This window comes from Undibacterium sp. GW821-FHT11B02 (assembly GCF_058808955.1).
On record NZ_JBXASD010000005.1, the window covers coordinates 115,343 to 173,013 of the forward strand.

54 protein-coding genes and 1 tRNA gene (2 of these 55 running past the window's edge) are annotated in these 57,671 nt (G+C 49.8%); 31 read left to right on the top strand and 24 right to left on the bottom strand.

Going from position 1 to position 57,671, the window contains the following annotated elements; translation table 11 throughout:
- From mpl to AC1RVX_RS11740, 8 genes are all read left to right on the top strand, one after another.
- On the top strand, positions 1-247 hold the 3' portion of the coding sequence (mpl, locus tag AC1RVX_RS11705; protein WP_493216774.1) for a UDP-N-acetylmuramate:L-alanyl-gamma-D-glutamyl-meso-diaminopimelate ligase. Its footprint begins 1,157 nt before the window's first position; the window shows 247 of its 1,404 coding nt (coding positions 1,158-1,404); the start codon falls outside the window, past its left edge; the stop codon is at positions 245-247.
- Positions 244-816 carry a YqiA/YcfP family alpha/beta fold hydrolase gene (locus AC1RVX_RS11710; RefSeq protein ID WP_493216775.1) on the top strand — a complete coding sequence of 191 codons (573 nt, stop codon included), beginning with the start codon at positions 244-246 and terminating at the stop codon, positions 814-816. Before mpl ends, AC1RVX_RS11710 begins: the two co-directional genes overlap by 4 nt.
- Positions 817-826: 10 nt before the next feature.
- Positions 827-1,414 (top strand): chorismate--pyruvate lyase family protein, encoded by a 588-nt coding sequence (locus AC1RVX_RS11715; protein WP_493217107.1) that lies wholly within the window; start codon positions 827-829, stop codon positions 1,412-1,414.
- 488 nt (positions 1,415-1,902) lie between these two features.
- On the top strand, positions 1,903-3,981 hold the full coding sequence (locus AC1RVX_RS11720; protein WP_493216776.1) for a ribonuclease catalytic domain-containing protein: 2,079 nt from the start codon (positions 1,903-1,905) through the stop codon (positions 3,979-3,981).
- A gap of 86 nt (positions 3,982-4,067) precedes the next feature.
- Complete coding sequence (locus tag AC1RVX_RS11725) at positions 4,068-4,934, top strand: TonB C-terminal domain-containing protein (RefSeq protein WP_493217108.1); 867 nt, start codon at positions 4,068-4,070, stop codon at positions 4,932-4,934.
- A 2-nt stretch (positions 4,935-4,936) separates the two neighbouring features.
- Positions 4,937-5,782, top strand: coding sequence for a shikimate dehydrogenase (gene aroE / locus AC1RVX_RS11730; protein ID WP_493216777.1), 846 nt, complete (start codon positions 4,937-4,939; stop codon positions 5,780-5,782).
- The gene (gene mtgA / locus AC1RVX_RS11735; RefSeq protein WP_493216778.1) at positions 5,782-6,477 is read left to right on the top strand and encodes a monofunctional biosynthetic peptidoglycan transglycosylase; all 696 of its coding nucleotides are present in this window, start codon (positions 5,782-5,784) and stop codon (positions 6,475-6,477) included. Before aroE ends, mtgA begins: the two co-directional genes overlap by 1 nt.
- A complete protein-coding gene (locus tag AC1RVX_RS11740) occupies positions 6,474-6,944 on the top strand; it encodes a hypothetical protein (RefSeq protein ID WP_493216779.1) in 471 nt (156 codons plus the stop codon). Before mtgA ends, AC1RVX_RS11740 begins: the two co-directional genes overlap by 4 nt.
- A gap of 28 nt (positions 6,945-6,972) precedes the next feature.
- Here AC1RVX_RS11740 and AC1RVX_RS11745 read toward each other — a convergent pair whose 3' ends face one another.
- Both AC1RVX_RS11745 and AC1RVX_RS11750 read right to left on the bottom strand, forming a co-directional pair.
- Entirely contained in the window at positions 6,973-7,461 is a 489-nt protein-coding gene (locus tag AC1RVX_RS11745; protein ID WP_493216780.1) for a GNAT family N-acetyltransferase, read from the bottom strand.
- Positions 7,462-7,502: 41 nt separating this feature from the next.
- Positions 7,503-7,907 carry a VOC family protein gene (locus tag AC1RVX_RS11750; protein WP_493216781.1) on the bottom strand — a complete coding sequence of 135 codons (405 nt, stop codon included), beginning with the start codon at positions 7,905-7,907 and terminating at the stop codon, positions 7,503-7,505.
- Positions 7,908-8,066: 159 nt separating this feature from the next.
- On the opposite strand from AC1RVX_RS11750, the gene AC1RVX_RS11755 reads away from it, so the two are divergent.
- The 4 genes from AC1RVX_RS11755 (at position 8,067) to AC1RVX_RS11770 (ending at position 10,466) form a co-directional block, all read left to right on the top strand.
- The gene (locus AC1RVX_RS11755) at positions 8,067-8,465 is read left to right on the top strand and encodes a hypothetical protein (RefSeq protein WP_493216782.1); all 399 of its coding nucleotides are present in this window, start codon (positions 8,067-8,069) and stop codon (positions 8,463-8,465) included.
- Between the two features lie 84 nt (positions 8,466-8,549).
- Positions 8,550-8,978: a hypothetical protein gene (locus AC1RVX_RS11760; protein WP_493216783.1), complete on the top strand. Its 429-nt coding sequence runs from the start codon at positions 8,550-8,552 to the stop codon at positions 8,976-8,978.
- Between the two features lie 119 nt (positions 8,979-9,097).
- A complete protein-coding gene (gene corA, locus AC1RVX_RS11765; RefSeq protein WP_493216784.1) occupies positions 9,098-10,066 on the top strand; it encodes a magnesium/cobalt transporter CorA in 969 nt (322 codons plus the stop codon).
- 1 nt (position 10,067) lies between these two features.
- The gene (locus AC1RVX_RS11770) at positions 10,068-10,466 is read left to right on the top strand and encodes a VOC family protein (RefSeq protein WP_493216785.1); all 399 of its coding nucleotides are present in this window, start codon (positions 10,068-10,070) and stop codon (positions 10,464-10,466) included.
- Positions 10,467-10,534: 68 nt separating this feature from the next.
- On the opposite strand, the gene AC1RVX_RS11775 is transcribed toward AC1RVX_RS11770, so the two are convergent.
- The 4 genes from AC1RVX_RS11775 to AC1RVX_RS11790 form a co-directional block, all read right to left on the bottom strand.
- A complete protein-coding gene (locus tag AC1RVX_RS11775; protein WP_493216786.1) occupies positions 10,535-11,365 on the bottom strand; it encodes a substrate-binding periplasmic protein in 831 nt (276 codons plus the stop codon).
- A 505-nt stretch (positions 11,366-11,870) separates the two neighbouring features.
- The gene (gene fusA, locus AC1RVX_RS11780) at positions 11,871-13,976 is read right to left on the bottom strand and encodes an elongation factor G (RefSeq protein WP_493216787.1); all 2,106 of its coding nucleotides are present in this window, start codon (positions 13,974-13,976) and stop codon (positions 11,871-11,873) included.
- A 505-nt stretch (positions 13,977-14,481) separates the two neighbouring features.
- A complete protein-coding gene (locus AC1RVX_RS11785; protein WP_493216788.1) occupies positions 14,482-14,958 on the bottom strand; it encodes an RNA-binding protein in 477 nt (158 codons plus the stop codon).
- Positions 14,959-15,002: 44 nt separating this feature from the next.
- The gene (locus tag AC1RVX_RS11790) at positions 15,003-16,655 is read right to left on the bottom strand and encodes a SulP family inorganic anion transporter (protein WP_493216789.1); all 1,653 of its coding nucleotides are present in this window, start codon (positions 16,653-16,655) and stop codon (positions 15,003-15,005) included.
- A 122-nt stretch (positions 16,656-16,777) separates the two neighbouring features.
- Here AC1RVX_RS11790 and AC1RVX_RS11795 point away from each other — a divergent pair, with 122 nt between their 5' ends.
- The 4 genes from AC1RVX_RS11795 (at position 16,778) to AC1RVX_RS11810 (ending at position 25,601) form a co-directional block, all read left to right on the top strand.
- Positions 16,778-17,986, top strand: coding sequence for a DUF2252 domain-containing protein (locus AC1RVX_RS11795; RefSeq protein ID WP_493216790.1), 1,209 nt, complete (start codon positions 16,778-16,780; stop codon positions 17,984-17,986).
- Between the two features lie 796 nt (positions 17,987-18,782).
- On the top strand, positions 18,783-19,757 hold the full coding sequence (locus AC1RVX_RS11800; protein WP_493216791.1) for a VirK/YbjX family protein: 975 nt from the start codon (positions 18,783-18,785) through the stop codon (positions 19,755-19,757).
- Positions 19,758-20,225: 468 nt separating this feature from the next.
- Entirely contained in the window at positions 20,226-24,224 is a 3,999-nt protein-coding gene (locus tag AC1RVX_RS11805) for a response regulator (protein ID WP_493216792.1), read from the top strand.
- A gap of 432 nt (positions 24,225-24,656) precedes the next feature.
- Positions 24,657-25,601: a GGDEF domain-containing response regulator gene (locus AC1RVX_RS11810; protein WP_493216793.1), complete on the top strand. Its 945-nt coding sequence runs from the start codon at positions 24,657-24,659 to the stop codon at positions 25,599-25,601.
- A gap of 61 nt (positions 25,602-25,662) precedes the next feature.
- On the opposite strand, the gene AC1RVX_RS11815 is transcribed toward AC1RVX_RS11810, so the two are convergent.
- Entirely contained in the window at positions 25,663-25,884 is a 222-nt protein-coding gene (locus tag AC1RVX_RS11815) for a helix-turn-helix domain-containing protein (protein WP_493216794.1), read from the bottom strand.
- Positions 25,885-25,974: 90 nt separating this feature from the next.
- Between AC1RVX_RS11815 and AC1RVX_RS11820 the strand changes: the two genes are divergently transcribed.
- On the top strand, positions 25,975-26,661 hold the full coding sequence (locus AC1RVX_RS11820; RefSeq protein WP_493216795.1) for a S24 family peptidase: 687 nt from the start codon (positions 25,975-25,977) through the stop codon (positions 26,659-26,661).
- Positions 26,662-27,045: 384 nt separating this feature from the next.
- Here AC1RVX_RS11820 and AC1RVX_RS11825 read toward each other — a convergent pair.
- From AC1RVX_RS11825 to AC1RVX_RS11835, 3 genes are all read right to left on the bottom strand, one after another.
- A tRNA-Gly gene (locus tag AC1RVX_RS11825) sits at positions 27,046-27,119 on the bottom strand.
- A gap of 271 nt (positions 27,120-27,390) precedes the next feature.
- Positions 27,391-28,125, bottom strand: a complete 735-nt coding sequence (locus tag AC1RVX_RS11830; protein WP_493216796.1) for a VOC family protein — start codon at positions 28,123-28,125, stop codon at positions 27,391-27,393.
- A gap of 19 nt (positions 28,126-28,144) precedes the next feature.
- Positions 28,145-28,786, bottom strand: coding sequence for a TetR/AcrR family transcriptional regulator (locus AC1RVX_RS11835; RefSeq protein WP_493216797.1), 642 nt, complete (start codon positions 28,784-28,786; stop codon positions 28,145-28,147).
- Positions 28,787-29,130: 344 nt separating this feature from the next.
- On the opposite strand from AC1RVX_RS11835, the gene AC1RVX_RS11840 reads away from it, so the two are divergent.
- The 6 genes from AC1RVX_RS11840 (at position 29,131) to AC1RVX_RS11865 (ending at position 33,008) form a co-directional block, all read left to right on the top strand.
- Positions 29,131-29,565 carry an ester cyclase gene (locus tag AC1RVX_RS11840; RefSeq protein WP_493216798.1) on the top strand — a complete coding sequence of 145 codons (435 nt, stop codon included), beginning with the start codon at positions 29,131-29,133 and terminating at the stop codon, positions 29,563-29,565.
- On the top strand, positions 29,565-30,170 hold the full coding sequence (locus tag AC1RVX_RS11845; protein ID WP_493217109.1) for a TetR/AcrR family transcriptional regulator: 606 nt from the start codon (positions 29,565-29,567) through the stop codon (positions 30,168-30,170). Before AC1RVX_RS11840 ends, AC1RVX_RS11845 begins: the two co-directional genes overlap by 1 nt.
- Positions 30,167-30,640 (top strand): c-type cytochrome, encoded by a 474-nt coding sequence (locus tag AC1RVX_RS11850; protein ID WP_493216799.1) that lies wholly within the window; start codon positions 30,167-30,169, stop codon positions 30,638-30,640. Before AC1RVX_RS11845 ends, AC1RVX_RS11850 begins: the two co-directional genes overlap by 4 nt.
- Before the next feature lie 820 nt (positions 30,641-31,460).
- Complete coding sequence (locus AC1RVX_RS11855) at positions 31,461-32,045, top strand: transglutaminase-like domain-containing protein (RefSeq protein ID WP_493217110.1); 585 nt, start codon at positions 31,461-31,463, stop codon at positions 32,043-32,045.
- A 43-nt stretch (positions 32,046-32,088) separates the two neighbouring features.
- Entirely contained in the window at positions 32,089-32,460 is a 372-nt protein-coding gene (locus AC1RVX_RS11860) for a nuclear transport factor 2 family protein (RefSeq protein ID WP_493216800.1), read from the top strand.
- Positions 32,461-32,564: 104 nt separating this feature from the next.
- Positions 32,565-33,008: a thioesterase family protein gene (locus AC1RVX_RS11865; RefSeq protein WP_493216801.1), complete on the top strand. Its 444-nt coding sequence runs from the start codon at positions 32,565-32,567 to the stop codon at positions 33,006-33,008.
- A gap of 7 nt (positions 33,009-33,015) precedes the next feature.
- Here AC1RVX_RS11865 and AC1RVX_RS11870 read toward each other — a convergent pair whose 3' ends face one another.
- The 3 genes from AC1RVX_RS11870 to cuyB are packed head-to-tail and all read right to left on the bottom strand — an operon-like array spanning position 33,016 to position 35,695.
- Positions 33,016-33,243 (bottom strand): hypothetical protein, encoded by a 228-nt coding sequence (locus AC1RVX_RS11870; RefSeq protein WP_493216802.1) that lies wholly within the window; start codon positions 33,241-33,243, stop codon positions 33,016-33,018.
- 44 nt (positions 33,244-33,287) lie between these two features.
- Positions 33,288-34,184 carry an amino acid ABC transporter substrate-binding protein gene (locus AC1RVX_RS11875; protein ID WP_493216803.1) on the bottom strand — a complete coding sequence of 299 codons (897 nt, stop codon included), beginning with the start codon at positions 34,182-34,184 and terminating at the stop codon, positions 33,288-33,290.
- A 44-nt stretch (positions 34,185-34,228) separates the two neighbouring features.
- On the bottom strand, positions 34,229-35,695 hold the full coding sequence (gene cuyB / locus AC1RVX_RS11880; RefSeq protein ID WP_493216804.1) for a cysteate racemase: 1,467 nt from the start codon (positions 35,693-35,695) through the stop codon (positions 34,229-34,231).
- Between the two features lie 202 nt (positions 35,696-35,897).
- Here cuyB and AC1RVX_RS11885 point away from each other — a divergent pair, with 202 nt between their 5' ends.
- The 4 genes from AC1RVX_RS11885 (at position 35,898) to AC1RVX_RS11900 (ending at position 40,994) form a co-directional block, all read left to right on the top strand.
- Positions 35,898-36,794 (top strand): LysR family transcriptional regulator, encoded by an 897-nt coding sequence (locus AC1RVX_RS11885; RefSeq protein ID WP_493216805.1) that lies wholly within the window; start codon positions 35,898-35,900, stop codon positions 36,792-36,794.
- Positions 36,795-37,014: 220 nt separating this feature from the next.
- Positions 37,015-38,439, top strand: a complete 1,425-nt coding sequence (aspA, locus tag AC1RVX_RS11890; protein ID WP_493216806.1) for an aspartate ammonia-lyase — start codon at positions 37,015-37,017, stop codon at positions 38,437-38,439.
- A gap of 156 nt (positions 38,440-38,595) precedes the next feature.
- A complete protein-coding gene (locus AC1RVX_RS11895; protein ID WP_493216807.1) occupies positions 38,596-39,897 on the top strand; it encodes a dicarboxylate/amino acid:cation symporter in 1,302 nt (433 codons plus the stop codon).
- 290 nt (positions 39,898-40,187) lie between these two features.
- The gene (locus AC1RVX_RS11900; protein ID WP_493216808.1) at positions 40,188-40,994 is read left to right on the top strand and encodes a hypothetical protein; all 807 of its coding nucleotides are present in this window, start codon (positions 40,188-40,190) and stop codon (positions 40,992-40,994) included.
- A 78-nt stretch (positions 40,995-41,072) separates the two neighbouring features.
- Here AC1RVX_RS11900 and AC1RVX_RS11905 read toward each other — a convergent pair whose 3' ends face one another.
- Entirely contained in the window at positions 41,073-41,810 is a 738-nt protein-coding gene (locus tag AC1RVX_RS11905; RefSeq protein WP_493216809.1) for an LOG family protein, read from the bottom strand.
- Here AC1RVX_RS11905 and polA point away from each other — a divergent pair, their 5' ends adjacent.
- Together polA and AC1RVX_RS11915 are read left to right on the top strand one after the other, a co-directional pair.
- The gene (polA, locus tag AC1RVX_RS11910; RefSeq protein WP_493216810.1) at positions 41,811-44,600 is read left to right on the top strand and encodes a DNA polymerase I; all 2,790 of its coding nucleotides are present in this window, start codon (positions 41,811-41,813) and stop codon (positions 44,598-44,600) included.
- Positions 44,601-44,939: 339 nt separating this feature from the next.
- Positions 44,940-45,467, top strand: coding sequence for an REP-associated tyrosine transposase (locus AC1RVX_RS11915; RefSeq protein ID WP_493216811.1), 528 nt, complete (start codon positions 44,940-44,942; stop codon positions 45,465-45,467).
- A 133-nt stretch (positions 45,468-45,600) separates the two neighbouring features.
- Here the strand turns inward: AC1RVX_RS11915 and AC1RVX_RS11920 are convergent, their stop codons facing one another.
- From AC1RVX_RS11920 to AC1RVX_RS11930, 3 genes are all read right to left on the bottom strand, one after another.
- Positions 45,601-45,789: an ADP-ribosylglycohydrolase family protein gene (locus tag AC1RVX_RS11920; protein WP_493216812.1), complete on the bottom strand. Its 189-nt coding sequence runs from the start codon at positions 45,787-45,789 to the stop codon at positions 45,601-45,603.
- Between the two features lie 199 nt (positions 45,790-45,988).
- The gene (locus tag AC1RVX_RS11925) at positions 45,989-46,960 is read right to left on the bottom strand and encodes a diacylglycerol kinase catalytic domain-containing protein (protein WP_493216813.1); all 972 of its coding nucleotides are present in this window, start codon (positions 46,958-46,960) and stop codon (positions 45,989-45,991) included.
- A gap of 14 nt (positions 46,961-46,974) precedes the next feature.
- The gene (locus AC1RVX_RS11930) at positions 46,975-47,991 is read right to left on the bottom strand and encodes an SPFH domain-containing protein (RefSeq protein ID WP_493216814.1); all 1,017 of its coding nucleotides are present in this window, start codon (positions 47,989-47,991) and stop codon (positions 46,975-46,977) included.
- A gap of 244 nt (positions 47,992-48,235) precedes the next feature.
- On the opposite strand from AC1RVX_RS11930, the gene AC1RVX_RS11935 reads away from it, so the two are divergent.
- On the top strand, positions 48,236-50,044 hold the full coding sequence (locus AC1RVX_RS11935) for a tetratricopeptide repeat protein (RefSeq protein ID WP_493216815.1): 1,809 nt from the start codon (positions 48,236-48,238) through the stop codon (positions 50,042-50,044).
- Positions 50,045-50,089: 45 nt separating this feature from the next.
- Positions 50,090-51,112, top strand: a complete 1,023-nt coding sequence (locus AC1RVX_RS11940) for a tetratricopeptide repeat protein (RefSeq protein WP_493216816.1) — start codon at positions 50,090-50,092, stop codon at positions 51,110-51,112.
- Positions 51,113-51,242: 130 nt separating this feature from the next.
- Here the strand turns inward: AC1RVX_RS11940 and AC1RVX_RS11945 are convergent, their stop codons facing one another.
- The 7 genes from AC1RVX_RS11945 to AC1RVX_RS11975 form a co-directional block, all read right to left on the bottom strand.
- On the bottom strand, positions 51,243-53,111 hold the full coding sequence (locus AC1RVX_RS11945) for a PAS domain S-box protein (protein ID WP_493216817.1): 1,869 nt from the start codon (positions 53,109-53,111) through the stop codon (positions 51,243-51,245).
- On the bottom strand, positions 53,089-54,861 hold the full coding sequence (locus AC1RVX_RS11950) for a putative bifunctional diguanylate cyclase/phosphodiesterase (protein WP_493216818.1): 1,773 nt from the start codon (positions 54,859-54,861) through the stop codon (positions 53,089-53,091). Before AC1RVX_RS11950 ends, AC1RVX_RS11945 begins: the two co-directional genes overlap by 23 nt.
- A 101-nt stretch (positions 54,862-54,962) precedes the next feature.
- Entirely contained in the window at positions 54,963-55,388 is a 426-nt protein-coding gene (locus tag AC1RVX_RS11955) for a response regulator (RefSeq protein WP_493216819.1), read from the bottom strand.
- 267 nt (positions 55,389-55,655) lie between these two features.
- Entirely contained in the window at positions 55,656-55,994 is a 339-nt protein-coding gene (locus AC1RVX_RS11960; RefSeq protein ID WP_493216820.1) for a low molecular weight protein tyrosine phosphatase family protein, read from the bottom strand.
- A 282-nt stretch (positions 55,995-56,276) separates the two neighbouring features.
- Positions 56,277-56,939 (bottom strand): GNAT family N-acetyltransferase, encoded by a 663-nt coding sequence (locus AC1RVX_RS11965; protein ID WP_493216821.1) that lies wholly within the window; start codon positions 56,937-56,939, stop codon positions 56,277-56,279.
- Between the two features lie 54 nt (positions 56,940-56,993).
- Positions 56,994-57,428, bottom strand: coding sequence for a hypothetical protein (locus tag AC1RVX_RS11970; RefSeq protein WP_493216822.1), 435 nt, complete (start codon positions 57,426-57,428; stop codon positions 56,994-56,996).
- Between the two features lie 214 nt (positions 57,429-57,642).
- Positions 57,643-57,671, bottom strand: the 3' portion of a protein-coding gene (locus tag AC1RVX_RS11975) for a thiamine pyrophosphate-binding protein (protein WP_493216823.1). It continues 1,669 nt past the right edge of the window; only the last 29 of its 1,698 coding nucleotides appear in the window; its start codon lies beyond the right edge, outside the window — the gene reads right to left on this strand; its stop codon occupies positions 57,643-57,645.

Here is a 57,671-nt window from a genome sequence, read left to right on the forward strand (position 1 = left end):
TTTTGGTGCAGCAGAGGGCAAAGATGCCCTGGGCTGGGACCTTGCCGAAGCCCTGGCCCCGCTGGGTGACAAAGTCAGTTGTCATAGCAAGATTGCTGATCTGGTAGACGCCATCGTTGAGCAAGCCCGGCCCGGTGACCATGTACTGATCATGAGTAATGGCGGGTTTGGTGGCGTCCATCAAAAATTGCTGGATGCGCTACAAGATCGCGCACAACAGAGTGGTAGCGAGGTCAGGGCAGCATGATCCTGTATCTGCACGGTTTTCGCTCATCGCCAGATTCATGCAAGGCGCGTGTCATGCGTGAACACATGCAGGCATTGGGGCGTGCTGACGAAATTGTTTGCCCGGAATTGTCACCCTCGCCCTTGCTGGCCATACAGCAGGCCGAAGCGCTGCTGGCAGGGCAGGATGCCAGGCAAGTGTGCATCATCGGTTCTTCACTCGGCGGTTACTATGCGACCTGGCTGGCAGAAAAATACGGTTGCAAGGCCATATTGCTCAACCCGGCTGTCAAGCCGCCACGCGACCTGGAAAACTATGTCGGTGTGACGACCTATTATCACAGTGACCGCATCTTTGAATTCAAGGCTGAATATGTGGCAGAGCTGCGTTCTCTGGTTGTTGAGCAGATCAGCAAGCCGGAACGCTATTTTCTGATCGCGGCGACGGGTGATGAGGTGCTGGACTGGCGTGAAATGGTTGCTCATTATCCGGATGCAAAACAATATGTGATTGAAGGTAGCGATCACGGCATTGCCGAATTTGCCGATTATCTTGATATGGTCATGGCTTTTTGTGACAAGGCGCATTGATTTGGAAGCTGTGATTTTGCAAACGAAGAAGATGCAGCACCCGCGGGTGGCCAGATGGGTGGAGCATGTCAACGCTATACAAACCGGCGCTCAGATGCAAGACTGGCTGACCAATCGTGAATCTTTGACTGCCAGGTTGATGGCAAGATGCGCGCAATTTCGTGTGCAGCGTTTGTCGCAGCACAAAGCCATTTGTCTGATGGATGAATATGCTGCCATAGGTTTGCCAAGAAGCATGAAGGTGCATGAGCGGGAAGTATTTTTGCGCTGTGATGGCGCTGCCATGGTGTATGGACATACTGTCGTGCCATTGACCGCGACAGCGAATGAATGGCCCTTGTTTCATGCACTGGGCGAAAAGTCTTTGGGCAGCACCTTGTTCAATGATCCGCTGGTAATCAGAGGGGATTTGAGTTATGCCCGCTTGCACCAAAGCCACCCGCTGATACGCCGTATCGTGGCAAGGCAGCCAGAACTGGCAAACGTGCACAGCATGCTGGCGCGCCGTTCTCAATTCTGGCGCAAGGGCGGGTGCTTGCTGGTGACGGAAGTGTTTTTACCTGGGATTGAGGGTTTGCAGCTTGTTGAAAGGCATTAAGACCTCTCAACACAGAGAAAGGAATGGCTGCTTGCACGCAGCCTTCGTTACGCAGGCGAACAGCATGCCGTTCGAAACCTCTGCTACACCACAGAGATTTCACAGGGAGACACAGAGAAGTGCAAAGAGGACGTAGAGAGAAACAGGGCAGTATCGTATTAATAAAGCCGTACTCTCAAAGTCGTCATTCCTGCGAAGGCAGGAATCCACCGGGCTGGTGGGCCAGAGGCGTTCGTGACAAACTGGTTTGGTTAAAACGCAAGCCACAATATATAAAGCTCCTTCCCCTTCAAGGGGAGGGAATTGATAAGTATTTGAATGATTTCCGCTTTGCTGATAAAGCAAAGTAAGAATAGAAACAACAAACGTCTCAACCAAGAGGGACTGACAATAGCAGGGTTAAAAAAGTACAAAGATTTTCTCTTGCTTTTCTCTGTGTCTCGCTGCCTCTGTGTTGAGCTTTTTGGTTTTAACTAAAGAAGTATTGAATGAATTTATTTTTTGAAGAATCCGGTGATTTCAAGGCAGGCAGTCTCATGACGCAGTCTGGTGAGGCGTATCAGGTCGAAATGGCCAGCGGCAAGCGCACCAAGGTCAAGGCCAAGGATGTACTGTTGCAATTTGCCTCCCCTGATCCTGTCAGCCTGATAGAGCAGGCCAAGGTTGCTGCGGCTGAAATAGACCTGGAATTTTTATGGGAAGTCGCCGGTCAGGACGAATTTGGCTTTGCCGAACTCGGTGCCGAATATTTTGGCCATGCACCGCAACCGGTGGAAGCAGCAGGGCTGATATTAGCCTTGCACAATGCGCCTATTTATTTCTACAAAAAAGGCCGTGGCCGCTATAAGGCTGCGCCAGAAGCCGCACTGAAAGCGGCATTGGCGGGTATAGAAAAGAAAAAACAGCAAGCCCTGATACAGGCGGGCTATGTCGAAGAACTCAAGCAAAACCACCTGCCTGATGTGATGAAGCCGCTAGCCCTGCAACTGTTGTTCAAGCCGGATAAAAACAGCATAGAATACAAAGCCCTGGCAGAAGCCTGCGATGTCATGCAAATGTCGCCGCAACGTCTGATGCTGGCAGCTGGCGGTATTGCCAGCCCCAAGCATTTGCACTTGGCCAAGTTTCATTACGAACACTTCCCCAAGGGTGTGGCTTTCCCGGCTATTACCGTGCCGGCTCTGCCGACTGATTTGCCGGTTGCCGATGTGCAGGCGTTTTCTATCGATGATGTCACCACTACTGAGATTGATGATGCTTTTTCTGTCGTCGATATCGGCAATGGGCAATTGCGCGTTGGCATACATATCGCGGCCCCGGCTTTAGGCATACAGCGTGGCGATGCGCTTGATCAGATTGCGCGCGGCCGTATGTCCACCGTCTACATGCCGGGCGACAAGATCACCATGCTGCCAGATGAACTGGTAGAAGCTTACACTCTTGGTGCAGGCCAGACCCGCCCGGCCTTGTCGCTGTATGCAACCCTGAATACTGAAGACTGGTCCGTCATCAGTACCGAAACCAGGATAGAAGCCATTCCCATGGCCAGCAATCTGCGCCACAATGACCTTGATGCGCTGGTGACAGAAGACAATCTGGCGAATGATGCCGGCGAGTATCCACACAAGGCTGATATCGCCCAACTGTGGAAATGGGCGCAAGTGCTGGAACAGGGCCGTATGGTCAAGCGCGAAAGCTTTGGCATGAAGCCGGAACAGAATAACCGCGTCGATTTCAATTTTTATGTTGAAGAAGATGTGGTCTCCATCGTCCGTCGCAAGCGCGGCGCACCGCTGGACAAGATCGTGGCAGAACTGATGATCTTTGCCAACAGCACCTGGGGCAAGCTCATGGCTGACCATGGCATCCCCGGTATTTACCGCGCCCAGGGTGTGGCTGGTGGCCGTGGCCCCGGTGGCTGGGCCGCACGCATGCAGGTACGCATGCTGACCCATGCAGCACCGCATCAGGGCTTGGGCGTGGATCAATATGCCTGGAGTACCTCGCCGCTGCGTCGCTATACTGATCTGGTCAATCAATGGCAAATCATCGCTTGCGTACAGCATGGGGTGACAGCGCCGCTGGTCGCACCGTTCAAACCCAAGGATGCTGACCTGTTCGCCATCGTGTCAGGTTTTGATGCGGCTTATGCGGCCTATGCCGATTTCCAGAACAATATGGAACGTTACTGGTGCCTGCGCTGGCTGGGGCAGGAAGAGGCCCGTCAGGTGGAAGCTGTGGTATTGAAGGATGAGGTCTTGCGTCTGGTCGATATTCCCCTCATCATTCGTTTGCCGGGCATGCCGCAGACTGCGCGCGGTGCCCAGGTCAGACTGGATATTCTGCGCTGGGATGAAGTCGATCTCACCGTGGAAGCCCGCCTGCTGGAATTGTTATCCACCGTCACCGAACTGGGTGAAGATGAAGAACTGGATGACGACGCTACGGATGTGATTGAAGAAGTGCCTGCTACGGAACAGGATGACACTACCGTCGATGCATCAGACGCCAGCGCAGCAACAGATAAAACCGATGAACATACTGCCGAACAACCACAAGCAGATTAATGAATAGTCCGACCGATCAATTGCCGATGCAGTCATCAGCCGTCAAAGGCAGACTGCCTGAGAAAACAACTTTCGACAAGTTGATAATGACCGTTGCTGTCATCATTTCATTGGTGATCCATGCGACCTTGCTGCTATTGCATTTCATCGCCCCAAGACCAGAAGAAAGCAGGCCGGCGGACCCCGGGCTGGAAGTCATACTGGTCAACGCCAAGCACGACAAGGCACCCTTGAAGGCAGAGGCATTGGCACAGGCTGATCTGGATGGCGGTGGTGCCCACGACAGTGGTCGCAGCAAATCCCCTTTGCCAGACATGCACAAGACTGAAGACGGTGACAGTGCTCAAACCACCAAACGCCGTATTGCCGAGCTTGAGCAGCAACAGCAGCAATTGATAGACCAGGCCAAGCGCAAGGAATTGTTCCGCCTGCCGCAGCAAGAAAAAAAGCCGCTGGATGATAGCCGCAAGCCCGCTACCGGGTCTGATCAGGTGGATACCTCGCAGGCATTGGCACGCATGGCAGCAGAAATTTCTCAAACCATAGAAGACCAGAACAAGCGTCCGCGTAAAACCTTTATTACTCCGAGCACCCAAAAAGCCGGATACGCGATTTATTACAAGGCAATGCAAAAACGTATCGAAGATACCGGCACGTTGAACTTTCCGCAAAAAGACGGCAAGAAGCTATATGGCGAATTGATCGTCTACATCCCGATTTTCCAGGATGGCACCATCTATGAAAAAGAAGGTGGTCCTCGCATAGAAAAGTCCTCTGGTGATAAAGCGCTTGATACTGCTGCCTTGCGTATTATCAGGCGGTCTGCACCATTTGGACGTTTTCCGCAAAACATGCGCTCTACAGACAAGGATGACTTGTGGGTGGTGATTACACGCTTCAAATTCACGCGTGAACTGCAACTCGAAACTGAACTGCGTGGAGATAAAAGTTGAATATGACGGATACCAGACCGGATGCCTACGTTGTCATCGGTAACCCAATAGCGCATAGCAAATCACCTGCCATTCACGCCCGTTTTGCCGAACTGACGGTGCAGCATATTGATTACCAGCGCCTGCTGGCACCACTCGATGGCTTCGCGGCCAGCGTGCATGAATTTATCAAGGCTGGAGGCAAGGGCGCGAACGTGACATTGCCATTCAAGCTGGAAGCCTTTGCCCTGGCAGATGAGTTAAGTCCGCGCGCCCGGGTTGCCGGTGCCGTCAATACCCTGAAGTTTGAGTCAGATCGTATTTATGGCGACAACACCGACGGCATAGGCCTGGTAGCCGATATCGTGCGCAATGCAGGTGTCAGCCTGCGCGGCAAACGCATACTACTGCTGGGTGCTGGTGGTGCAGCGCGTGGTGCCTTGCTGCCTCTGTTGCAGGAACAGCCAGCCAGCTTGTTGATCGCCAATCGCACGCTGACCAAGGCACAGGATTTGCTGGCGCAGGTACAAAGCCTGGCTGGCGATTGCATACTGCAAGCCCGCCGTTTTGAAGAGTGTGATCAAGCTATGGATGTCATCATCAATGCTACCTCGGCCAGCCTGAATGATGATGTGCCACCGTTGTCACCAGCTTTGTTCACGACAGCTACCCTGGCTTATGACATGATGTACGCCGCTGCTCCTACGGCCTTTTTACGCTTTGCAGCCAGCCATGATGCACAATGCCGCGATGGTCTGGGCATGCTGGTAGAACAGGCAGCCGAGGCCTTTGCGTTATGGCGTGGCTTGCGCCCGCCCAGTGAACTGGTGCTGGCAGAAATGCGTTTAGCCATGCAGGTGAATAACTGATGAAACTCCTGGGTCGACTTCTGTTCTGGCTGGTATTGATGCCCCTGGTATTGTTTACGCTAGTGCAGGCGTATTTTTTGGTGCAGATATGGTGGTGGATAGATCATAATCCGACTTCCACCAGTTTCATGCGCCATCAGCTTGATGTCTTGCAGGAAAAGAAGCCGGACTTCAAGCTCCAGCATAAATGGGTACCCTATAACCGTATTTCCAATAACCTGAAGCATGCCGTTATCGCATCCGAAGATGACAGCTTTGTTGATCATGAAGGTGTGGACTGGGAAGCCATGCAAAAGGCTTACGAAAAAAACCAAAAGAAGGGTAAGGTTGTTTCCGGCGGGTCCACCATTACCCAGCAACTGGCAAAAAATCTGTTTCTGTCTGCTGAACGCAGTTATTTCCGCAAAGGGGAAGAACTGATCATCACCTATATGCTGGAAAAATGCATGGACAAGCAACGCATCCTGGAAATTTACCTGAATGTCGTAGAATGGGGCGTTGGCGTATTTGGAGCCGAAGCAGCGGCACAGCATTACTTTCACACCAGCGCCGCCAACTTGGGGCCATCCCAGGCAGCCAGACTGGCAGTCATGTTACCCAAGCCACGTTACTTTGATAAAAACCCTGGCTCAGGGTATTTGCAAAGACGCAGTGAAGTGATTATGCAACGGATGAATAGTGCGGAGTTGCCATGAGTCTACGTCATCAAAATGGTATCAGCCTGATCGGAGTAGCCATTATTTCCATGCTGCTGGCCCTGTTGTCCATGGGTTTTCTGTACTACATGCGCAACGGTCACTTGCCCATGCCCGAGATGTGGGCACGCTGGGGTAAATCTGCCCATGTCATCTCGAATGAATTGAAAAATGCTACTGGCGTGCAATTGCCCGACAGCAGCAACGGTAGCAACAACAGCCCTGGCATGCGCCAGGCAGCGACCGTGGATGAAGGCGTTCGTCGCTGCACCGTTAATGGCAAGACTGTCTATTCAGATACCCTGTGCACCGATACCAATCCCACTACACGCCAGGTCAAACTGCATGACGCCAGAGGTATGGAAGCGCCTAAAAACCCGGCATCACAGGCTTCTGCATCCGAGACTGATGAAGAAGTACTCAAGAAAAAGATTATGGAGCAGGCATTGGGAAATGGTAAGAAATAGGCTCCGCATTCTGCTCCTCCGATTTGCCTCAGGCAGGTTTTCTTGCCAGCCAGTGTGCAAGCAATTCCTGCTGTTCATCCATCACATTGCCACTGTTTTCAAACCCCAGTTTTTGCACCACCCTGGTTGATGCCAGATTGTCCGGGCTGACTGTCGCCAAAACGCAAGTCGCACCGCCCGCAAAAGCCAGTTGCAGCAGACTACGCACTGCAGCGCTGGCTGCTCCCTGTCTTCTGCATTCCGGCGAGATGCCATAGCCAATTTCGACACAGCCATTCTGAGGTGGTGATTTGAATCCGCAACTGCCAACGATCAGGCTGTCCTGAACCGACACAATATAAAAGGTACTACACCAGTACGCTGGCGCACCAGCATCAATCTGCAGCAGTGCGCGTGCCGCCACAAAAGCAGGTGGCAGTGCATCCGTGGCAAGACGGTATATCAGCGTGGCAGGTGCGACGGATTGTTCCAGATCGCGCAGGTGTTCCAGGGATATGCTGACTAGTTGATAGCTCATGGTACTGAGTTGTTTTTTTTATGCATGGGAGGCGTGTTCCACTATGAAGGTGGTCCTTTCAATTCAACCACATTCCCTTCCGGATCGCTGATATAGATGGAAGGACCTTCGCCTTCTGCGCCATATCTTTGCTGAACATCGCCAGCTTGAATACTGTGCGTTTGCAGATACGCCTGTACATCAGCGGCATCAAAGGGTTCCACACGCAGGCACAAGTGATCCAGATTGCGCGCTTCCTTGCCCGGCGCAGCACCGCCCATGCGCCCCAATTTTCCATCAACAGGCACCAGATCTATCATCGACCTGCCCACGCGCAATTGCACCAGCCCAATTTCATCCTGCCTGCGTTCAACTGGGCATCCCAGCACATCGCAATAGAAGTGCAACATGGCATTCAAATCCATTACCCGTAGTACCAGGTGATCAATTTCGCGTATCTTTATCATGAGAGGTTTCCAGTTTGCTCCAGACCTGATGATAGTAACTCGCTTCAGATAATTGTGCAGGTGACAGAATTATTGCATTTTCACTTCTCTAACTCCGTGCTGATAAAATAGGTGCAGTAATTTCTTGTAGCTGTTTATATCCATACTCAGGAGAGAACCATGAGCGTTGCCTATTACATCGTGCTTGATAATGATGAACCTGGTTTTGATACCTTCGTCAATGGCAAGGCCATAGCCCATGCTATTGAAGAACTTGATACATTGTGCGAACAGGCTGATCTGCCCATGCTGGAATCTTTCATTGGCCAGTCTGCTGAGGATATCGAAGATATGCTGGGTGAGGACATAGACTGGCCAGAAGATGAAAAATCTGAACATGTCTGGCACACAGCCGACGCCGGCATCGCCTATATTGAGGCCGTGGTTCATGCGATACAAAACATGCAGCATAGCCTGCAGGCATCAGACGATGTGCTGGAAGACTTTGAAGAATATCGGCGAGTACTGGAACAAGCGAAAGAAGTCGGCGCGAAGTGGCATCTGGCGCTGGATATCTGATAGTGGGTTGCGGCCGTATCTATGAGTTCATAGGCATGGCTCTCTGTGTAATCGAAGAGAAAAAATTTACGAATCAGGTTTGATATGTACTTCGATATGGAGCATCTGACGCGATTCCCTACCTTTGCGGCTGCAACGTCGCTCGCATTGCGGCTGGATTTGCCAATACCTCCTTTGCTTTATGAATGGCATCTCGCTGTATCCGATCCTTTAAATTTGGAAAAATTCATTGCAACCTATGAGTGCGGCGAACTGAATGAAGATGAACGCTTTGCATTGATGGAAGTGATACTTGATTCCGCGGACGAAGCAGCTTCACAAGATACGTTTTTTATATATGGCCCAATCTGGTCGAAAGTGTTAGCACTGCTGGAAGAAAACATCGAGCTGCATATTTATTTGGTTTTTTATTGGTTCTCGGTTGAATGTGAAGATATTGAAGATGCATGGTATCTAGCATCATCCATGCGAACTTTGTTATTGCGTCATCAGGCACGATTTTCGAAACATTAAAATAACGGAACAATTGTTCGATGTTGCCGATAAAAAGGACAGACCTTCATTCTTCTTATTCACGTAAAACAGGCTTACAATCCATCCAAACCTGAACCCAGCTTTTCCGGAATTCGCCTATGATTAATGTCTTTGTTTTACACAATGGTCGACTAAGTCAGATCAATGTGGAAAATCGCGCCGATCTTGAGAATACGCTGCCTATCTGGGTTGATCTGACCGACCCGAACGAAGAAGAGCGTGAATGGGTCAAGAGCATTTATGGCGTTACCTTGCCGGGTGAAGATGAGGTCAAGGATATTGAAGCCTCTGCCCGTTACTATGAAGCCGACAATGGCGACCTGCATCTGCGTACTGATTTTTTGATCGACGATGATGATGGGCCTGCGCGCACAATAACAGTGGCGTTTATCCTCGCGCGTGACATTTTGTTTTCTGTGCGTACCATTGAATTGCCGGTATTTCGCCTGGTGCGTATGCGTGCGCGTTCACGCCCCGGCTCTATTGCCGATTACAAGGATGTATTGCTGGACCTGTATGCCACCGATGCCGAATATTCGGCTGATGCACTGGAAGGTATTTATCAGAACCTGGAAAATGTCAGCCGTAGTGTGCTGCAAAAAAACTTCAGCGATCAGGATGCAGCAGCAGCCTTGAACTCGATTGCGCAAGAAGAAGATTTGAATGGTCGCGTACGACGCAACATGATGGATACCCGCCGTGCCGTCAGCTTTCTGATGCGTGGTCGTTTGTTGAATGCAGATCAGTTTGAAGAAGCGCGGCAAATTCTGCGTGACATTGAATCATTGGATGGGCATACTTCATTTTTGTTCGACAAGATCAACTTCCTGATGGATGCGACTGTCGGTTTCATTAACATCAACCAGAACAAGATCATCAAGATATTCTCGGTAGCCAGCGTCGCGTTTTTGCCACCTACACTGATCGCCAGTATCTATGGCATGAACTTCAGGGGCTGGTTTCCTGAACTGGACTGGCAACTTGGTTACCCGTTTGCGCTGGCATTGATGTTGGCGTCAGCGATTACTCCCTTCTGGTACTTCCGTCGTCGAGGATGGTTAAAATAAAATGGCAGCAATAGCACTCAATCATTACAATTTGCGCGGTGACCGCGCGACTTTGGATAAGCTGAAAGATTTTTATCTTACCTATGTTGGCCTTGAGGTCGGGCCGCGTCCGCTTAACAGTTTCGGTTATTGGCTGTATGCGGGTGGGCGCGATGTCTTGCATTTGTCAGAACCACGACCTGGGGAAGTACGTCAGACAGAAATGAAAACCGGCTTTGATCATGTCGCCTTTACCTGTACAGACCTGCCTGCCATGCTGGCAAAATTACAGCAGGGTGGTGTTGCTTACCGTCAAGCAGTGGTAGCGGCCAAGGCAGGTTTTTCTACGCAGCATCAAGTATTCTTTAATGACCCTGAAGGTAACGGCATAGAGCTGAATTTTATAGAGGTAGCGTCCTGACAAGTGCGAACGGAATTGACGAAAGCAGATCGTATGTCGATCTATATGCAGGTATTTTCACGTCTACGTCAGGGATGAAACCACAATTCCGGCCTGTCAAGGGGCAATTTTTCTGGACTTAGCAGCGGATTGCGAAGGTTGATGATGGTTCTTTGCGGCAGGTTGGCATTTTTGATGGGCACCTGCAGATATTTTTGAAAGGTGCGTTCAAAACTGCCATTCTTGATCATCTCTTCCAGACCATTTTGCAGATCATTTGCCATTTGACGGTCGCGTGGAGTCACAAAAAAATACAAAGCGGATGGATAGTGGATAACAACATGCTTATCGATGAGCAGGTTTTGGCCGGTGTGGGAATCAAATTCGTTTTGTACTTCAAATACTGAGCGAGGAAAATAGTCGAAGCGACCTGCTTTCAACATTTTGAACAGTGGTTCGTAAGATGTTGAAGTTTTTACCGGAAGGCCGTTGCTTTTCAATATGGCTACGTCTGGCCAATCCAGTTCCTGGCCAGCGCTGAAGGCTGCAAGATCACTGATGGATTTTACATCTCTGAGCATGTTACTATTTGCGTTGGTCACCAACGCGACGCGCCAACCAATCAAACCCTTATCGATAGGAATACGAATGGGAATTAGTTGCGCCTCCCTTTCGTCCGTCGTCATGGTCCACAACACGTCAACTGCCCCCATACTTGATGTCAGTTCATAAATGGCCCTCGCTTGTTGCATAGAGTCATTACTGGCTTGCAATTGATAGGGTTGACCACTACTTTTGATGGCCTGCTTCAGAATATCCAGTATGTATTCACTGGTTGGATCTGCTATAGCAGAAAATCTTGGATAACGAATGATTTTGACTGGATCGGCAGCCCTGACCATGCCGACTGTGGGCACCATGCAGACAAGGCATATTAGCAAGCTTGGAATGATCTCAAATGTTTTTTTGAATGCCATATAAGAACACAGGTCAATTGTTCTATTGCAATTGCACTTAAGTGTAATCTGCCTGACCGAAGTGATGTAAGAAATTACTTAAATTCACGTACCGGGATGTTGCAATTACGGCCTTTGCAGTATGTCCAGAGAGGATAATTGGCTTGCACAGTGAACTGGGTTTGTACATTGCCTGAAATAACTCAGCGAGGTGGGTTTTTCCATTGTTTTTCAATGTGTATGGATATCGTTGGCATGTATGATGCGTAAGAGCTTGTCCAGGTAGATCTGCATAGCGGGTAGATTCTGGTTCGAGTCTGAGAAAACCAGGAGACTGTTGCACAATTAAGATGGCCATGCATGCAAATGTGATAAAAAAAGCCAGGACCGATGCCCTGGCTTTCCTTTGCTACCAAGGAACAATAAAACTGAAAGCCAGTTTCACTGTCACTCGTATTTTTGACACGCTTCACATAAACGCAGCTTCTTCAACATCACAAGCTGCGTGACGTGCATACACTGCACTTGCAAACGCCCTGCCTTGCGACAGCGAACGCAGGTCAGTCGTATGGCCGAACAATTTTGTCAAAGGCACATCAGCCACCACTTCAACCCGGCCTGTGTTTTCAATGATGCCTAAAACACGGCCATTGCGTCTTTGCAAATCGCCGATAACATCACCAGTGTTGATGGCGGGGGCATCGACAGTCACTTTCATGACGGGTTCGAGCAAGACAGGATTTGCCTTGCGCAAGCCCGTCAGTACAGCTTCCTTGGCGGCGATGATGAAAGCCATTTCATTACTGTCAACAGCATGGAAATCACCATCAAGCAAAGTGACTTTGACGCCGGTTACTTTTTGCCCCAGCGGACCTTGTTGCAGGGCTTGCTGCACCCCTTTTTCAACGGCAGGGAAAAACGCTGTCGGGATCACGCCACCTTTGACGGCATTGTCAAAAGCAAAGTCACCATCTTTGGCATCAAGCAATTCCAGCCTCACTACAACACGTGCATACATACCTTTGCCGCCGTTTTGCTTGTCCAGCTTGCCTTCTGCTTCGACCATAGACAGGCCCATGGTTTCCTTGTAGGCCACATGCGGCGCACCGACACGTATATCCACCGCAGCTTCGCGGCGGGCGCGTTCCAGTACCACATCCAGATGCAATTCACCCATGCCCCATAGAACTGTCTCGCCCGTTTCGGCGTCACTTTCCAATCGCAAAGAGGGGTCTTCGCGACGGAACTTGTCCAGCACGGCCAACATCTTTGCCCGGTCCGTGCCATTGCCAGGTTCTACTGCCAGGGCCACCACGGGTTCACCGGCATGAATGGTTTCCAGCGTCCATGGCTGCGCCTTGCTGGCCAGCGTTTGTCCGGTCAGTGCATCTTTCAGGTTGGCGATGGCGATGATGCTGCCAGCGCCAGACTGTGTTGTGCCAGTGCGCTCATCCGCATGCACAACATACAGACGCCCAATACGTACCGACGCATCCAGACTGGCGTTCCAGATGGTTTCGCCTTCATGCAGACTGCCGCCATAAATGCGCACAAATGCCAGTGAACCATGTTCGTCATGCGTTACCTTGAACACCAACGCTGCCAAAGGGTCAGCATCACCAGTGGCAAGCGTCACGCTATCGCCATGCAAGGTGGCGATGGGTGCAGCACGGTCATCAGGTGATGGCAGCCAGTCAATCACGGCATCCAGCAACGGTTCTATACCGGCGTTTTTATATGCAGAACCCGCCAGCATGGGCACGGCTTTCCTAGCCAGTGTCATGACGCGCAAACCTTGCAGAATTTCTGCATGGGTTAAGGTGTCATTCGCCAGATAGGCATCTGTCAGTGCATCATTGGCTTCTGCCGCCACCGATGCTGCATAAGCATACGCAGTCTGCGCCTGTGCCTGCAGTTCTGCCGGCAAAGCTGATACTGTCATATTGCCCTTGGCATCCCATTGCAAGAAACGCTGCTGCAAGACATCGATGACGCCTGTGAATTCGTCAGCTGCGCCAATCGGTATTGCCAGCGGCACAGGACGGGCGCCAAGATGTGTGCGCACCTGTTCTGTGACGCGGGCAAAGTTGGCACCGACCTGATCCATCTTGTTGACGAAGATGATCATAGGTACGCCATGTTTTTCTGCCTGGTGCCAGACTGTTTCAGTTTGTGGCTGCACGCCAGCAACGCCGGACAGGACCGTGATGGCACCGTCCAGCACACGCAACGAACGTTCAACTTCAATCGCAAAGTCGATATGGCCTGGCGTATCGATCAGGGTGAATTCATGGCCGTTCCAGACGCAACGTGTCGCCGCTGCACCGATAGTGATGCCGCGTTCTTTTTCCAGCGCCATGGTGTCCATGGTGGCATTGCCTTCGTGGACTTCACCAGTGCGATGGATTTCGCCGGTTTTAAACAGGATGCGTTCAGACAGCGTGGTCTTGCCAGCGTCTATGTGTGCGATGATGCCAAAATTGCGCCAATTGTTACGCAAATGATGTCGCGCAGGTTGCGCATTAGCCTTAAAGTTAGCCTTGTTGGATACGGCACGGGATGTGGTGTTCGTCATGATGGTCTTTCTACATAGCGAGCGGTCGAGGGTTGTCTTGGTGACAGCGCCGCGGGGCCATGCGACCACCCTTGTTTCAGTGGTCCCGCGCGCGTTCTACATCGGCTAACTTCATGTTATATGGCTCCTCAAAAGAGAGTGTATTTGATTCAAACTACGTCAATGTGCGTACTAAAGTGGTGCTTTGTTTTTGGATATCAAGTGTGTAAACAAAGTACCGGAAAACAAAAAAGGCCCGTGTGGGCCTTTGTATTTTTACTCTTAACAGAGTTTCAACGGGCACACATCAGCGGCCCCGGGATGTCATCCGACATGCCGGGAGGGCGTAGGTAAAAAAGAGTATGCTCAGTGTTTTCATTTTTACAGAATAATCCCAAATTCAGGACTTGTCAAATGGGGCCTTAGAATGAAAAAAGAGGGATGTAAAATATGCGTGAAATGCAAGTTGCCTGATGTCGTGACTAGAACTCATCCCTATTGATAAAATGAGTTCTAGTCCCCATCATCACATATACAAAGTCTTGTGATGTAAATAATTGCGATAAACGATTTTGAAGTTATCCAGGTTTCTGTTGTCTTCCTTGATCAGCAAGTCGCGGACTTCACAGTTTTCATCATCGATTTTGTAAACCCAGAAATCCAGTATCACTTCGGGGTGGTCTTGCGACACGATAGAGACACCTTTACCGCCGCCGATGAAGTTGGAATACTGATAAACCATGAATTTTCCTTTCAAGATTTTTGGGTCGATCTTGAGTCCATCCAGAATGGTCGCTGCGTTTTCTTCTCCTGGTGCTATTTCTTTGCGCGTGTCGGCATAGGTGTTCAGAAATTTTCGCAGATGAATGACTTCCACAGTGTTATAGGATCTGCTGTAGCCGGTTAACTGATCTTTATTAAGATTCAGTTCTTTTACTTCTTGTGCTGCGCCGATAAGTGGGAGCATGAAAAGGGATAGCAATACGAGTTTTTGTAAATTCATTTTTTCTTTCAGTCATTAGGGATTTGCAATTCCGCAGTTGGGTTTTACGTTGGCTCACGTAGATCATTTTCTTTATTTAAATATTTTTCCTGCGCCACGACGACCACATCATCCACACTCAGGTCGCTGCTTGGGCCTATGTTGGAGTGTTCGATCAGTGCCCTTTGCAAAACCTGACGTGAAGCACTTTTTAAGCGTGCAAACATCAGGTGTTTTTTCTGATTCTGAAGTGCAGCACAAAAGTCGGCGATGGCTTCAACGCTGGAACTGTCCAGGTCAGGGGATTCTTCCAGACTGAGGATGACGACCTGTATATCACCAGCGGCACTGAGGTATTTTTTTGCCTGAACTATGGTGCGTTCGGCATTGGCAAAGAATAAGCTTGCTTCGGGGCGCATGATGAGTATTCCGGGGATACTTTGTGCTTCCGGATAATCGGTCATGTTGACAAAATCATGTCCGCCATTCAAGCGACCAAGTATGGAAATGCTGGATTCTGCCAGCTTGCGTAGCAACATCAGCAAACTGACACCAATAGCAACCAACAAACCATCCAGCACACCCAGCAAGAGTACAGCAAGCACAGCGCCAATGGCAACGAATCGGTCACGGCGTATTTTAAAATAAGGAGTGAAAGCTGATAAGCGCAATGAATGACTGACTGCGTGAATGACAATGGCAGCCAGCACTGGAGATGGTGTCAATGCAATGATGGGTAGCATGGTCAGTATGATCAAAAGTAAGGCCGCAGCTGCAGCCCAGCCAGCCCATTTCGATTGCGCGCCATTTGCTTCGTTGGCCGCCGTGGCAGAAAATCCTGCACCAACTGGCATACCGTGGAAAATGCCGGATAACAGATTTGCCGCACCCAGGGCAAACAGGTCCCGGTTGGGGGAGATGGTGTCACCATGTTTCATCGCAAAGTTACGTACTGAGCTATAGGATTCAGCGTATAAAATTAGTAGCATGGCGATGCTAAGTTCGCCGATGCGCAACCACTGCACATAGGTCATGGTCGGCAGGGTGGGAATTTGCAGATCCAGATCAATCTGTCCGACAAGACTGACACCATACTGTTCCAACCCCAGCCATTGACCGGCGAGTATTCCCACAAAGATGACAGCCAGGCCGCCGGGCATATACGGTATTCTTGCCAGCGCAAATAAGAGGATGAGTGCCAGCAATCCCACAATGAGAGATACCCAGTTCCAGAGGTGGATCTGGCTTAACAGATCGTAGGCAAACCGTATCATGTCGGTATGGTTGGCATGAACCCCAACAACATGGGCAAATTGCTTGAAAATAATGACGGCAGCCAGACCAAATGCAAAGCCTCTTAAAACGGGTTTGGCGATGAAATCGGAAATACTTCCCAAACGTGCCATTCCGGCAAAAATAAAGAAAATTCCTGTCAATAAAACCAGACCGATGGCAACCAGTAAACGTAAACCGGTGTCGCCATTTGACATGGCGGCAGATGCCGAGGCCAGCACTGCTGCTGATGATGAGGTCGCAGCAACAATGGCAAAGCGGCTGCTGCCGATGAGTCCATAACATACCAGGCCAGCAAACAGCGCGACTATCCCAGCCTGTGGTGGAAGATTGGCGATACTTGAATACGCAACGGCTTCAGGAAGCAGGAGCCCAGCCAGGGACAAACCCGCAATGATGTCTGACCATGCCCAATGGTTTTTCATATTATTTTTTTCGATTTATGTTTATTTTATTCTAGTATATGCTTTGTCTATTCAATAACGGTTTTTTTAATGCCGCTATAGGTCACTTCATATAAAGCCTCGTCTACGAAAGCTTGCTTATCATGCTTGATCCGTGTCTAAGAATTTTTTCTTACAATACAGGGCGCGACCCTGAAAGACTGCAAATGAAGTATGCCAATATGCGGCAAAACGCGTTTGTTTTCCTGCGTGGCAGCTGCCATCTCTTTTATGACCGTTTGGCAGAAGACAAGGCGGTGTTGCGCACGCCACTGGTATGGTGTTGTGGGGATTTGCATCTGGAAAATTTTGGCACCTATAAAGCTGACAACCGGCTTGCCTATTTTGATATCACTGACTTTGATGAGGCAGCCCTGGCACCGCTTGCATGGGATTTGCTGCGCTTCGTGACCAGTGTGCAAGTGGGGGCGCAAAGCCTGGGACTGAACAGGCCTCAGGCAAAAGCACTCGCCGAAAGCTTTTTAATATCCTACAAAAGGACATTATGTTCAGGCAAGGGCTACTGGGTGGAAAGGGATAATGCTGATGGACTGGTTGGCAATCTGTTGGAAAAATTGCGTAGCAGGCAAAGAGCGGAATTTCTGGCGCAGCGTACTGTATTGAAAGGGAGTCGCAGGCGTTTGCGTATTGACGGCAAGAAGGCATTGCCAGTCACCACTGAACAGCGTGAGATAGTGACGAGCTTCTTTGAAGACTATGCTACCCGTCAAAGTAATCCACAGTTCTTCAAGGTACAGGATATTGCCAGACGTATCGCAGGCACAGGCAGTCTTGGTGTGGATCGTTACATCGTTCTTGTGCAAGGCAAGGGTGGGCCAAATGGTCATTACTTGCTGGATTTGAAAGAAGCATTGCCTTCGTCGTTGGTGACACACCTGAAAACAAAACAGCCAAAATGGAAGTCAGAAGCCGAGCGCGTGGTTGCTTTGCAGCGACGTCTGCAAGCCGTATCCATGGCTTTTCTACAGCCTGTTCGTTTGGGAAAAAAAGCTTATATCCTGCGTGCACTGCAACCTACAGAAGATCGCGTCAATCTTGATCATTCACTTTGTTCCCTGAGTGAGCTGGAAAATGTCATGCAACTAATGGGGTGTATCGTTGCCTCTGCCCACATCCGTGGCTCTGGCAGGCAGGGATCGGCAATTAATGATGAACTGATTGCATTTGCAGAAAAGAATAAATGGATTAATGTCATCCTGAATCATGCAACACTCTGTAGCAAACAAGTCAACAAGGACTGGAAGGCATATAGCAAGGCATTTGATCTCGGATATTTCAAGTCTTCCGTTTAATTCATCAATAGGACTTACGCAAAATTGTCCCAGCAAGGCTGTCGCTTTTAGGAAACCTCCCTTGCAAGGGAGGTTCGTTACGTCGGCAGGCAACATGTTGCCTGAAACCCCCGACTACACCTGTCGCTTTTAGGAAACCTCCCTTGCAAGGGAGGTTCGTTACGTCGGCAGGCAACATGTTGCCTGAAACCCCGACTGCACCTGTCGCTTTTAGGAAACCTCCCTTGTAAGGGCGGTCCGTTTCGTTGACAGACAATGTATTGTCTGAAACTCCGACTGCACCTATCGCTTTTAGGAAACCGCTCTTGTAAGGGCGGTCCGTTTCGTTGGCAGACAATGCATTATCTGAAACCCCGACTGCACCGTAGCGACGAAGACAGTACTTTGGTACGCGGCTCCTGGGAGAGGAGCTGTAACGCAACTGGGGCGGTTTTGCGTAAGGCCTAATAAAATCTGCATGGACTGTTGCAGTAGCTAGTCCATCGACTTATCTCTTTCTCCTTCCCCGGGCGTCAGTTCCTGCTTTGCGGCACCACTCCCCCAATGTTGCCTCATGGAAATTTCTATACTTTATGTTACAAACCGCCCTTTGTAGCTAATATATCTGTTAATCTGCCCCATCCAAAAATCCATTTAATGGCCATAAAATAGTTTTATATAACTGGTATCACACTATTTTCTGTTAATTTTGTGCAAATTGATGACAAAATGACGACAAAATTGCTATTGCATACTACTGCTATTTTCGGATACATTAGGTTACATCAATATACGATAAGATACAGATGGTGCAGTTGTGAATATTTTGAATTGGCGAGAGGTATGGCATGCCTACCAGTCTCATGAAAAGCCCACCGTAATACAGGCCCGGCCGTCGGCATCAGCGCTGAATAGCTTGCGTTGGGCCATGTATTTGCGTCTGACAGACAGCAATAGTCATTTCAAGAGTAAATGTCTGTTCTTGCTGCGTAGCTGCTTGCGTCCCCGCACCAGTCTGGATTGGTACGCTTATCTGCACCAGACTGATCTGCGTAAGGTCGTAAGCAAGGACGTTGCTTTGCTGGACGCCATACATCGCCCCTTCTTTGATCGCAACATCGGCACGGAGGCACGTTTGTCTCTAATGCAGAATCATTTTCATTTGTCTGGCGTTTTGTTTGGCAAAAGCCAGGCGCAAGACCTGCTGGCAGGTAAGGCTTTTGATATTGCCAGCCTGCAGGGCAAGAATCAGGACCAATACCGCCTGAGCCTGTTCCGCTGCAATTCATTCAAGCGTGAAGGTGGGTTGACACTGGGCTTGTTTCAGGGTGCGCATTTGCTGCAATGCCTGAGCTTTTCCTTTGATCGCCATCATCAGCAACTGTCAATACGTGTGGGTGGCATACAGTCCTGCAAGCAAGATGCGCGAGAATTGATACGTAGCTGTACCAAGAGTCTGCACGGAATACAGCCGCGTTTGCTGCTGATAGAAGCCTTGCGCTGCATAGCGCAGGAATTGAATTGTGCGACCATAGAATGCATCGCCAAAAAGAATCATATCTATCAGTCATGGCGCTACCGGTTCAGTAAGTGTATCAAGGCAGAATACGATGCTTTATGGCAGAGTGCTGGCGCGGTACCTCACAGCAACGGCAACTATCTGTTACCACTAAGTGTAGAAGAGAAACCCTGGTCAGCCCGACCTAGCAATAAGCGCAGTGAATACCGTGCACGCGATGTACTGACAGCGGACATGCGCAAGGAAATTGCACAAAGTCTGGCCGCAGCCTGATTTTACGCCCGCTTGGTATTGCGAATATCTGCCAACAAGCTGGTTACATTAACCGGACTTACGCAAAACCGCTCCAGCTGCATTGCAGCGCCTGGCAGTACTTTTAGTACTGCCTTCGTCGCCGCACCTTGCTGTAACAATTTTACGTAAGTCTTAATTACGTGATTTTCGTCCGATTCCAGCTAAAAACCTGAAATGCATGCAGGTCAGAGCGTACTCCCCGCTGTGCGAATAAGGTATGTTAAGCAACAGGGAGCATGCTGAGCTTTCAGTCAAAACTTACCAAAAATCATCTTTCCGCTCTGCTTCTCCTTCAATATCGTGTAAACTTAAATACTAGACAAGATACAAGAACTCATTTCGTCATAAGGGATGAGTGTGAATAATGTATCCGATCGTCAGTTACCAGAGGGTTTGCCTCATAATGCGCCAAGTGTTGCATTGTGCCTTAAACGGAGATAGAGCTTGATGAGCGCTCAGCAGGAGCCGCCGCTGACAGTAAACACACAGATACAGGCCTGCCTGCTGTACTTTGTGCTGGCCGTAGCGGGTATGTTGTTGTCTCGCAGCGCAGAGAATGTTGCCATTCTTTGGTATGCCAATGCGGTTGCGGTTGCTTATCTGTGCGATCAGCCGCTCCGGCGTAACTTGCCTCTTTTGTTTTTTTTCGTGATGGCTAATTTCGGGGCCAATCTGTTGCTAGGCAGTGGCTGGCTGCTCTCGGGATTTTTTGCTGTAGCAAATGGAATAGAAATTCTGTTGGTCTGTTACACCTTGCGCAGTGCTGACCTGGTAGCTGACTTTGATAAATCCGGCAGCAAGCTGATGAAACTGATCGTACTGGGATTCTTCCTGCCCTGTGCTTGTAGTGCCACTATTGGTGCGGCAATGGCTTCGTGGATTGGATTGGGAAGCTTTAGCCGGATTTTTCCGACCTGGTATGTGGGTGCTTCACTGGGCCTGGCTTTGATATTCCCAATGATGCGTATGGCCATGCGTAAGACGGGGGCTGCCTGGTCAGAACACATTCATTGGTTCAGATTTGTGCGCTATGCCTTGCCAACCATTGCCATGGTGTTTGTGGCGCTGACATTTTTGCCATTCCCCTTTGTGTATGTGCTGGTGGCACTTACTTTTGGCATACAAAAGCTTACTTACGAAGAATCTCATTTGCTGATTGTGTTGGCGATTACCAGTCTGGGACTGATGATTTCGCTGGGTAACTTCGTGACACCTGACATGGTATCCAATTGGCAGCTTTTTCTGGTGTATCTACCAGTGCTGATTACTGCCATTCCACCGATGCTGATGTCTGCCAGCCTGAACGAAGGGCGCATTAAAGAGGCGGAGCGCCTGCAATTTGCTGTCGAATTATCAAACAGCCAGGCTGCGCTGCAAACGGTAATTGATCACATGCAAGCCATGATTGGTTACTGGGACATCGATTTGAAAAACCGTTTTGCCAATGGAGCATATAAAAAATGGTTTGGCATTGATGCAGATGCCATGCCCGGCATGCACTTGCGTGAGGTGATCGGAGAAGAAAGTTTCCAGCAGAGCTGGTTTCATATACAGGCAGTCCTGCTAGGTGATGCACAATTATTTGAGCGCACGATCATCGATACCGTAGGGGAAAAAAAACATGCATTGATTTCTTATATTCCGCATGCTTTGGATGGAGTGGTCCACGGTTTCTATACCTTTGTCACAGACATTACCCAGTTGCGGCAGGCACAAATGCAAGAGATACTGGCGCGCGCCAAACTCACCAGCATGTTTGAAGCTGCTAGCGAATTTGCCATCATTGCGACCGATACTGTAGGTAATATCCAGATTTTCAGTAAAGGTGCCGAGCGCCTGTTGGGTTACCGGGCTGATGAAATCATTCAGCAGCAAGCTTCGGTGGATATTTATGTGCCAGAAGAGATCCTGCAGCGCGCTCAGGTGCTGAGTGCCGAACTGGGTTACCCGGTTTCTGGTTTTGAAGTCTTTGTTGCCAAGGCACGCATGGGGCAGTCTGAGGTGCAGCAATGGACTTATGTTACCAAGAATGGCCAATATGTACCTGTCAGCCTGGTGGTAAGTGCAATACGTAACGACAAGAATGAGATAGAGGGTTTTCTTGGCATCGCCTCAGATATCAGTCGCCAGAAACAACTGGAGTCGTCGCTGATTGCAGCAAAAGAACAGGCAGAAATGGCCAGCCGCGCCAAATCCGAATTTCTGGCAAACATGAGCCACGAAATCCGCACCCCCATGAATGCCGTGCTGGGTATGAGCTATTTGCTCAACAAGACTGAACTGTCTGCCGTGCAAAGAAATTACTTGAATATGATACGGTCTTCAGGACAATCCCTGCTTAGCATACTGAATGATATTCTGGATATTTCAAAAATTGAGGCCGGTCGTATCGAATTATCGCCCACACGTTTTTTCCTGAAAGATGTGCTGAGTGCCCTGGCCAATATGATGTCGGTCAATGTGGGTGAAAAAAATCTGGAACTCTCTCTGGGCATCGACGCCGGTGTACCCGCAGAAATGATAGGCGATGCCCTGCGCCTGCAGCAGATATTGATCAACATCATTGGCAATGCCATTAAATTCACAGAGAGTGGCGAAGTATCTCTGCTGGTGCAACTGGAACAAAGTGAAGTAACAGATAAATACCCACTGTTCATGCAGTTCATCGTGCGTGATACGGGTATAGGAATGTCAGCTGAGCAAATCAGCAGGTTATTTAATGCATTTGAACAGGCCGATGCATCGACCTCTCGCCGCTTTGGCGGAACCGGCCTGGGGCTGGCTATTTCGCGCCGTTTTGTCGAATTGATGGATGGCTCTATTGAGGTAAGCAGCGTAGAAGGGCAGGGGACAGAATTTCGCGTCAACATTCCCATGCTGCCGGTACCAAACGATGTTGGTAATGATGTTCATTCGAATCAACAGCAGATGCTGGGGGGGCTGCGGCACGAGCGGAACAACTTGCAACATATCAAGAGAATACTGGTAGTCGATGACAACATCACCAGTCGTACTTACATTGCCAAGACCATACAGGCCTGGGGTTGGCAGGCAGATACAGCCGCATCAGGGGTAGAAGCCGTACAAAAAGTCAGTGCACAGAATAATACTGAGACAGCTTATAACGCCATCCTGATTGACTGGCACATGCCAGTGCAGGACGGTCTGGAAACCGTGCAGGCACTTGACAAACTATTGACGGATGCCCAGTTGTCGCAAGTACCGTTGATATTGATGAGCAGTGCGTATGATCGTAGCGCCTTGGTACTGGAAGGCAGCCAGCGCAAGCCAGATGCCATCTTGTTGAAACCCGTTACAGGGTCAAGCTTGTATGATATTTTGCAAGAGACTTCTGCGCAAACCAAAGGCGCTGCAGGAATCAGGCAGATGCCGGTCACTGGTCAGATCAGACACGGAAGTTTCACTGGTGCTCGTGTCTTGTTGGTGGAAGACAATAAGTTCAACCAGATCGTTGCTGCAGAAATTCTGGAGCAGGCCGGTATCAATATAGAAATTGCCAATAACGGCAGTGAGGCAGTGGAGTTACTGAAAACTTCGTCTGATCGCTTTGATCTGGTACTGATGGACGTGCAAATGCCCATCATGGACGGCTGGACAGCGACTGAAGTACTGCGTAAGGAATACGCCCTGCAACTCCCGATACTGGCGATGACTGCAGGCGTCATGCAAGCCGAGCGTGAGCGCTGTCTCAGCGTTGGCATGAATGATCTGATCTTCAAACCGATCGATGTTGAGCAGATGATGACCGCACTGGCCCGTCATCTGCCCCAGCATGCAGCCAGTTCCCGCCAGGTATTACCTGTACCGGAGCCAATGGACAATGCTGCTGGAATACCGCAAGGTATATTTGACCCCGTCAAATTACTTTCTCTGGCCAAAGGCAACCCTGCCATCATCAAGACACTGCTGACCGCCATTGAAAATATGATAGGGGCAGCGCAAGCCGAGTTTCGCAATGCAGATAATTGCTGGCGTGACGGTAATACGGCACAAGCTGCCCGCATTTTGCATACCTTGCGCGGCAGTATTGGCACATTGGGGGCCAATGATTTTGCACAAAGCGCACTGAATCTGGAAAACGCCATGAACACTAATCAGCAAGGTCAGATTGGAAATTTGTTCATAGTGGCCAAAACCAAACTGGACCAGGTTGTTGTCGCGGTGAGTCAATGGCTGAAGACGCAACGTCAGGGCGATGTAGTTGAGCAACCCGGCACAGCAAAAATAAAACCTGACCGGTTGAAGCTGGACGAACTTAAAACCTTGCTACAGGCACAAAATATGCGCGCCAGTGAAATACATCAGGAAATGCGCACTAGCCTGTCTGCCTGTCTGACAGATGAACTGGCTGAAAAGCTGGATACAGCAATGGCGCAACTAGATTTCCAGGTGGCGCTTAACATCTTGCAGCAGCACGAATTTTAATTTTATTGCCCGATAAATATTTTTTTATGTATTATTAGGGCTTACGCAAAATCGTCCCAGCAAGGCTATCGCTTTAGGAAACCTCCCTTGCAGGGGAGGTCCGTTACGTCGGCAGGCAATATATTGTCTGAAACCCCGACTACACCTATCGCTTTAGGAAGCGTCCCTTACAGGGGAGGTTTGTTCCGTCGGCAGACAATGTATTGTCTGAAACCCCGACTACACCGTAGCGACGAAGGCAGTACGAACAGTACGCGGCTCCTGGGAGATGAGCTGCAACGCGGTTGGGGCGGTTTTGCGTAAGTCCTAATTATGTGTTTCTTGCTATGCTGACTTAACTCATTTTATTGTTCATCTTTTCATCTGATTCCCATTTGCGAAATGAGTCCCGGAGTAAAACCATGATCAGCCAGGATATGACATTTTAAGGCCATGCCGACAATCAAACCCCTGGAAGTATTTCCAGGCAATCTCTCCGTACCGTCAAGACGCCCACGCGTCCTGATTGTTGACGACCAGACCATTAATATTCAAACCCTGTACCAGATATTCTCTGAGGACCATGACGTATTCATGGCAACCACAGGTCAGAAGGCACTGGAATTTTGTCGGCAGACCCCACCAGACCTGATTCTGATGGACATCATCATGCCGGAAATGGATGGCCTGGAAGTATGTCGCCTCCTGCAAGAGAATGAGCATACCGCCGACATCCCTGTACTGTTTGTGACCGCGCAAAGCAATCCGGATGAAGAGTCACGTGCCTTGATGGCTGGTGGCATGGATTTCATCAGCAAGCCAGTGAATCCCGACGTGGTGCGTGCCCGTGTCAAAACCCATATCACTCTGAAATTGCAGCGCGATCTGTTGCGGAAACTGGTTTTTACCGACCCTTTAACCGGGCTTGCCAATCGCCGCAGTTTTGATGAATCCTTTGATCGTGAATGGCGGCATTGCCAGCGCTATGGCAAATCGCTGGCGATTTTGATGCTGGATATTGATTATTTTAAGAAGTATAACGACCACTATGGACATCAAGAGGGAGATCAGTGCCTGGCTGCGGTAGCGGCCAGCCTGCAGGCGAACTTAGGTCGGCCACATGACGTGGTTGCCCGTTTTGGCGGGGAAGAATTCATTTGCCTGATGTCTGAATGTGAATTGTCTGGTGCCGCCAGCAAGGCGGAAAGCCTGCGTCATACTGTCATGGCGATGGCGATACCCCATCTGGGGTCACAAGTTGCACAAGTGGTCACGCTCAGCATAGGGGTAGCGGCCGTCGTTCCAGATGACAGGCATAGCAAATCGGCCCTCATTGCTGCTGCTGACGCAAAACTCTATGAAGCCAAACACAATGGCCGCAATCGCGTGGTAGCCTGAGAGAAACCTGATTATCTTGCAGCCTCAGTTGAGTCTTTCCATCATTTGATTCTCATTTTTTTCAACGTACTTTACCTGAGTGCTTTGTATCTTCTGGTGCTGGCAAGAGATTACTCTGCAGTGCCTCCTCCAGGCGTTTGCCCTCACGATATGAAAGATCAGATGATTTGCCATTGATCAGGCGACTAATGGTGGCCTGGTTGACTCCAGCGATAGCAGCGACTTCTGCCTGACTTTTTCCATGAGCCAGCAGGGCCAGTGCAAGATTTTTGGATGAATTCATGTTAATACAATTATATGCCAATCTAAAATAAAACAACACTGTTTCGTTTTATTTACTTGCAATTTCTATGCATTAATGCATAATCCGGGCATGGACGCTAAAACAAACATCAAATACTTACTGGAGCGATCGGGCATGAACCCGACCTCGTTGGCAGCTGCGCTGGAAAAACTCTTTCCGGCGGATAAATGGGTGCCACAGGCAACCATTTTCAGGATAGTCGAGGGAATTACCAAAGACCCGCGCACGTCTTCGCTGATGCCTATCGCTGAATACTTCGGCGTCAATATCTCTGACTTGCGCACCAAAGATTTGCGCACCATGGAAGAGCACATGCCCCGCATGCACGATGAAGGCGGTATTGCCTGCATCAACTACTATTCTGCTAAAGGCTCTTGTGGTGGTGGCGCCCATAATGAAGATGCTGAACCCAAGGGGCAGCTCATCAAAGAAGCCAGCTTCTTCAAGAAATATAATGTCAAGCCAGAAAACCTGGCCGCCATTTATGCCGATGGCAGCTCCATGGCTGATTTTATCGTCGATGGCGACATGGTCATCATCGACAAGACCAAGACTGAACCACAGAGCGGCAAGATCTTTGCCATTCAGCACCCCGATGGCTTACGCATCAAGCAACTGCGCCGCGAAATAGATGGCACCTGGGTGCTGGAAAGCCGTAACCCTGATAAACGCAATTACCCGGATGAACGCATCACCCCTGAAAATGTAGGTTTACTGAAGATATTAGGGCGTTTTGTCTATCGCCAGGGCGGCTAAGGCATGGCTGCTGTCTGATAAAGGCAGCACATTAGCAATCTATACGAAGTCGCATTAATTGCCATGTCAACTAAACACCATGCCAGTCATAGGCTGTTTGCGGTGTTTGCGGTGTTTGTGGCTAGTATATTGATTGTTATTGATGGCTTTTGCCGCTGGATTCAACAATATTGTTTGCGCCGCGTTTGCCCAACTGGCTGGAAAAAGTAATCACAAACAGCAGCAGAGCTTGTTTCAATAAGAGATTTTTCATAATGTTTTTCCGGTTTCAGATCAATACTGACGATGAAATTCAGCAAGATGAAACGCCAGGGTACTCATCGCCAGAATGAGCCAAGGATGGATAAAGCCAGAAACGGGCATACCACAAGCTTTGTAAGCAACTGGAGCGGGTGAAGGGAATCGAACCCTCGTATGAAGCTTGGGAAGCTGCCGTTCTACCATTAAACTACACCCGCAATCCCCACATTCTACGCGGGTTTTACAGGTGTTTGCAATCTGCCAAAATGCCTATTGTGATAGAGCTGATGAATGTGATCAAAAGCAATCTCGGTAGATCAATTCCTCTGCTGATTTCAATTTGGTATAGATACCGGCTGTCGGGGAATTATCTTATTTTTTAGCGATAAGTACATCTCATAATTACAATGATTAATCAAGTAATGTTGGGCTAGTGAAGCACTAGCCCAAGCGCGCTATTCGCTATTTTTTCATTATCATCGGCATCGTTCAATTCTTTGGTCCGACCAGTGCAAACTTGCAGTCCTGCGGATCGGTTGCATGAATGATCCAGCCACCACCTGGTACCTGTTGCGGGCCAAAGCTTACGGTGCCGCCCGCAGCGACTACTCTTTCCATGGCCGCTTCTATATTGTCAACGCAAAAATAATAAAGCCACATAGGTGTCTGGCATTCTGGAGACATAGTCATCATGCCGCCTATGTCGCCGGAACCCGCGCTAAAAACGTGATAGGTTCCCATTGGCCCCATATCCATGCTGTTGGTGTTGGTCCAGCCAAATTGTTCAGAATAAAACCGCAATCCGGCTTTGCCATCGCTGGTTTGCAATTCGTTCCAGCTGCAATGACCTGGAACGCCCTCTGCATAAGCAGTGCTCTTTCCCTCGCCGTTAGGAGTCATGATATAAAAGCCAGCTCCCTGTGGATCGGTCATTCGTGCAATGCGCCCCACATTGGGAATATCAGTTGCCGGCCATTGGACTAGTCCTCCGACTGCAGTAATCTGCGTGACCGCTATATCAACATCCGGCACATTGATATAGCCAAACCAGATCGGCTTCATTCCCAGTGAGATGGCCTCTGTCGGGATGGCCATGATGCCACCTATTCCCTCATCTTTTGCCATCAGAATGCGATAGTTTATGTCGGCTTGGCCGGAATCCGTTGCTTTCCATCCCACCACATGTCCATAAAATTTTTGCGCTGCGTCAACGTCAGTTGTCATCAGCTCATACCAAATGAAATTACTTGTCATCATCCTTCTCCTTAAGTTGTTGCGTGTTGAACAAAAACTCAAAATATCGACGCAAATGCTTGATACTGTCGAGAGCGATGCCTGGATCATCCTTGGCTTTGGCGAGGATGAACGCCCCTTGCAACACGGCTTGGGTATGCAGCGCCAGACTCTTCGCTGTTAGCCGTTTATCTACCTGTTTTCCTGGTAACGCTTCTGCAATGTCGTTCACCAGTGTTTCTGCATGATCCGTAATGCTGGCGTAGCAGGCATCCCGGATTGTCGGGTTTGTTTGAAAAACTTCCTGTGCCATCGTTCCTGCCAGGCAAGTAAACTCAGCAATCGTGCCTTGAATGATTTGACCACGGAAATCTATATAGCCAAGTACTCGATCACATGCATTTGCGTGTTGGCGATAAGGTGCTGTTGAAAAAAGCGCATTTGCCCTCTCGGTCCAGTATTCAGCTGCTGCCACGGCCAACTCTTCTTTGCTTTTGAAATAATGGAAGAACGCACCCTTAGTGACACCAGCGACACTGCATAGGTCATCTACTGTTGAGCAGGAATAACCTTTTTCACGGATAACTTGCACAGCCGCGACCAGTAACTTGGTACGTGCAGTACTTTTTAGAGATGGGTGAAGATTTGTCATTTTTAAACAATACCAACCAGTCGGTATGTTGTCAATAATAATATAAGTAATTGCATTTGATTAATATTTATTTGGGCATATGCCAGCTGCATCAGCAGCCTTTTTAAGTCACGGTATTTCGGAAAATGCGATGGTTGATAACTCTATGATTACCTTGAAGGTCCCAATGACGATAGGGATAACCTGTGCCAATTGGTGTTTGCGAACGGATATTTTTTCGCACGCATTGTCGACGTGCTGTAGCACAGCTGCTTGTATTTTAAAAACTCGTGAAATATAATTCTCTTTATGAGATTTTTGTCTCATTTAATTCGTGACCTGATTTCTTGAAAGGACCCATCCTCATGCTACTTACACCAGAAGAAATGGACCACAAGCTCGATGAGCATTTTGGCTTCGAAGCACGTGACGATGTCGCGGGTGTCTTGCGCACCCTGACACCGGAAGTTGAGCACGACGTGGTCGGCTGGCCAACTGGGCCGAGCCACGGTCGTGAAAACGCACGGCCATTCTATGAAGCACTTTTTGCTGATCTGTCTCACGGTGAGGTTATGTCACTGCGGCGACTCTACGGCAAGAATTTCATGGTTGATGACTCCTTGTGGAGCGGGCAGGCACCCGGTCGTCCATTCGGGTTGGAGGGACGGGGGAGGCCATTGAGCTTCCGGTTGTTGCATGTCATCGAATTTTCAGACGAGGGCCAGATCAGTCGTGAGAATGTCTGGGTTGATATGGCCGCCATCGTCCAACAACTGCCGCAAACTGCTTCTCCGGTATGATGGACAAGGACTTGCGCCACCAGCAGAAACAACGCACTCGCCAGGCATTGCTGCAGGCTGCGGCCGATCTGATGTCGCGTGGTGGACGGCCGACACTGGAGGAAGTCGCGGCACAGGCCCTGGTCTCACGCGCCACGGCCTATCGTTACTTCCCTAAAGTCGAAGCACTCTACCTGGAAGCTTCGATTGATGTCGATACGCCGGATGCACAGCAGGTGCTGGCCGGTGCACCTGCGGAAAACCCAATCGCACGACTGGAACGCGTCGATGACGCATTGTATGCGATGACCATGGCTAACGAGGTGTCGCTGCGTCTGATGTTGGCGCAATCGCTGGAGCTCAGCGCGAGGGGGGAAACCGACGCGCAATTGCCTGCGCGCCAGAACAGGCGCACGCCACTGATAGAGGCTGCACTGGCACCGGCGAGCGAGCGCTTTGCACCAGCGGCGTTGAAACATCTCAAACATTCCCTGGCCCTGGTAATGGGGCCGGAAGCAATGATCGTCTTCAAGGACGTGCTTCGGCTCGATGACGCCGAGGCACGCAAAGTCCGGCGCTGGGCCATCCGGGCCTTAGTCGCCGCAGCGGAAAGGAATACAACATGAATAGTTTTTGGAAATATACGGCTTGTCTGGTTTTTGCCAGTACTACAGTTGCGGCAGTAGCACAAACCGCCGGGATACGGGCCAATCAGTTGCAGCATGGTCGCTATCTGATCCAGGTATCCGGCTGCAACGACTGCCACACACCGAACTATGGTATGAAGAACGGCAAGGTCGAAGAGCGTCTCTGGCTCACAGGTGACGGTCTGGGCTGGTCCGGTCCGTGGGGCACAACGTATGCCACCAATTTGCGGCTGCTCTTTGCGGGAATGAGCGAACAGCAATGGTTGCAACATGCGCGCACCATGGAACCGCGTCCGCCGATGCCCTGGTTCAACGTCCGCGCGATGAGCGATGCAGATCTCAAGGCCATCTATGCCTATACACGGTCACTGGGGCCAGCTGGTGTACAGGCGCCTGCCTATGTGCCGCCAGGTGCAAAGGTTGAAGGGCCAGTAGTTCAGTTTCCGTAACCACAGATGCCATCAGCGAGGTTTGGGGACACAGGCAGCATGACAGAGCGACCCTGTCCTCGCTCATCAATGGAAGTGAATTCATAAGTCTTATCAAGAATGCTGATGTCCTATCCGGCTAAGTTCATCATGTAATCTGGCACCTTTAGTCATGCACAAGCAACACTTGATATCCAGAGCTGATACTTAGCCAGTTTTCTTCCAACCCCAAGATCAATGCATATACGCTGAGCTTCCTGCTGGCAGCTGTTCGGACTACAGATGTCAGGTGCAAAGCAATTTCTTTCCGCATATGATAAATTCTGAACCTGTACCGATTTTCGCGTCACTTGCTTGTTGACTTTTAGCTCATAACAATGACCGCCACTACAACCTATCACTCCATATTCGCTACACCTGATGTTGTTATCTAGCGGCATCTGCGTGTCGTTGCCGGTCTTGGCGCCAAAACAGCGAAAGTTGCCGAGCATGGTTTGTCAGGTGCTCTGTTTGCTGCACAGATTATGCAAGGCGATATGGCGGTGGGCATGGGGTTTCTGATCGGCGACAGCGGTTGTTTTATCCGGTAGTGAATATTGCCATGCTACCCGAACATCAGAGGTGTGGCCTGGACAAGATCATGCGTGAGATCGCAGTATATTAATCAGCACGTGCTTGATAATACCTATGTCAGTCTGATTGCAGACGGGCAAGCACGAGATCTGTATGCACAGTTTGGATTTAAGCATACTGCACCGCGTTCAGTCGCCATGGCGATCAAGGTCGTATGTGCGTGTGACTGATGTCCTTATTCTTAACCAATGAACTTAGCTTGAACTCTATGGAAAAATTTCTGGCAAGCAGCACCTATATTGATTGGGAACACCCGGCGGTGCTACGGCAGGCGCAGCTATTGGCGAATGGTAGCCAGGATGTGGAGGCGATAGCCCGCAACTGTTTTCATTTCGTTCGTGACCAGATCAAACATAGCTGGGATTATCGCCAGAACCCCGTCACCTGCAAGGCTTCTGACGTGCTGGAACATGGCACCGGCTATTGTTATGCCAAAAGTCATTTGCTTGCTGCGCTGCTCAGGGCAAATCAGATACCTGCCGGCCTTTGCTACCAGCGCTTGACGATTACTGATGAACCTCCATATTGCCTGCATGGCCTCAATGCCGTGTATTTGCCAGTGCATGGCTGGTACAGGATAGATGCGCGCGGCAATAAACCGGGTGTCGATGCTGCATTTTGCCCGCCAACTGAACAACTGGCGTTTGCCATCGTGAAAGAAGGGGAAAAAGATTTCGATCATATCTGGGATGTGCCGCATCACGCAGTGGTGAATGCATTGACAAGTTGTGCCACGGTAGAGCAGGTCATCGAAAACCTGCCTGATATTGAGCCCGGCACTGAACTGCAATAACAGGTTGAGTAATAATTATTATTGGAATTACTGGATTACCCACATGACACGAATTTATCCTTCCCCTGAAGTTGTAGTACAGCGTCAGTTGGACGCCTACAATGCCCGCGATGTTGACGCCATCATGAAAACCTATGCGACGAATGCCCAGCAATTTGAATTTCCTGGCAAGTTGCTTGCCAGTGGGCATGCTGAAATCCGGGAGCGTTTGGCCATACGCTTCAAGGAGCCCAATCTGCATGCAAAATTGGTCAGACGTGAAGTAATCGGCAATATTGTTATTGACTATGAAGATATTGCCCGTACTTTTTCTGAAGGCACCGGGCGCATAGAGATGATTGCCATCTATGAAGTCAGGGAAGGGCTGATACAAAGCGCATCTATAGCCATTGGGGCCAAGACACTGGATAGCTAGAACGCATCTCGACCCTATTGATGAAATGAGTTCTGGCGTCTTTATGCCAGGTGGGCAGGCATAGGCTGTAAAATGGCGTTATCCCCATTTATTTTCGAATCGCCATGGCTCGCCTGCAACTGCATTTTCCTGAAGACCAGTATTACTATTCAACCCAATTGACGGTACGCGTTACGGACATCAATGGTGCGAATCATCTGGGCAATGATTCCATGATCTCCATGATTTCAGAAGCCCGTGCGCGTTTCCTGTATGAATTCGGGATACGTGAAACCGCAAGCGGTGGCAGTGGCATTATCGTGACAGATCTGGCAACCACTTATAAAGCAGAAGCCCATGCGCGTGATCAGTTACTGTTTGAAGTCGGCGTCATGGATTTCAACCAGTATGGTGGCGACATCACTTTTCGTATCACGCGCCCAGCAGACCAGAAATTGGTCGCCATGGCAAAGTCAGGTTTTGTATTTTTCGATTATCAGGCTGGCCGGGTCGTGGACATGCCCGAAGATTTCAGGGCAAAGTTTGAACGGGTGAATTATCTTGCCTGATCCATGCTTACATGGATTCTTTGCCAGGTAATTTCTTACTGAGTGCATCCTGGCAAGCCATATACCATCGCCAGCGGGTACGCATCAAGGCATACAGCATTTGATATTCTTCCTCTTCTGCACTGCTGCGTGAGTTCTGTTCAAACAGTTGCACAAAGCGCAGCGAAATCACATTGGGGTTTGCTGCTTCTTTAGTCAGTTGAATTTCCCGCAGCAGATAGCGTTTTAGTTTCATGTATGCTTTACCTGAGATCTACGTGTTGACAGATGCCAGATCCATTATTGCGGCAGGTCGGCTACATCATCGACCGGGAACCTGATCGAAGAGCGCAACAGGTGGCCCATGGGCATGTTCAAATTGATTGCTTGTGGCGGGATGGGGCGCTGAAACCATTTCTCGTAGATTGCCTGAATTTCGCCATCTAGCATGACGCGGCTCAATTCACGATTCACTACTTTTTTAAAAGCGGCATCATTTTTTCGAATGACGATGGCATAAGGCTCTGTTGACAGTGAATCACCTACCACCTGGAAATCTGCAGGATTTTTAGCCGATGCTTTCAGGCCGAACAGCAACACATCGTCCATGGCGAAGGCGGCCGCCACTCGTTGTTCTACCATGCCAAAACCTTCTGCATGGTCCTTGCTTTCCAGCAGCTTTAAATTGAGTGAACGAATTTGTCCGCGGTCAGACAGCGTCTTTGCGTTGGTGGTACCTTTGGTGGTGACTACAGTCTTGTCACGCAAGTCTAACCAGTTTTTAATACCTGAATCTGTTCTTACCACCATTTTTGAGCTGGCAATAAAATACGCAATACTGAAATCGACCTGTTGCCGGCGTTCTGGCGTATTGGTGGTGGAACCGCATTCCATATCAGCGTCGCCGTTGGCAATCATTTGCAGGCGGTTGGCGGGTGTCACAGCGACATATTTTACCGCCAGCGTTGGCAATTTTAATTCACGTTTGATCGCATCTACGACTTTCATGCACAAGTCGATGGAATAACCTACTGCTTGCTGGTGACCATCCAGATAGGAAAATGGTATCGATGATTCACGGTGTGCAACGATAATGGTTTTTCGGTCACGTATCGTGCTCAAGGTATCCATGGCATTGGCCATGACGGGAAGTGCAAATACAAGCAGGGCAGCGGTTTTCAGGACAAGGGTTCGCACAAATATCTCCGTCAATAGAAATGCTGAAGCGGCAGCGCTCTGGATCAATGATGCTGGCTGCTGATTTCGGAACGCGCTATGCAACTGCGCGCCAGTATGGTGGTGGGGTCCAGCAAGGCAACCTGTGATCCAGCCACCGGAAAAGCCAGGTCCTGCTTTAGCAGCAAGGGCAATTCGGTGCAGCCAAGCACGATGACTGTGGCGCCTCTTTGTACCAAGTGTAATAAGGCGGTCATCAAATCCTCCCGGCATACGCCATCGGTATAGCCCGCCTTGATACCTTGCGGGCCGTAGATGGCATTCATAACCCCGGCCTGGTGTGTGTCGTCAGGCACCAGCAATTCGAAAGCCTGCCCATCGGCTGCTTCATGATAAACGCGGCTGGCGATGGTTCCCGACGTGGCCAGCAGACCCACTTTGACTTCCGGTTCAAAATGCTGCCGGATATAGGCAACGGTCTCTTCCAGCATATTGATGATCGGTATCGACAGGTGGGCCTGTATCCTCTTGACATAGGCATGTGCCGTATTGCAAGGGATGGCGATGAGTGCCGCATCGTTATCTTCCAGTCGCTTGCAGGCGGCATACAGGGCAATGGTGGGGTCTTCACCATCGGCAATCAGATTGGCGGTTCTGTCCGGTATTTTTGGATTGTGTTCGACAATGATCTTGATGTGGTCCTGATCGCGTGATGCACTGGTGTTGTGGATGATTTTATTCATGAAATCAACCGTGGCGGCAGGGCCTACTCCTCCTACCACACCGATTTTAAAGCTGCGCGGGATAGGTTTCTCTCTGTTTCTTAATGCATAGTCGACATAGACCTGATTGGTGTCGACAATGGGAATGCCACGGCTGCGCAGTAAATCCGCAACGATGGCAATGTCAGTAGCGCCAGATACGATGACATCTGCACCACGATCCAGCAAATGTACACATGCCTGATGCAAGAGATCAACAGCATCCCCCCGCAAGTTACCTGCCTTGATGCCCTTGTCACCATAGATGGCATGCATGACGCAATTGGTTTGTATCGCATCTTCCGGGTAACTCAGGGTAATGTCATTACCTGAAAAAACGCTTTCAAAAAGCTTTTTGCTTTTGACATAATCGGATGCCAGGACACCGATATGGCAGGCACCGGCAAATTGTTCTTCCAGATGAAAACGCAAGGCATCCATGATATTGACGATGGGGGTTGTCACTTCAGTCTGTAGTTCCCGGATGAAGGTGTGGCTGATAAAGCAGGGCACCAGCACACTCTCGACATGGTGCTTTTCAAACTGCCTGATCATATCGAAAATGTATAATTTCCTTGCATTGAGATTGGGTTTTTCGCCACCTGAATTTTCATTGCCATCAAAGGGATGTTGCTCGAAAAATAATTCATAATTTTCAGAAATACCTTCCCTGGCCAGGCTTCTGACCAGTTTGAAATAAACGTCCACACCTGCCAGTGCACCTAAGCCACCTATAATGCCCAGACGGGTCTTGGGGTTTTGTATGTTCATGAAATTCTCGTTCACCAATTTATAGCGCTAAAGATAACCCAGTTGCGCTCCAAGATTATGCAAAATTGGTCTAGCTTTATGCCATTGCCACATAGATAGGTTTGTGGCATCGCATTTGGATGATCTGTAGATATACAATGGGCAGGCATGATTAATGCATTGTGTTGGGTGATCAAATAACTGGAACACGACGGGAATACAAATGGATATCAAATGGCTGGAAGATTTCTTGAGCCTGGCACAAACACGAAATTTTTCGCGCACTGCTGACGACAGACATGTAACTCAATCTGCACTTAGCCGTCGCATTCGCGCGCTGGAAGCATGGGTGGGAGCTGACCTGGTTGACCGCAGCACCTATCCACTCGTGCTGACGCCTGCTGGCAAGATATTCAGCAGTTCGGCCAGCGAAGCCATGCGATTGTTGAACGATTCCCGGGCACAATTGCGAGTGCGTGGTCCAGATGAAAATTTGTTACGCATTTCTGCCGGTCACACCTTGTCGCTGAATTTTTTCCCCATGTGGCTTAATGGTATGCGTTCTCAGGTCGGTGATATTCATGCCAGCATTTTGCCCGCCAACGTGCATGATTCTGTGCTTTCTCTGGTTGAAGGCAATTGCGATCTGCTTTTGTCTTACTACCATGCAGAATTGCCTGTTGAACTGGATGCTTCGCGCTATGCCTATGTCAGTCTGGGCAGCGAGGTGGTATTGCCAGTCTCGGTCCCTAATCGTGAAGGCGCACCAAGCTATTCTTTGCCCGGCAGCAAGATACATCCCATCCCATGTCTGACCTATATTAAGGCTTCATTCTTTGGGCGTGTAGTCGAGCGAATTTTGTCCAGGTCAGACCAGGTGTGTTATTTCAGTTGTGCGTATGAAAGTGACATGGCTGAATTATTAAAGAGAATGGCCCTGGCCGGCCACGGTTTTGCCTGGCTGCCAGAAAGCAGCATAGTCAGGGAATTGGCTGAAGGCAGGCTGGTACGGGCGGGTGGCGACCAATGGTCCATGACGATGGATATTCGTCTGTATCGCTCTATGGATAATAAAAACGCCGCGCTTGACAAGCTGTGGCAGCATTTGCTGAACCGTTGAAAGAAAATTCAGAGGCCGATATCAGCAAGGCAAGTCGAAGTTATTTCTATTTTTGAAATGACTTCCAACACAAAATCGCATGCATTCTGAATCGACATACATGTATTCCGAATCAGAATAGATTGATTCAAATTACTCCCTAGAATTCCAGGCATGGGATGTTTGTCGGGCGTTTGACCCGCAGGCATATGACCAGACATGCTTTATTCAGGAGGTAATTTTGTCTTCTCTTTCAACCAGGATCGAGCATGATTTGCTCGGTGACCGCGCAGTGCCAGCCGAAGCCTATTACGGCATTCACACCTTACGTGCCCTTGAAAATTTTCCTATTACAGGCATCTCTGTTGCCAGTTACCCAGATTTGATTGAAGCGCTGGCTATCGTCAAACAGGCAGCTGTACGAGCCAATCAGTCATTGGGATTAGTCAGTGACGAGCATGCATCGGCCATTACACTTGCCTGCGAACAAATTCGCCATGGACAATTCCATGCACATTTTGTGGTGGATGTCATACAGGGTGGTGCTGGCACATCCACCAATATGAATGCGAATGAAGTCATCACCAATATCGCACTCGAACATTTGGGTCATGCACGTGGCAGTTATGGAATCCTCCATCCTAACGAGCAGGTCAACCTCAGTCAGAGTACGAATGATGTGTACCCAACCGCATTGCGTATCGCTACCTACAAAGGCATTTTCCGCCTGATCGATGCGATGGAAATTCTGAAGGCTGCCTTTCAAAGAAAATCGCTGGAATTTAAAGACGTGCTGAAAATGGGGCGCACCCAATTGCAGGACGCAGTGCCAATGACGCTGGGGCAAGAATTCGGCACCTATGCCGTGATGATAGACGAAGACCAGGAACGCCTGCGGGAAGCCGCAAAGCTGATGTGTGAAGTGAATCTGGGGGCAACTGCAATTGGCACCGGGATCAATACTCACCCAGATTATGCCAGCCGTGTGTGTCAGGCCTTGCTGGAAATCAGCGGCGTACCCGTGACTACATCTCCCAACTTGATTGAAGCAACCCAGGACGTCGGTTCGTTCGTGCAACTGTCTGGTGTGTTGAAGCGCGTGGCGGTAAAGCTATCCAAAATTTGCAATGACCTGCGCTTGCTGTCCAGTGGCCCGCGTGCTGGTTTTGGTGAGATCAATCTGCCAGCGGTACAAGCTGGATCCAGCATCATGCCTGGCAAGGTCAACCCCGTCATTCCTGAAGTGGTCAATCAGATTGCCTTTGAAGTGATAGGTAATGATGTCACCATCAGTTTTGCTGCAGAAGCCGGACAATTACAACTGAATGCCTTTGAACCCATTATTGCGCATAGCCTGTTCAAAAGCGCTGCGCACCTGACCAAGGGTTGTCTGGTACTGGCGGAACGCTGTGTCGATGGCATCACTGCCAATCATCAGCGGCTGCGTGACATCGTTGAAAATTCCATCGGTATTGTTACTGCCCTCAATCCCTACATAGGTTATAGCGCGTCTACAGAGCTGGCACAAGAGGCGCTGTTGACCGGAAAAAGTGTCTATAGCCTGGTGCTGGAAAAACAGCTGCTAACGGAAATAGAGTTGGCAGAAATACTGCAACCAGACAGGCTTACCGCGCCGCGTCAGATGTTGGTACCAGAAGTGCCTTGATTCCTGGTTGTAACTCACATCAGTTTCCTGCAGTTTTCATTCTTATCCACCCGATGAGAGTGGGAACTGCACACTGATTATTAATCCCCCTGTTCTGCACACATAAAATCATCAGACCTGAGCGGACAGGAAAACTTTTTTCTGGAGGAGATAGTAATGAAAAAAAATCGACTGACCACATGGATCATTGCCGGCATGATCCTGGGACTGATTGTAGGTTACCTGTGTCATTCGCAGGCCCATGACGCCGCCGAAGCCAAAGTAATTGCTGGTTATTTTTCTGTGGTGACGGATATATTTTTACGACTCATCAAAATGATTATCGCACCGCTGGTGTTTGCCACACTGGTGTCAGGCATGGCCCGCAGTGAGCCTGGTTCGATAGGACGAATCGGCCTGAAAGCCATGACCTGGTTTTTAAGTGCCTCGGTCATTTCATTGCTGATAGGCATGCTGTTTTCCAATTATTTTGAGCCTGGGCGCTCATTGGCTCTGCCTTTGCCGGATGCCAGTGCAACGACAAAGCTGGCGACAGGTTCGTTGAATTTCAAGGATTTTCTGACGCATGTTTTCCCACGTAGCTTCTTTGAAGCGATGGCTGGAAATGAAATTCTGCAGATACTGGTGTTTTCCATCTTCTTTGGTTTTGCCCTGTCGTCGCTGCAAGGCAAAGGACCACGTGTTCTGGTGCATGCCATAGACGAGACCGCCAATACCATGTTGAAGATCACCGATTACGTCATGCGTTTTGCGCCGATTGGTGTATTTGCTGCGGTGGCTGCGGCGATTACCGTGCAAGGCCTGGATGTCTTGTTTACCTACGGAAAATTCCTGGGTTCATTCTTCCTGGCGCTGGCTGTATTGTGGCTGGTATTGATCGGTGTGGGTTTTCTTTTCCTTGGCCGGGATGTGTTCCGCCTGATTGGCCTGATCAAAGAACCTATGATCATCGCGTTTTCAACTGCCAGCAGTGAAGCGTCTTATCCTAAAACCATAGAGCAACTGGAAAAATTTGGGGTCAGCAGCAAAATCACTGGTTTTGTCTTGCCGCTGGGCTATTCCTTTAATCTTGATGGTTCCATGGTGTACCAGGCTTTTGCAGTGTTGTTCATTGCTCAGGCCTATGGCATACAAATGAGTATCTCGCATCAAATCACCATCTTGCTGGTGTTAATGGTAAGCAGCAAAGGGATGGCAGGCGTATCTCGTGCATCGCTGGTGGTTGTGGCAGCAGTATTGCCCATGTTTAACCTGCCAGAAGCAGGCTTGTTGCTGATCATGGGCGTTGATCAATTCCTGGATATGGGAAGAACCGCGACCAATGTACTGGGGAACAGCATCGCTACCGCAGTCGTCGCAAAATGGGAAGGGGGCAGGGATGTTGATCAGGCCAAAGTTCTGGAACCAGAGTTATATGCCGAACAGACACCCGTACTGGCAAAAGTGGCGAACGGCTAAAAAAGCTGAAAATGGCTAAGTAAGATTGCAGGGGCATGGTTGACATGTCCCTGTTTTTTTGTGTGCAGACTGCCGAGAGGACATCTTCTGCCGCTCATCCACTGACGGTTCAATATCCCTGGTTTCTTCATAAGCAAAGATCGCATCGCCGATGCGTGTTGGTCCGCCTGGCATAGTGCTCATGCTGCAGTCAAAGCCATACAATTTGTGAGTAAATGCAAGTGCATTTCTTTGCTGTTGAACGATCTGCTATATTGGAACGTATCGCAATTATCCTCCCCACATCAAGCATGAGCGCAATCACCCATCAGCAAGCCCTGGATAAACTGGCCGCCCGTCAATTGGTACAAGTCATAGAGGATGATGTCGCCAGCCTGACTGCCGATGCCATGAACTTTGCCAAGCACGACAAGCAATTGACCGTACAGATCTATGTCTTGCCTAAATTACTGGCACGTTGGAATTGTGTGTTGCAGGGGGCTGTCGGTGAAGTGAGTTCTGGCTACAAAGATAAAACCGCACTGGCAATGGCGCTGTTACTACATAAATATGGCATGGCTGATCCTGCACTGATCCAGCTTGCCCTGCAAGCCATAGACAGTCTGAACGCAGCCGTTGCACTTAGCGATGCTTTTTTCAAAAATGCAGCAGCCATCAAGGCATTGCTGACCAGCCCGCCCGTAGAGCTGAAAAAACGTCCATCTACCAGGGATAATCTGACATTTTTACGAAGCGGTGATGTGATTGCTATCCAATTGGAGCAACATTTCTATGCAGCTTATGTGCATGAAATTAAGGGCTTCAACGAATATCCCGTCATAGAATTATATGAGGGCCGATTTGGTAGCAGGCCGCACATGGCGGATTTGGATGGTCGGGTAGCCTATGGCGAAACCTATAACGATGGCTCGGTCCGCATCTCCATGTATGCCATACATGGCATGCGCCACTTACCTGATCCTGCCAACCAGTTTCACCTGATTGCCAGTGGCATCACGGTCACACCTGAACGTGGCAACCTATTACCGTCAGTAGGTTTGTACACGGTGAGCGATTTGTTTCGTTTGCAGAAGGTGTTGCGAAAGATAGGGGAGTAGTGCACGCTCATGCAAGATGAGCCAAAGTTACAAAAATATCGCTCTGAGGGAAACTGTGTGCACCACTGCCAATAGCCACTACAAATACAACATCTTCTGCCGTTCATCTTCGGACGGCTCAATATCCCTGGCTTCATAATAAGCGAAGATTGCATCGACGATGTTTGCCGGTTCATCTATCAATTGCACCAGATACAGATCATCCGGGTCTATCATACCGTTGCCAGCCATCTGCACCTTGATCCATTCCAGTAGCCCGCTCCAGAAGCTGGTGCCGACTAAAATGACCGGGATATGACGGGTCTTGCCGGTTTGTATCAAAGTCAAAACTTCACTGACTTCGTCCATGGTGCCAAAGCCCCCAGGATAAACCACATAGGCGTCGGCGTATTTGACAAACGCCACCTTGCGCGCAAAAAAATGACGGAAAGATAGGCTGATGTTTTGCCAGGGATTGGTACGTTGTTCGTGCGGCAATTCTATGTTCAGGCCAACTGAAGGGGACGCACCTTCGAATGCCCCCTTGTTGGCGGCTTCCATAATGCCAGGGCCGCCGCCTGAGATGACGGCAAATCCTTCGTCGGACAGGCGGCGCGCCAAATCCACACAACTGAGATAATACGGGTTGTCGGGCTTGATTCTGGCAGAGCCAAAGATGGTGACCGCTGGGCGTATCACAGAAAGGCGCTCGGTAGACTCGATAAATTCTGCCATAATCGTGAACATATGCCATGATTCACGCGCTTTCAGCGAGGTTGCTTTCTCCTGATCAATAATCTGGCGCAACCTAGTTACATCTTTTCTGTTACCGTTCATATGCAAAATACCCTCTTGTTAGTCGATGGCTCAAGCTATCTGTACCGTGCCTTCCATGCCATGCCAGATTTGCGCAACCCGCAAGGCGAGCCGACAGGCGCCATCTACGGCATGATCAATATGTTACGCCGTTTGCGTACTGATTACCCGGCAGCATACATGGCCTGTGTCTTTGATGCAAAAGGCAAAACCTTCCGCGATGACCTGTACCCGGAATACAAAGCTCAACGGGCACCCATGCCGGACGACCTGCGCCTGCAGATAGAACCCATCCATGCTGCCGTCAAAGCCATGGGCTGGCCTATATTGATGGTGGAAGGGGTAGAAGCCGATGATGTCATCGGTACGCTGGCCGTCGAAGCCACCAAGCTGGGCTTCAACACCATCGTCTCTACCGGCGACAAAGACCTGGCACAACTGGTGAACACCAACGTCACCCTGATCAACACCATGAGCAATGAAAAGCTGGATGAACCCGGTGTGCTGGCCAAGTTTGGCGTGCCACCAAACCGCATCATTGATTACCTGACCCTGATCGGCGATACCGTTGATAACGTGCCGGGCGTGACTAAATGCGGGCCTAAAACCGCCGTCAAATGGTTGAGCGAATATGATAGCCTGGACGGTGTCATCGCCAATGCCGACAAGATCAAGGGTGTGGTCGGTGACAACCTGCGCCAGGCGCTGGAATGGCTGCCGCAGGGTCGTGTGCTGATCACCGTCAAGACCGATTGTGACCTGGCCGGGCATTACCAATCCATACAAGGCAGCCTGGTGGCCAAAGACGAAAGCCGCGAAGACATGCTGGCTTTCTTTACCCGCTATGGCTTCAAGACCTGGCTGCGCGAAATCACAGGTGATGCTACCGCAGGCGCGACACCATTGCCAGCCGCCAAAGCCGCAACCAGTGGTGGCAACCATGCACAAGCAGGGCTGTTCAATGATGAAGCACCAGCAGATGACAACAACCCTGCTACACCCGCCAACCAGAATTACGAAACAGTCCTGACCGAAGCAGTTCTCGACGAATGGCTGGCCCGTATCAATACAGCCAAGCTGACATCCGTGGATACCGAAACCACCTCACTGGAACCGATGACAGCACAACTGGTCGGCATTTCGCTATGCTGCGAAGTTGGCCATGCAGCTTACATCCCTGTTGCCCACAACTATCCCGGCGCACCCGAACAATTGCCGCTAGCACTGGTGCTGGGCAAACTTAAGACCTGGCTGGAAGATGACAGCAAAGCCAAGGTTGGGCAAAACCTTAAATACGACAGCCACATCTTCGCCAACCAGGGCGTGCAGTTGCGTGGCATTGTGCATGACACTCTGCTCGAATCCTATGTGTTTGAATCGCATAAATCACATGACATGGACAGCCTGGCCATGCGCCATCTGGGCAAAAAAACCATCAGTTTTGAAGAAGTCTGCGGCAAGGGTGCCAGCCAGATCGGGTTTAACCAGGTTGAGCTTGAACGCGCCACCGCTTATGCCGCCGAAGATGCTGACATCACCCTGCAACTGCATCTGGCCATGTGGCCGGAAATTGAGCCAGATGCCAATCTGCTGCGCGTCTATCACGATATAGAATTGCCGACCTCGGTCGTGTTGCAAAAGATAGAACGCAATGGCGTACTCATCAACAAAGATTTACTGGAAACGCAATCGCATGAAATTGGCATTCGTCTGCTGGAACTTGAACAAAAAGCCTATGAACTGGCTGAACAGCCTTTCAACCTGAATTCACCTAAGCAATTGGGCGAGATTTTCTTTGGCAAGCTGGGCCTGCCTGTCGTCAAAAAAACACCTTCCGGCGCACCATCGACCGATGAAGAAGTCTTGCAAAAACTGGCCGAGGATTACCCTCTGCCCAAGGTCTTGCTCGAATACCGTGGGCTGGCAAAGCTTAAGTCAACTTACACCGACAAGTTGCCCAAGATGGTGAACGTCAGCACGGGCCGCGTCCACACCAATTACGCGCAAGCCGTGGCTGTCACAGGCCGCCTGGCATCGAATGACCCCAACCTGCAAAATATTCCCGTGCGCACGGCAGAAGGCCGCCGCATACGTGAAGCCTTTGTGGCAGGGCCGGGCAATGTCATCATCTCTGCCGATTATTCGCAAATCGAATTGCGCATCATGGCCCACATCTCAGGCGATGCCAGCCTGCTGGCCGCTTTCGCCAACGGTGAAGACATTCATCGCGCCACCGCATCTGAAATTTTTGCTGTAGCGCTCAACGAAGTAACCAGTGAACAGCGTCGCTATGCCAAGGTCATCAACTTTGGCCTTATCTATGGCATGAGCGCCTTCGGTTTGGCAGGCAACCTTGGCATAGAACGGTCTGCCGCACAAAGCTATATCGACAAATACTTCCAGCGTTACCCAGGCGTCGCCCAATACATGGCCGACACCCGCACCAAGGCCAAGGCCCACGGCTATGTAGAAACCGTGTTTGGCCGCCGCCTGTGGCTGGCTGAAATCAATTCACCTAACGGCCCCCGCCGCGCCGGAGCCGAACGCGCCGCCATCAACGCTCCCATGCAAGGCACCGCCGCCGACCTGATCAAGCTCGCCATGATCGCTGTACAGGGCTGGCTGGAAACTGACAAACTTCAGTCAAAAATGATCATGCAGGTACACGATGAACTGGTACTCGAAGTACCACAGGCCGAGCTGGAACTGGTCAAACAAAAATTGCCAGAACTGATGGCGAATGTGGCGAAACTGGATGTGCCGCTATTGGCTGAAGTGGGCGTGGGGGGAAATTGGGAAGAGGCGCATTGATTGCTTATGCAGTTTGATGGAGTCAATTTGCTGGGTAATCTCGTAGGTTGGGCTACGCCGCACCAGCCCAACACTGAGCCTGTGACTAATGCAGGATGCTATTGTATTTGTAGATGAAAGTCGAGTAGGTTGGGCTACGCTTCATCAGCCCAACACTCGGCCTTGAATTACATATGTGTCGGAACACGAAGATGAACATATCTATGCGCTATCAAAAATTAAAATTTACGTTATTTGTACACACAGTGTTGGGCTGATAAACCGTAGCCCAACCTACAATATGGTGCCAAATCTACGATAATTTGATGTGCCGCTTAAATCACTCCCTAATTTAAAGCTATGCTCTACCGCCGTGCCAATGTTCCCGGTGCCACTTACTTTTTTACTGTCAATCTGCAAGACCGGAAAAGTCAGTTGCTTACCGAACACATAGGTGCATTGCGTGCGGCGTTCCGTTCGGTGCAAGCTAGATATCCCTTCGAAATCATCGCCATGGTGGTCATGCCTGAGCATCTGCATAGCATTTGGCAGTTGCCAGAAGACGATGTGGATTTTTCATTGCGCTGGTCACTGATCAAGGCCGCGTTTTCAAAAGCCTTGCCAAAACAGGAAAACATCAGCGTCAGCCGCCAGAAAAAACGCGAACGTGGCATCTGGCAACGCCGCTTCTGGGAACATCTGATACGTGATGATAATGACTTGGAAAAGCATGTTGCCTACATTTATTACAATCCGGTTAAACACGGCTATGTGAGCAAAGCCAGCGCATGGCCGTATTCTTCACTACACAAATTCATCGCCCAAGGAATGCTTGATGCGGGCTGGGGAGACATTACACCTATGGTTGCATTGCCCGAGCTGGAGTGAGACAGGTAAGCAGTTTAAATCTGCGTAAATGAAGCGTAATGTGACGAGACTACGTCGGGTAGGTTGGGCTACGCTTCATCAGCCCAACACTTAGCCTATGATCGACGAGAAAAACAACGAAAAACTAAAAAAATCAATTCAAAATTTTACAGAAGTAGGTGTCCAAATGTCCGGTAAAGAGAAAACGATAATTCAGCGACCCGGTACGTAGACGCGCTATCCTGCCAGGCGAAAGACCTTCAAATGGCAAGCCCATTGCATCGCCGATTGCACCACCTAAAATGCAGCCTGCGATGGCATCAGATGTAGTGCCAGGCACCATTTTTCTCTTACTACGACAGGTTGCATTGCATCATTCGAGTGATCGGATCTTGGCACAAACCGGATGTGGAAAATGCCAATTCTATCCTGATGATCATATCGATAAACGATTTCAAACTTATAAAACGATAGACTTCCATTGCCTATTCTCCTCAGGAGATAAAATTTATATAACGATTGAAATTTTCAATACGGGCTTTCTACACCACCAAATACCCACGCCTGTCCGCTAACCCGATCTCTGCAATCAGACCAGCATTGAACTCCAGATAATCTGCCTCTATGCCGTCACTGAAGATGACGCCATGTTCAGGCATCAGGGATGTGACTTGCAGGTTAACGTGGTCGTGGATCAGGCCATGAACCAACGTCGCAGCTGATGTCTTACTGGGGAAAGGTTCGCGCACAGCGAATTGTAATTCCCTTGTATCCCAGTTGCTGGTCTCTGGCGTTGACATGGGTTGCAACTCATAAGGTAGCTCGTCAGTAATGGGCTGACAGATAGCGGTGGCGCCAGCGAGTACACTTTTCATCCAGCCAGTGGAACCCAATCCGGTGGAGATGATGATGCCGCTGGACGACTGTCGCTCCTGACGGTCTTGCAGTTGTATGGTGTATTGGGCCGATGTATGGGTTTTGGGGCCAATGAAGATGTCATTCACGCCTAGCATAGTCTGGCCGTTATTAAGTTTCGCCAATGCCATGGTGACTTCGCGCACAGGACGGCGCTGCCGCAATACGTCTGGCACGATCCTGGGCAAGTCCCTGACCTGGAAGGGCAACAGCACGCCGTCCCAGTGTTGTACGTCTGGATTGACGCCGATGAGGCGTTGGCCATCCAGATATTTCATGGTGTTGACGACCAGGCCATCTTGCCCCAGAGCGATGACGATATCGTCCCGGCCAAAGATCATATTTGGCAAAAAACTGCGATCTATTTTTTGCAGACGTGCCAGCCGCGACAAGCTGGTTTCTGCGGCGCTGATGCATGCCATGTAATTGTCATGTTCCGCTTGGTATACCGAAAAATCACTACCCAGATGCTCTATATAGAAACGCGCCTGGCCGATGGTGTTGTATTTGACGATCAGTTCTTCCAGCCGGGTTTTGCGGGTGACCAGGACGATTTTATTTTCGGACAGGCGTGTTGCTGTGCTTGCACTGAGATTCATGCTATTTCTCCAGTTTATCCTGGTTGATTAATGAGCTCGCGCAACAAATCAGGTGTGATATTCAACTGTCCTATGGCACCGGCTTTTTCTGCCAGTTCCTGAAAGGCGAGAGCGATCAACTGGCCGGATTGCATATTGCCCATGGACAGTGCCTGCAGGACTTTGGGGTCTACGCCACTATATGCATTCATCAGGGTTTGTGCTGCATAAGCGCGGCTGTCAGCTTCTGCCCTGGCGTTTTCTGTAGCCAGTTTGACGAGGGTAGTTTGCTGGGTTTCTTCTGCGATTTTGGCCTGCACCTGTGCCAGTTTCAGTTCACTTTCTTTTTGTTGTATGCTTTTTTCTGCTTCCATCTGGGTTTCGCGTATCTGGCGTTTTTTACTTTCGACGGCGATCTCAGTATTCAATTCATTCTCGCGTATGCGACGCTCTTGTTCAACCGCGGCATTGCGACGCTCATAGATGGCATCGTCAGCGCATTTGAGAATTTGTTCGCGTGCTTGCGCTTCCAAAGCCTTGGCGGCTTCCGGTGTGGGTTTGAGTGCCAGAAAATTCAAACCCAGCAATTCCACTCCCAATGCTTGCAACTCTTTACTGTCACGTACTGCCACGGTGACAGCCGCACCTAGCGTGTCAGCCGCTTTCAGGGCGTCGCGCAGGGCCAGGCTTTGCAAGCCTTTGCGCGTCAGCACTTTGACCAGATTGACAATACGCTGCGACAGTTTTTGCGGATCGTCAGAGATGTATTGCTGGGTGACGGGATTAATGGCGAAATTGAGCAAGGTGCCGACCTTTTGCGGATCACTGATACGGTAAGTGACCTGGCCTTGTACGGTGACGGTCTGGAAATCGGCCGAGTTTTCTTCAAAGATAAACGGCATGTCTGTACTCGCCATGGGGATGGCCAGCATGGAGGTGGCAGGCGCATAGTAAAAGAAAGCCAACCCAGCACCTTCGCGCCTGATTTGGCCGCTCTTGTATTGCAGCACATAGGTAGTGGGCTGGAATTTGATGAATTTGATGCTGAACATGGCATTTCCCTTTCTTTTTTTACAGGTGACCGAGGTGTTTTGCTGGTGCTCATTCTGACCTCAGCGTGATTTCCCGGGTGTTTGAGTAAAGGATAGTCTACTTAGTTTTAAAATGCAACTAAGATAGTTGATTATTTTAACTAAGGTGACTGGATTGGAGGGATTGATATAGATACACCTGCTGTTTTTCAGAATATCTCTATAATCCCTATTCTGGTCAAATTTTAAAAATAGGACATCCGACATGCTCAACTGGCTTAAGCAAATCTTTACTTCAGTGGACAAGCCTGAAGAGCAGGTTCCGCAGGCACCGTCACATCCGGTTTATGTCGCACCGCCAGCTATGCCCAGTGGTGCAGAGTTGAAGAAGCAGGGTGACGATCATCTTGCCAGAGGCGATATGGCATCGGCTGCAACTTGCTATCGCAAGGCGATTGTGATTGATCCGGATTTTGCCAAGGCGCATAGCAATCTCGGTTTTGTACTGATGCAGCAAGGTAAGGCGGATGAGGCTGAAAGAAGTTTGAAGCAGGCGCTTGCGCTGGATCCCAAAAATGCTGATACTTGTTTCATGCTGGGTAATCTGGCTATCCTGTCGCGCGGTGATCTGGAATCTGGCTGTCAGTATTTTCAGAAGGCTGTTGAATTGATGCCAGACTTTGATGTCGCTTATCTGGACTGGCGTCGTTACATGAGCCTGCAAGGCAAGTTGGAACAGGTAAAGCAATTTCTGATTGCGGGTATTGCCAGCGACCCCAACCGTTGTGATTTCCAGAATTATCTTGGCAATATTTACCAGGACGAACAGCAATTTGAACTGGCGATTGCCTGCTTTCAACAAGCACTCGCGATGCGCCCGGATGATGCGGATGTGCTTGAAAATCTGGGCTTTGTCTTATTCAAACAAAACCAGGTGGCGCAGGCCAATGCTGCGTACGACAAGGCGGTTGCATTGCGTCAGCAGGCAACTGTGGCTGCACCAGATGATCTGGACTTGCATTACAAGTTGGCTACCTTGTTATTGGTGCTGAACAGGCATCAGGAAGCTATTGCCTGTTTTAATCAGATTTTGACCTTGAACCCTGGTTATATCGAGGCTCGCCTTGGTCGTGGATTGACCTCTCTTTTGATCGGTGATTTTGAGTCTGGCTGGAAGGATACCAAAGACCTGGCCAGATATACGGCAGTCGGCCACCCGGAATACAAGCAGCCATTGTGGCTCAATGATAGTGACATACGCGGCAAATCCATCTTGCTATATGCCGACCAGGGTTTGGGCGACACCATACAGTTTGTGCGCTATGTAGAGCCAATCAAAAGGCTCGGTGCAAGGGTGTATGTGCAGGCGCATACTTCACTTAAGTCTTTACTCAGTACACTGGCAAATGTGGATGGTGTTTTGGGTGAAGAAGACATCTTGCCTTCGTTTGACTATTGTTGCCCCTTGTCGAATGTGGCGCTGGCGTTTAACACCAGGCTGGAAACCATACCTGCCAGTGTTCCCTATCTCCGGGCTGGAAAAGAAAGAGTGACACATTGGGAAAACCAGTTGGGTGATTTCCAAGGACCGCGCATTGGCATGGTCTGGTCGGGCAACCCCTTGTTCCGCAACGATAAAAACAGGTCTGTACATTTGCAAAGACTGGCTACTTTGCTCATGGATGGAAGCAGGCATTTCTTTTTATTACAAAAAGAAGTGAGGGCACTGGATGCACCATTTATGGCCGGTTTGAAAAATGTGACTGACCTGGGGCCACAATTAAACGACTTTGCAGAAACCGCCGCAGTCATCGCCAATCTTGACCTGGTCATTACCGTTGATACTTCAGTCGCTCACCTGGCAGGCGCATTGGGAAAACCGGTCTGGATACTACTGCCTTTCGCACCGGATTTCCGCTGGCTGCTGGACAGAAATGACAGCCCCTGGTATCCAACCGCACGCCTGTTCCGTCAGCCGACGATAGCCAATTGGGACAGTGTGATTGAACATATCAGATACGAGTTGGATAGGGAATTCCCGCTCTATGGCTTATCTGGCCCCACGTCAGCCTAACTTCAGTTTACACTGCTGGTCTCTCATTTATTTTAGCGAACGTTTATGTTCAAGCCTGTCATTATTGCCGTTCTTATCGCAAGCCACCTGTTGTTGTCTGCAAATGCACTTGCGCAAGCCAAGACAGATGCCGGGACAGAAGCGTTCAGACAGGGCAATTACAAACTGGCACAGAGCGAATGGACAGCTTTGGCTGAGGCTGGTGATGCCAATGCCCAGTTCGGCCTGGGTGTCTTGCTGCTCTCTGATGCGGCCGGTATGAAGGATGAAAAAGCAGCGATGGAGTGGTTTGCCAAAGCGGCGGCTTCAGGTTTGCTCAAAGCCCAATTTAATCTTGCTGAGGGCTACAGGCGTGGCGTTGGCCTGGAAAAAAATATGACACAGGCTGTGGTTTGGTACACCAGGGCGGCAGAGTCCAGGTATGCGGCAGCACAATACACCTTGGGCATATTGTATGAAACCGGCGATGGTGTGCCCAAGGACTATGCGTTGGCCATCAAGTGGCTGCAACTGGCGACGGACCAGCAATATGCGGAAGCGAATTTTGCTTTGGCACGCGTGCATGCGCTGGGCGAAGGCACTGGCGTGAACATGCGCCTTGCAGGTATCTATGCGACTTATGCAGCACAGCAGGGTTATGCGCCCGCACAGACTTATCTGGCCACGCTATACCTGTCCGGCGAGGGAGTACTCAAGGACAGCGATCAGGCAGTATCCTGGCTGATGAAGGCTGCGCAACAGAGCCATGCCCGTGCTTACGCCTGGCTGGGCAACATGTGCCGTGACGGTAATGGACTGCCTGTCGATCTGATGCGTGCCTATGTGTATTACACCCTTGCTGAGAAACTTGATGTTGACAAGGAATTGCAGGGTAGTGCCAGCCGTTTCAAGTTTGGGCTGGCAATACGTATGAAGCCGGAAGATATTCAAAAGGCGACGCAAATCGCCAATGATTGGGTAGTGGGTACACAGCCACCACTTTACAATTCAGCTGAGCCGTCGAAAAAATCCCAGCCTGAGGTGATCAAAGAAGTGCTCAAAGAGAAGTCTATAACTGAAAAGAATTGAACCCTATGTTGGCTGAGGTCATCGATAACTGGCAAAACGAAGGGTGAAGCTCTCCAGCTCAATCTTGGCGGCATGGGTGACAAAGGTGATCGTATGCTAATTGCCGGTCAAGGCGGCTTTTTGATCCGTCTTATGACAAATACCTGCTTACCTGGCGTGGCCATGAAAAATTAAATATTGCGCCGCGTGGATCATTGCTGGTCAGGTGAACACTTCCGCCCAGTGACTCTATGGTTTTCTTGATGATAGCCAGGCCCATGCCACTGCCTTCTACTTCATCACGTGGGCGCAGGGTCTGGAACATAGTGAAGACGCGGTCGCGGTGTTCTTCTGCTATGCCTGGGCCATCATCTGCCACATCGAATTCAAAAAAATGTTCATTCTGCCGAACGCTGACGACGATTTTTCCTGCCCCTTTGTCGTGATGCTTGATTACATTGCTGATCAAATTGCGAAATACCAGTTCCAGCGGTACTTTATGTGTTGGGCAAACAGGAAAATCACCTTCAAGCTGCAGACTGAATTGCCGCTCTGCGCAGCATAGCTCAAATACATCGCGTACCAGTGCTGCGATATCAATATGTTCTATGGAACCACCCAGTTGTCCGGCACGAAAATACAGAAGCAAATCGTCCAGCAGCCTTTCCATACGTTTGATGCGAACCCGCATCAGGCGCAGGTGTTCATCCGTATCGGCATCCATTTTTCCGACCAGATCTTCACTAAGCCAGGTGGCCAATTGATCGACACCACGCAAAGGCGATTTCAGGTCATGCGAGGCGACGTAAGCAAAATTATTCAATTCCTGGTTGCGTCTGGACAGTTCATCAGTAAAACGTTTTCTCTCGGAAATATCGACAATGGCGGATAATACTTTGATGCCATCTGCAGTCTGTATGGGATTGAGGCCGATTTCGACTTGAAATTCACTGCCGTCTTTGCGCAGGCCATAGAGATCACGACCACTGCCCATGGCGCGTGTACTGGGCGCAGCAAAATAACCGCTACGCAAACCCGGATGTTGTGAGCGAAAACGTTCCGGCAGCAATACTTCCATAGGGCGACCCAGCAGTTCTTCCCTGGCATACCCAAACAATTGCTCGGTTTGTGCATTTACCATTTCTATATAACCGCGACTATCTATCATTACCATGGCATTTGGGGCTGCTTCTACTACCAGGCGGAAACGTTCTTCCTGACGTTTTCGCTCAGAAATATCCACAATGGCGGACAGTACCTTGACGCCTTCCGCAGTTTCTATCGGGTTCAGACCAATTTCAACCGGGAATTCGGTCCCATCTTTTCGCAGACCGTACAAATCACGACCGCTGCCCATGGCACGTGTGGTGGGTACGGCAAAATAATCCATACGTAAGCCGGGATGTTGTTTGCGAAAGCGCTCCGGTATCAGTATTTCTATGCGCTTGCCCAGCAACTCTGTCCGGTTGTAACCAAAAATGATTTCTGTCTGTGCATTCACCATTTCTATGAAGCCACGGCCATCTATCATGACCATGGCGTTTGGCGCAGCGTCAACTACCTGGCGAAAATGTCTTTCGCTCTGCGTCAGCCGGGTTGCGATGCGAAAGCCTTCGCTAAAATCACGTACGATCATCGACAAGCCTCTGAGTATGCCTTGCTGATCGCAGAGAGGGGAAATGGTCAGCAGTGTAGGGAGTTCCGCCCCACCTTTGCAGCGGCGCATGGTTTCAAATTGACCTATCGGCGCGCCTTGCTGTAAAAGTTTGATCAGCGTCGCTTGATCGGGTAACTGTCCTTCAGGGAAAAGTAGCGCGAATGGTCGATCCAGCACTTCTGCAAGGGTATGTCCAAATATCCGGCTGGCTGCCTTGTTCCAACTAATGATTTTGCCTTCCAAATTGCTGGCGAGAATAGCGTCGTCGGAGCTGCTGACGATGGCCGCTTGTAAGCGACTCACATCGGTTAAGTCACTGGATGTACCTGTGATGCTATCGTCATTGCTGTCTGTTGGCATCATTGCGATATTTCCCGGTTAAAAAACTGGCTTCAAATTGCTCTGGTGATATCGGACGTGAATAATAATAACCTTGCAAAAGTTCACAGCCGCGATCGGTGCAAAACTTGACTTGCTCAGCGGTTTCTATGCCCTCTGCCACCAAGGTCAGACCCAGGGTTTTGGCGAAGGCAATCATGGCTGCGAGCAAACGTTCATGAGACGCTCCACGCCCTATACCCGCTACGAAGCTTTGGTCTATTTTCAGTATATGGATAGGAAAATTTCTAAGATGACCAAAGGATGAATAACCTGTACCAAAATCATCCAGTGACAATTTCAGTTTTCTAGCAGCCAATTTCAACAAGATACTGGCAACGTGCTCCGGGTCGCGTATCAATGCGTTTTCAGTAATTTCCAGTTCCAGGCAAAACGGGTCCAGGCCGCTGTTGGCCAGCGCACTATCTACGGTTGACAGTAGATTGTCTCCTTGCAGCTGTATGGCAGAGACGTTGACAGCGACTGAAAGGTTTTTTGCATCCAGATGCGGCATATCACGCCAGCGCTGTAACTGCATACATGCAGTTTGCATCACCCACTGGTCAATTTCAAACATCAATCCCAGTTCTTCTGCCATGGGTAGGAAAGTACCCGGAGCCAATACGCCTTCCAGTGGATGGTGCCAGCGCAGCAGGGCTTCCATGCCACCCAGGCTACCGTCCAGAGCATTGATTTTTGCCTGGTAATAGACTTGCAACTGATTATTTTTTAATGCATGCCGCAGATCGCGCTCCAGATGCATGCGGTGGCGCACGGCCTGATGTAACTGGTCTGAGTAAAAATGGCTCTGGTTGCGTCCTTCCTGCTTGGCGCGATACATGGCGATATCTGCACATTTCATCAGTTCGGTGGCATCATTGGCGCAAGAACCAAATACGGCGATGCCTATGCTCATCGTCACGTCCCATTCCAGGCCGTCCAGCAATATCGGTTTTTTGAAAGCGTCAACAATGCGGGTCGCCAATAAAATGGCTTGATCCACTCTTTCCATATCCTGGACCAGCACGACGAATTCGTCGCCGCCCAGTCTTGCCAGCAGATCACTGCCACGGGTTGTGGTCCCCAGCCTGCGTGCCACCTTGACCAGCAACTGATCCCCAATGGCATGGCCGTAAGTATCATTGACATTTTTGAAGCGATCCAGATCGAGCAGCAGCACGGCCAGTTTGCCATGCAGGTTTTCCCGCTTTGCCCGGCTGACAGCAAATTCCAGTGCACGTTCAAAATCATAGCGGTTTGCCAGACCGGTCAGGGCGTCGTGTTCTGCCAGTTCGCGTAGCTGGTCGTAACTGCGGTTGAGCTCGGTTTCCAGCTTGTGGCGATGGCGTGCCTGATGCACAGCACGCAACAGGCGGCGTGCATTGACTTCCTCTTTCAGCAAAAAATCCTGGGCACCGGCTTCTATTGCCTGTTCTGCCAGCGTGACATCCTCCTGATGGGTCAGCATGATAATCGCCGTGTGATGTACCTTGTCCAGACGCAGGCTTTTAAGTACTTCTATACCATCCCGGTCAGGTAAGTGATAATCGAGCAAGATGACGTCAAATGGCGTGGCCTTGGCTTTCAACAAGCCATCCAGTGCGTTGCTGGCTTCTACAATAGTTACGCTGACCGGTACTTGTTTCATCGCCCGTATGACAGAACGACGATCCAGTTCATCATCATCAATGATCAGAATTTGCAAGGTTGACGTTTGTAAAGGTGCATTCAACATAACTGAGCCCACTGGTAAGTAAATGTGAAATGCGCTGGCAAGCACGCATATTTACGTAGTGTTAATTCTTTTGTTTTTCTGGTCAGCATGTGCACTCCCCTTCAGGCAATGGGTAGTTCGACCAGACGCCAGTAACGATCCAGCATCTCAATCACATGCATGAATCCATCGCCTACATGTTGCTTGACAATGTAACCGGCAACATTTTTGGAGTACGCCAGAACCTTATCCTGATCATCTTGTGAAGTGGTCAGCACAAATACAACGGCAGATGACAATATTTTGTCGCGTCTTAATTCCGCCAACATTTCCTGACCATTCATGCGCGGCATATTGATGTCGAGCAAAATCAGGTAGGGGCGGGCTATGCCATTCGGCTCACGCAAGATTTGCAATGCTTCAATCCCATCGTGGGCGCGTACGACGGGATTAAGTATTTTTAATTTCTTCAGGGCGCGTTCTATGCCCAGAACGTCGACGTCGTCATCATCAACGATGAGTATCGTGACCGGTTTGGTTTGCGGCATGCTGTCTGTCATTGGACGCCTTTCACCGACATGTGCTGTTAAATGGTACTTTACGGAAACATTATTGCAATGTAATTTCTATAACACGACATAAAAACAGCCAGCTTCAAGAACTTGAAATGAGCAAATTAACATTCATATTATGCAAATATTAAGAATAGTGCAATCTTGCTATTGTACTTTTGTGTTTTTGGCGTCATCCGGCAATGCTTGTCTGTCACAAGTCAACGCGAAATGATGAGGGAAGTGACGTAGAAAGAGGCTTAATCAGGGAAGATCAAGGATGTCAGCAACAGCTGCTTGCAGTTGAGTAACCAACACCGGATCCATATATTTATATTCGTCCGGAATATCCAGCACGTGAATGGGGGTGCCGTTCAGCACCTGTCGATGTTCGGCGAGCAAACGTGACTTGTGTTTTTCTTCCATGACAAAAATGGCATCGGCCCACTGAATGTCATGCATGGAAACCTTGTGTCTGGCATTTGGGCTGGTACCGCCCGAGCGCGCCTCTACCATGGGATGACGGCGCCAGACTTGCTCTGCCGTAGGGCTGCGCCACTGATTGCGGCTACAAACGAAAAGGATGTGGATGGGTCTATTCATCGGACTTATCAGTAAATATTCTGGATGATCTTCTCTTCGCCAGCCATTCAGTCAGCAGCAAGTTATACAAAGCCGTGTCAGGTATTTTTCCATTGACGAGCCGGTGCTGACGCGCATGTGACCTTCGTTGTTCAATCTCAGCTGTTTCTGTGTCTGTGCACTGACTGAAGTGTGCCATCGGGGCGCAACAGGTGCAAGCCAGGGAGTGCCTGTTGATCAAAAGCAGTCATGCCTGACCCCGCTGACGCTCGCTACAGATCGTCAACAGGTTCTTATCAATTTTCAGGCGGTAATCACCGCCGCTGTCATCGGTGAACACAGGGCCCAGCCCAGCGCAGTGTAGAGCGCAAGCCCATCTTCCGTTGCGACCAGTACGCCTGTATCAACCTGATTGGCAAATGCATGATTGCTTAATATCTGCATCAGCAATCTGCCCAGGCCTTTACGTCTGTGCGAGGGTTCCGTTACGATCTGATCAAAAATCGCGTAGTGTCCAGTCACTGCCATTCTGCCTGTAGCAGCAATTTGACCATCAGGGCCAACGGCCTTGATGTTCACCACCTGTTCTTCACTGCCCAGCTGTATTGTATAGGCGCTGGGTACTTTGACATCAATATGCTCAATAATGGTTTTGCACATCAGATATTCAGCGGGTTTAAGCTTCCAGCGTGGGGGTAGCAAAGCCCCTATTTCATTCACAGGGGCGCAGACCTTGATCCAGGTGTCCGGTGCGCTTAGCTCATGTGCCAACAACTGTATGGCGGACAATGCCTGGCCCTGCAATACATAGCGCTCCAGATGACCAGGCAAGCCGACATGGATTTTATAGCCGTGACCGGCCAGCGCAAATGCAGCCTCTGTACCGCGTGAAACAGTCCAGCCGTGTACCCAGGCACTGAGTATTTCATTCTTTTGCTTTTCGCTGAATTGGTCTGTTGTTGTCATGATGGTTAATGAGTAGGGACTATTTGCAATAACTTCCAAATGACAAAAGGCGCATTAAAAAATAGGTAATTTTTTCAATGTGGCCCGCTCAACTGCACCGTAGCGGTCTTTGTCGCTTTTGTCCTGGAATTTGGTCTCATATTCGAAAACATCATCGTGGAAGGAAAAGTCTTCTCTGATGTCGTAATTGATGTCTGACCATTTGGCTATCCAATAGCCCTTGTTACCCTTGATCTTGATTTCCTTGATCAATGCTTTTTCTTTGACGATTCTGCCGTCCAGCATGTTTGCTTCCATCAGCGCGGTCGAATCGGTGTTGAATGTCACATTAATGCTTTTGACGCCGATGTTCGCCAATGACAGGACATTTCCATTGGCCATGGTCACAACGTATTTTTCATACCGGTATTTACCCGCAATCAGTGCCATATCATTGGCGAAACTGCAGCTTGTCATCACAGAGAAAAATACGGCAATCACATATTTCATGGTCTGGCATCCGTTTGCATGGAAATGATATGGAAAGGGCGCACAAGTCGGTGCCCCTGAATGTTGACATATAGATGATAACACTATTCGTTGTCGTAACAGCAACTAAATGAAGAGTGCCAATATCTGATTGACCCGGCAACTGGGCTGGCATTTCTCTTGCCAACCCCCGTTATGAAAGGAACCTATGGTGGTTCTATCGATGAAATTAGTTTTATTTACCAGCGTCCTGTGCCACTTTGC

Coding starts and splice junctions, on each gene's coding strand:
- AC1RVX_RS11710 (WP_493216775.1), top strand. CDS start 244: ATGATCCTGTATCTGCACGGTTTTCGCTCATCGCCAGATTCATGCAAG.
- AC1RVX_RS11720 (WP_493216776.1), top strand. CDS start 1,903: ATGAATTTATTTTTTGAAGAATCCGGTGATTTCAAGGCAGGCAGTCTC.
- AC1RVX_RS11725 (WP_493217108.1), top strand. CDS start 4,068: ATGACCGTTGCTGTCATCATTTCATTGGTGATCCATGCGACCTTGCTG.
- aroE (WP_493216777.1), top strand. CDS start 4,937: ATGACGGATACCAGACCGGATGCCTACGTTGTCATCGGTAACCCAATA.
- mtgA (WP_493216778.1), top strand. CDS start 5,782: ATGAAACTCCTGGGTCGACTTCTGTTCTGGCTGGTATTGATGCCCCTG.
- AC1RVX_RS11740 (WP_493216779.1), top strand. CDS start 6,474: ATGAGTCTACGTCATCAAAATGGTATCAGCCTGATCGGAGTAGCCATT.
- AC1RVX_RS11745 (WP_493216780.1), bottom strand. CDS start 7,461: ATGAGCTATCAACTAGTCAGCATATCCCTGGAACACCTGCGCGATCTG.
- AC1RVX_RS11750 (WP_493216781.1), bottom strand. CDS start 7,907: ATGATAAAGATACGCGAAATTGATCACCTGGTACTACGGGTAATGGAT.
- AC1RVX_RS11755 (WP_493216782.1), top strand. CDS start 8,067: ATGAGCGTTGCCTATTACATCGTGCTTGATAATGATGAACCTGGTTTT.
- AC1RVX_RS11760 (WP_493216783.1), top strand. CDS start 8,550: ATGTACTTCGATATGGAGCATCTGACGCGATTCCCTACCTTTGCGGCT.
- corA (WP_493216784.1), top strand. CDS start 9,098: ATGATTAATGTCTTTGTTTTACACAATGGTCGACTAAGTCAGATCAAT.
- AC1RVX_RS11770 (WP_493216785.1), top strand. CDS start 10,068: ATGGCAGCAATAGCACTCAATCATTACAATTTGCGCGGTGACCGCGCG.
- AC1RVX_RS11775 (WP_493216786.1), bottom strand. CDS start 11,365: ATGGTGCCCACAGTCGGCATGGTCAGGGCTGCCGATCCAGTCAAAATC.
- fusA (WP_493216787.1), bottom strand. CDS start 13,976: ATGACGAACACCACATCCCGTGCCGTATCCAACAAGGCTAACTTTAAG.
- AC1RVX_RS11785 (WP_493216788.1), bottom strand. CDS start 14,958: ATGAATTTACAAAAACTCGTATTGCTATCCCTTTTCATGCTCCCACTT.
- AC1RVX_RS11790 (WP_493216789.1), bottom strand. CDS start 16,655: ATGAAAAACCATTGGGCATGGTCAGACATCATTGCGGGTTTGTCCCTG.
- AC1RVX_RS11795 (WP_493216790.1), top strand. CDS start 16,778: ATGCTTGATCCGTGTCTAAGAATTTTTTCTTACAATACAGGGCGCGAC.
- AC1RVX_RS11805 (WP_493216792.1), top strand. CDS start 20,226: ATGAGCGCTCAGCAGGAGCCGCCGCTGACAGTAAACACACAGATACAG.
- AC1RVX_RS11810 (WP_493216793.1), top strand. CDS start 24,657: ATGCCGACAATCAAACCCCTGGAAGTATTTCCAGGCAATCTCTCCGTA.
- AC1RVX_RS11815 (WP_493216794.1), bottom strand. CDS start 25,884: ATGAATTCATCCAAAAATCTTGCACTGGCCCTGCTGGCTCATGGAAAA.
- AC1RVX_RS11820 (WP_493216795.1), top strand. CDS start 25,975: ATGGACGCTAAAACAAACATCAAATACTTACTGGAGCGATCGGGCATG.
- AC1RVX_RS11830 (WP_493216796.1), bottom strand. CDS start 28,125: ATGACAACTGACGTTGACGCAGCGCAAAAATTTTATGGACATGTGGTG.
- AC1RVX_RS11835 (WP_493216797.1), bottom strand. CDS start 28,786: ATGACAAATCTTCACCCATCTCTAAAAAGTACTGCACGTACCAAGTTA.
- AC1RVX_RS11840 (WP_493216798.1), top strand. CDS start 29,131: ATGCTACTTACACCAGAAGAAATGGACCACAAGCTCGATGAGCATTTT.
- AC1RVX_RS11845 (WP_493217109.1), top strand. CDS start 29,565: ATGGACAAGGACTTGCGCCACCAGCAGAAACAACGCACTCGCCAGGCA.
- AC1RVX_RS11850 (WP_493216799.1), top strand. CDS start 30,167: ATGAATAGTTTTTGGAAATATACGGCTTGTCTGGTTTTTGCCAGTACT.
- AC1RVX_RS11855 (WP_493217110.1), top strand. CDS start 31,461: ATGGAAAAATTTCTGGCAAGCAGCACCTATATTGATTGGGAACACCCG.
- AC1RVX_RS11860 (WP_493216800.1), top strand. CDS start 32,089: ATGACACGAATTTATCCTTCCCCTGAAGTTGTAGTACAGCGTCAGTTG.
- AC1RVX_RS11865 (WP_493216801.1), top strand. CDS start 32,565: ATGGCTCGCCTGCAACTGCATTTTCCTGAAGACCAGTATTACTATTCA.
- AC1RVX_RS11870 (WP_493216802.1), bottom strand. CDS start 33,243: ATGAAACTAAAACGCTATCTGCTGCGGGAAATTCAACTGACTAAAGAA.
- cuyB (WP_493216804.1), bottom strand. CDS start 35,695: ATGAACATACAAAACCCCAAGACCCGTCTGGGCATTATAGGTGGCTTA.
- AC1RVX_RS11885 (WP_493216805.1), top strand. CDS start 35,898: ATGGATATCAAATGGCTGGAAGATTTCTTGAGCCTGGCACAAACACGA.
- AC1RVX_RS11895 (WP_493216807.1), top strand. CDS start 38,596: ATGAAAAAAAATCGACTGACCACATGGATCATTGCCGGCATGATCCTG.
- AC1RVX_RS11900 (WP_493216808.1), top strand. CDS start 40,188: ATGAGCGCAATCACCCATCAGCAAGCCCTGGATAAACTGGCCGCCCGT.
- AC1RVX_RS11905 (WP_493216809.1), bottom strand. CDS start 41,810: ATGAACGGTAACAGAAAAGATGTAACTAGGTTGCGCCAGATTATTGAT.
- polA (WP_493216810.1), top strand. CDS start 41,811: ATGCAAAATACCCTCTTGTTAGTCGATGGCTCAAGCTATCTGTACCGT.
- AC1RVX_RS11915 (WP_493216811.1), top strand. CDS start 44,940: ATGCTCTACCGCCGTGCCAATGTTCCCGGTGCCACTTACTTTTTTACT.
- AC1RVX_RS11920 (WP_493216812.1), bottom strand. CDS start 45,789: ATGGTGCCTGGCACTACATCTGATGCCATCGCAGGCTGCATTTTAGGT.
- AC1RVX_RS11925 (WP_493216813.1), bottom strand. CDS start 46,960: ATGAATCTCAGTGCAAGCACAGCAACACGCCTGTCCGAAAATAAAATC.
- AC1RVX_RS11930 (WP_493216814.1), bottom strand. CDS start 47,991: ATGTTCAGCATCAAATTCATCAAATTCCAGCCCACTACCTATGTGCTG.
- AC1RVX_RS11935 (WP_493216815.1), top strand. CDS start 48,236: ATGCTCAACTGGCTTAAGCAAATCTTTACTTCAGTGGACAAGCCTGAA.
- AC1RVX_RS11940 (WP_493216816.1), top strand. CDS start 50,090: ATGTTCAAGCCTGTCATTATTGCCGTTCTTATCGCAAGCCACCTGTTG.
- AC1RVX_RS11945 (WP_493216817.1), bottom strand. CDS start 53,111: ATGATGCCAACAGACAGCAATGACGATAGCATCACAGGTACATCCAGT.
- AC1RVX_RS11950 (WP_493216818.1), bottom strand. CDS start 54,861: ATGTTGAATGCACCTTTACAAACGTCAACCTTGCAAATTCTGATCATT.
- AC1RVX_RS11955 (WP_493216819.1), bottom strand. CDS start 55,388: ATGCCGCAAACCAAACCGGTCACGATACTCATCGTTGATGATGACGAC.
- AC1RVX_RS11960 (WP_493216820.1), bottom strand. CDS start 55,994: ATGAATAGACCCATCCACATCCTTTTCGTTTGTAGCCGCAATCAGTGG.
- AC1RVX_RS11965 (WP_493216821.1), bottom strand. CDS start 56,939: ATGACAACAACAGACCAATTCAGCGAAAAGCAAAAGAATGAAATACTC.
- AC1RVX_RS11970 (WP_493216822.1), bottom strand. CDS start 57,428: ATGAAATATGTGATTGCCGTATTTTTCTCTGTGATGACAAGCTGCAGT.